Here is a 57,671-nt window from a genome sequence, read left to right on the forward strand (position 1 = left end):
CTAATCGCTATTATATCATGGATAGTTATGAACGATGGGATAGCGCTGCTGCCTACTGTGCATCGGGGAAATGATATAGGTGACGGAGTAATAGTCCCTCCTTATCTGGCCATAATCGTGTTAGCACATCCATTCTTTGCTGAACTACATGTCGATCCAACTCGGCTTCATGGGCTGACACTCGACTGTACACGATCATGCCAACGGGCAGTGTTCGTAACCCTTCCGAACTTTCTACGTGTCTCCATGATGTGAATGGTTTCAACTGTACAGTTGGATCCAGTTGCTGCATATGAAGTGATGATGCAAGTATGACTACTATTGCTGCAAACACGATGTGAGTAATAACGATTGTTACACAGACAAGCTGTCGATTACGCATCACTTTCACCATCCGTTCATGACTATAATTTGCACGAGGCATAACCATACTCTTCCATTGTATATTACCCTAGGGAGCACAACAATTTATACGCAGATATCTAATCGCTGGCCTTTGTACAAAAACAAAGAGGCCCGCCCAGTAACTGGACTAGCCTCTTTTAACGTCCAAATCAGAATGTAGAATCATCTATATGAGCTTAATTCAAGCCTGTTAGTTTTTCACCCATGCCTGCTTTAAGTCCATTTCCTGAATACAAGCTTCTTCATCATAAGACGAATGCTCAATTAATGGCGATACGGGATAGAGATGCATTCGGTTCTCATGAACAGGCTTCAGCATTCGCTGAAAATACTCCACCTCAAGCGACTCCGGCTCCAACCACTTGGTGTACTCCTCCGGTTCCAGTATAGCAGGCATACGACGATCAAACTCAACCGTAAGCGCATTCCCACGGGGAGCCATAAGCAGCGTGCAGGTACGATACGTGTCACCTTTAGCATTACGCCACATGTCGTATAGCCCTGCAATGCCAAAAGTACCGTTCGTACGCAGCACAACCCGTACCGGATGCTTGCGCTTATCCGTCGTACGCCAATAATAGAAACCCGTGCACGGAATAATACAGCGCTGGCGCTCAATCACTTTGCGATACGCTACATTTTCAAAAACAGATAAAAGATCGGCATTGACGGCATCAACTGCCCAGAAAGGTACGAGTCCCCACCTGAATTTGTCCAGTATTCGTTGCCCATCCATCAGGTGAACGACAGGTACCTCTTGTGTCGGAATTACGTTATAACGAGGGCGATAATTCATATTAACCTGATCGATACCAAATAAAGCCTGTAACTCAACGACACTCGCACTGATTGAATATTGGCGGCACATCGCCTCCACCTCCTGTACACGTATCGTGTGCACAAGAGGGAATATTATACATCAAGTGTAAATAAAACTATACAGCAGTATACTGTGATACCTCATTTATAACCGTACATGTTCCGCCTCTTAAATGCATAGAGAAAAGTAAAGCCTGCAAAAGTGATAGAAAAGGCGCACCAACTTTGCAGGCTTGAATATATTACGATATAGTTCCACATTTACTTCTTCACAGGCACCGCCTGCAGCGAGATTGGCTGAGGTGCAGGTAGAACAATCCCAGGTTGAGCCTGCGTAATTGGTACCGCTGGTTGGGAACCGTTTTTCCACCATGTAGAATTAGCAGCTTGATTAGCTCTATTCACGGAATTACAGAAACACATTTTGCTCACCTCCTGCTCTTTCTACTAAACAGTATATGAATAATAGAATAATAGGATTGGACGAACTTATGCTGCCGTAAACACATTCCGTTATTGGATAGCGCTTATGACCCATTATCCTTTGAAGGAGGGTTAAATGATGTTCACTGAACTTAGCTGGCTTCAATTTATTATTCTTGCGTTTGCGAGCTTCCGCTTTACTCATCTGCTCGTATACGATGATATATCTATCCCGCTGCGCCGTCACTTTATCGAACCGTCTGCACAGAAGGACGAGCAAGGACAAGTAATCACAGTATTTGAGCCTCTTGGTACTGGAATACGCCGCTTCATCGGTTTAATCTTATTGTGCCATTGGTGCACCGGAATCTGGTCTGCCTTGTTCCTGACAGCGCTGGTACTATTTGTTCCGGGTGCTTGGTGGCTGCTCATTATTCTGGCGGCCGCTGGTGTCGCTGCGATCATTGAGACAATCGTACTGCGGCTTTGACCCCTTGAGATGAGACTCTTACTATATAGAAGTTATGTATTTGCAGTTTCATCAGTTAGTATGTCAAGACAATACAAATAACCTTCCATCTGCTCAGGCATGCAAATGTGAAGGTTATTTGTGTTCCAGTTGCTTAGACAGGCACTCACCCGCATCCTTGACATCAATTTATCGACATCATATTTTTACAAAAGTTGACTGTTCCACATGTAACATCCACATTTTTCGACATCACATCGACAGCTTGCCCCTGCCAAAATGCCCGAAATGTGCAATTCCTTAGCGCCTCGTGATATATTCAATATAAATCTTGAACGAGGAGGAATTACGATGTCCCAACCCTCATCCAACCGTGCATTTTTGCTCGGCTCGATCGTCGGAGCCGTAATCGGAGGTGCGGCAGCCCTGCTCCTAGCGCCAAAGTCTGGACGCGAACTTCGTGGAAACATCACAGACGGTGTACAGCAAGCACGTAAAGGAACGCAGCAAATGCTTCGGAACCTCGATTTGATTGATCATAAGCCAGCTGCCTGGATTGACATCACACCGCAGCGTGCTTCCCAATCCGCAAATGCAGACAATGGGCGCAAATAGCGACTGCTTCACACTCGCATCATACCTGGGACTAGCTGTGCTAGCTTGGGCTGCAAGGCTCTGTTCACCTGTGAACAGGGCTTTTCTTGTCCTATTTTTTGCATTTAACTTCACATCATATACGACTTCTGCTTAGCTTTTAAATCAAAATAAACTTCTCATTACCTCACTAGAAACAGCTCCCGAACCCCACATGTATGGCATTTGTGATTTCTCCTATTGCATATTTACGATTCACGTTATAACGTATGGATGTTCGGTATAAAAATCGAATAGAAGTAGAAGTCTAAACTAATTGCAAATCAGGCACAAATGTGTAAAGGAGTTGTATCAATAATGCTGCAGCGATGGTACAAATTACAAGACGCCGGTACGACTGTCCGCACCGAAGTGATGGCAGGATTAACGGCATTTATTACGGTGTCTTACATTATTGCGGTGAATGGAAGCCTGCTGCATCAAGCAGGAGTTCCCTATGAAGCAGCGATGATTGCAACTGCAATCGTGTCCTTTTTCGGATGTATGATGATGTCCTTTTATGCCAATTCCCCCTTTATCGTTGTACCCGGACTCGGCACAAGTGCCTTTTTCGTATTTACACTCGTCGCCTCACTAGGACTTCCATGGCAGCAGGCATTGGCAGTCGTGATAACGGCCGGCGGACTATTCCTCCTTATTACGGTAACTCCGTTCGCTAAGCACCTGCTTGCGGCAATCCCCAAATCGCTTATTCATGCTATGACAGCCGGCATCGGTTTCTTTATAGCTTTTCTTGGATTAAAAAATGGCGGGCTGGTAGTTGCCAACCCTGGTACTTTTGTCAAAATGGGCAACGTCCATGATCCTTATGTGGCAACTACGCTTATTACCTTGCTCGTGATGATCTGGTTATTTTTACGGAAGGTAAAAGGCGGATTCTTACTCGGCATCCTATTTGGAACCTTAGTTGGATGGCTGATGGGCATAGTTAAAGGTGACAAGATTGACAGTATGCTGCCCTCATTCGCATCATATGGTGAGCTGCTTGGTGCTGTGGACTTCAGTGGATGGACATCATTCTCGTTTTGGATCGGCGTATTTGCTTTAACGATTACAGTATTATTTGAAAATATGGGGGCGCAGTTGGGTATGATTCCTGACCGCGATCGTTTTACCTATTCTTTCAGAGCGATAGCGGTGTCCATTATCGGGGCTGGACTATTAGGCAGCAGCCCAGCCTCTACTGCAGCTGAAAGCGCTACCGGAATTGCCGCTGGTGGTAAAACGGGGCTTACTTCGTTAGTTGCGGGGCTTCTCTTTATTCCCGCCATGTTCTGTATTCCGCTCTTGCAATGGATACCTGCAAGCGCGATAGCACCAATTCTTATTATCGTTGGTGCCTTAATGCTGCAGCAGATCACGTTGATCGACACCACTGATATGAGCGAGTGGATTCCGGCGGTGCTGCTAATCGCACTTATTCCATTAACATTCAGTATCGCAAATGGTATTGCAATTGGCTTCATTGCCTATGCACTCATTAAGCTATGTATTGGCCGATGGAAAGAAGTATCACCAATCATGTATGCTATTGCGGGAACTTTTATCCTTTATTTGATCCTAAGCGTGTAAACCTTTATTAAGAAAAAAGCACCTTTACGTCCATTGTGTAACGGTGAGGCCGCTTCAAACTGATGCAGGGCTCTCCGCAGCCTACGGCGCAGAAGGTGCTTTTGCTTACCTATAAGGATACATACAGCATATGTTTTTAGACTTAATCTCCATTAAACCGGAGGAAGTCGAATTGATTTAACATCGATCATACAACAACACCAACAAGCGGCAAGCGAGATCATCAGCTTGATACCTCTTACTTCGTCATATCACCCAAAGCCGCTGGTCCTTCAGCTAACGGAAGCGTAAAAATAAAAGTTGTACCCTGCTGCGGTATACTATGCACACTGATGTTAGAGCGATGGCCATCAATAATCGCTTTTACGATAGATAAGCCAATGCCTGTTCCATTTTTGCGTGTTCTTGCCTTGTCCGTCTTATAGAACCGTTCCCAAATCTGTTGTAGATCAGCTTCCTCCATTCCAATGCCTTCATCAGATACAGAGACGAATACTTCCATTCCTGCTTCTACGGTGATCGCAATGGTTGTGTCTGGTCCTGAATATTCCACCGCATTTTGAATGAGATTAACTAGTACCTGCTCGATCCTGTCAGAGTCCGCATGAACCCAGATATCTCTTCCCTGCGAATCGGCAGCGTGTAACATCACCCGATGATGCTGCAAATGCGGCTCCATCCGAGCCAACACCTGCCGGATGGCCTCCGTTAAGTTAAATGGAACCGCTAATATATGAAACTGCCCCGCCTCTATACGCGCTATATCCAGCAGGTCATTTACTAGTCGAATTAATCGTTTGTTCTGTTCCTGCACGATTCGCACATAACGTGGTACATGCTCGGACGGAATCGTTCCATCCAGTATTGCCTCCAGATAGCCATGCATCGAAGTAAGCGGAGAACGCATATCATGTGATACATTAGCTACAAACTCCTTGCGCATCCGGTCAAGGCTGCCCAACTCAAGCGCCATCTGTTCCAATGAACGCGCCAGATGCCCCAGCTCATCGCGAGAATAAATGGGAATCAACAGATCGAATTTTCCTTTGGCAATCCGACGTGAAGCCTCTTCCAGCTTGCGCAATCGGCCAGACAAATACGAAGACAGGATCAGAGCAAATATAATCCCCATCGCCAGGGTAATGCCAATCGCAAGCCACAATCTGCGGCTCCACATGCGTACGTCTTTCTCTAACATATTGGAGGCTGTCATGACGATAAATCCCGGTTTTCCTGGAATTTCAACGGCCTGAGCAGCAACAATGGTTTTGTCTCCACTCTGCTCGAATTCGTTAAAGTATCGCCCGCCCCCCTCCGTTCCACGCACAACAGCTTTAAGCATTAATGCATCTGGCTGAAAGGGGCTATTGTGCGGTGCAAGCGAGATCCGAATGCGACTAGTCCCCCGGTCGATAATGTATAAGGAACGAAGCTGCGGCGGTACAGTCAGCTTAAGTGCAGACAATACCATCTCATCACTCCAACCTGATGTGTCGGCTTCAATCATAAATTGCCCAATGCTGTCCAGTTGATTACGGTCCTGAAATCGCTGCCTCTCACGAAGATCATCTTTGAAAAAAAAGGAGGATACTCCTATCAGCAAAGCATAAGATGCTACTAGCAGGATGAGCAGCGTCATCAATATTTTAAAGAACATTCCCTTAGGACTGAACTTTATCAAGCTCTTCATCGCATCACCTCGAACTTGTAGCCGACACCCCACACGGTAGCCATATTCCAATGCGCTGAATACCCAATTTTCTCCCGAATCCTCTTAATATGCACATCAACCGTCCTAAAGTCGTTCGGATAGTCTGCCCCCCATACTTGCACAAGCAGTTGTTCGCGCGTAAATACCTTATTGGGATTGGACGCCAGCACATGAAGCAGTTCCATTTCCTTTGGCGCCAGCATAACTTCTCCCGCATGGGTAATGATTCGATTGTCAGCTGCTTGGATCAGAAGCCCGGTATATTGCAGCGAAGGCTTAAAAAAGACAGGATTTGCTCTTCGCAGCACTGCCTGTATACGAGCGATCAATTCTTTCGGGTCAAACGGCTTTACAATATAATCATCAACGCCCCCTGCGAAGCCCTTTAACTTGTCATAGCTCTCGCCACTACCCGTCACCATAATAATGGGCACATCACTGTTCTTTCGGATCTCCGCGCATACACCCCAGCCATCCACCTTGGGCAGCATGATATCCAGCAGCACCAAATCCGGCGGTTGGGCATACAGCAGTTCAAGCGCCTGTGCCCCGTCCTCGGCAATTAGATACGTATATGCGTATTTAGTTAAATAAAGCGCGATGAGATCTGAAATGTATACGTCGTCCTCTACAATGAGTATGTGAGGCTGCTTTAACAATGCTCTACCTCCTTAACTGGCACATAGCGCAGTGCAAACGTTCCTTTTCTTCTTGTCTTAATCGTACCGTAAGGCATCCACCGGTTTCAAATTGGATGCTTTGTTGGCTGGGAACAAGCCGAATACCACACCGATGCCAACCGAGAAAGAAAAAGCTAGCCACATCATGTCAGGGGCAAGCGCAAACGGTGTACCCATCGCTCGACTAGCAAAATAAGCACCTGCAATACCAATAGCGATGCCACACAACCCGCTACATCCGCTGATCATCGCAGCCTCCATCATAAATTGCTGCATAATGTCACGCTTCTTGGCGCCTAAAGATTTGCGAATGCCGATCTCACGTGTTCGCTCCGTTACGGATACAAGCATAATGTTCATAATGCCAATGCCTCCAACCAACAATGAAATAGATGCAATTCCAGCTAACATCAGTGTCATCGTCTGTGATACATTGCTGATCGTCTCGACCATGTCTGCCTGGTTGAATATACGATAACTATCTGTAGAGCCCCGGAACTTGGACGTTAATTTAGACTCTAACACTGTCGTTATCGTATCGGCCTGTTCCGGCTCGGTAAACTTCACATACACAGTGCGTATCCCTTTTGACTGCAGCAGTCGTTCAGCTGTCGTCAATGGAATCCAGACTTTATTATCGTTGGAGCTTCCTAACGAACTGCCCTTGGATTCCATAACACCTACAATTTTATAAGCTGCACCGTTCAAGGATAGGTTCTGGCCAAGCGGGTTCATCTCAGGGTAAAGTTCGGCTGCCGTATCTGTCCCTATAATCGCGACCTTTTGGTAATAAGTCGCATCAATTGGCAATATAAATCGTCCGCTTGACACGTGATAATCGCGTACTGTCTCGTACTCTGCTGTAATCCCTTCTACAGGTACATTTGTGTTTTGCAGTCCTGCCTTTGCCTGCACATTTCCGCTCACCACTGGCGACACCGCAGCTACACCTGGAATCGTTTGGAACGACATCGCTTCATCCAAAGTCAGCGAAGAGAGCGCACCTCTGCCCGTTACAGTGACGGACAATAGATTGGAGCCCAGACTGGCGACCTGCGATTTCACTTGCTTGGCCGTTCCTTCACCCATCGACACTAGTGTAATGACAGCCGCTACGCCAATCATAATTCCCAGCATAGTTAGTAGCGTGCGCAGCTTATTTGACAGTATGCTCCGCCAGGCCATCTTTAGTGCCTGTGTCGTTCTCATGGATGCTCCCTCCTAACTTCATGGATTGCGCCATCTTGAATGCGGATCACCCTTTCGGCCTGCTTCGCAACCTCAGGATCGTGTGTAATTAAGACGATTGTGTTCCCCTTTTCATTTAGCTGCTTCATAAATGCCAATACTTCGCTGCCGGTCTTCGTATCCAGTGCCCCTGTCGGTTCATCTGCCAGAATTAGGGGCGGATCTCCCCCTAATGCTCTGGCGATGGCTACACGCTGCTGTTGACCACCAGAAAGCTGCTTTGGCAAATGGAACATACGATCTTCCAATCCTACCTGCCTTAATGCACTCAGCGCCATGTCATGCCTCTTCTTAGTCGGTAACCCACGATAGACGAGCGGCAGTTCAACATTCTCAAACGCCGTTAGCGTTGGGATCAGATGGAACCCTTGAAAAATAAATCCGATCTTTTGATTGCGAATTTCCGCCAATCGGTTGTTCGACAATTGACTTGTCTCTTGTCCGTCGAGCCAATATTGACCTTTCGTCGGAGTATCCAAACAGCCCATAATGTTCATGAGCGTTGATTTCCCAGATCCCGAAGGGCCGACAATCGCCAAGAACTCCCCTTCATAGATGTTAAGTGATACTCGATCCAACGAGATCACTTCTTCTCCGCCCATAACATACGTCTTTGTAATATCTTTGAGGATCAGTGACATCTTTCTTATCAACTGGATGCTCTCTTCACGGGGGTTCTGATGTCCCGGCAGAACAATGGCAGCATGATCCGTTATCGGTGTTAAATCATCTCTATTCATCGCCCGCCTCCGCCTCCAGAATTACCTCCTGACTGACGCTGTACACCTGATTGGCGTTGGTTTCCGCTGAAGCTCCCTCCCATTCCTCCACTCATGCCACCGAAACCACCTAAGCCGCCCATACCGTTAAATTGGTTCGTACTGCTCGCAGACGAAGCTTTTACTGCAGGAAGAATAACCGTGTTGCCTTCCTTTACTCCGCTCACAATCTCCATGTAAGTCTCGTTGTTAATGCCTACCGTTACTTCAGTTCGAGTTCCGGCGGTGGCAACCAAGGCTCCACTTGCCGCTCCACTACCTGCACTGGCTAACTGACGTCCTCCTGCTGCTTGCATCCGGTCTCGGAATGCAGCACGCTCCTCATCGGACATATTCCTTGCACGTTTTCCGTCTGCTTCACCTCTAGAAGTGCTTGTATTTCCACCTTCGCCGACAAATCCTTCCTCACGCTCACCTTTAGATTGTTCCAGTCGCTGACTCCCCCCTTTACCATCAGGCATATCTATGTCCCGTTCGCCGTTCCCATCTTCTAATCCAACTCCAGCAGAACTCTTCTCGTCACCATTTTTACCTTTCATGCCGCTGCCAGCCTGTGATCCAGTTTCATTGGCCCCTGATGCTACCATAACATAGGATTTCCCATTTATTTGCGAGACGGCCTCAATAGGCACCGTCAATATATTCTGCTTTTTATTTACCTCAATTGAAGCCTGTACAGACATGCCACTCTTCACACCAACCGTTGAGTGGAACCCGATCGTTACGTCAAAAACGGCCACACCGCCGGAAGCTGTGCCTTCATTGGCAATGTCTATGACCGTTCCTTCCAGTTTCTTGTCTGGCAGCGCTTCAAAAGTCAGCTCTGTCTTCTGATTCAGTTTCACTTTCGGGATATCCAGCTCATCAATCTGAATCACAGCTTTTAACTGTGTGTAATCTACAACTTCAGCCACAACCGTGTTACCTGATACTTGCATGCCTGAACTTATATCTGTTGAAGTTATCGTACCTGCCATAGGTGAAGTGATCGTCACTTTCTTGGCTTGTTTGTCCTGTAGGTCTTGAAGCCCCTGGTTGCTTAATGCCATATCCAGTTTCATACTTTCAATTTGATTGGCAACAGCTCCTCTTGACTGCTCATCCGCCTCGATATATTTCGTCTTTAACTGTGCGAGCTCCATCTCCTGCTTCTGTAGTTGAAGCTTTTGCTTCGCAATCTGACTGGAAAAGTCTTCACTCTTATAGGAGGCAAGCAGCTGCCCTTTCTTGACGACGTCCCCGCTTTTAAAAGTAACGCTCTCCAGTTCACCTGACTGTTGGGGCTTGACAGTTGCTGAGTAACGGGGCGACACTGTCCCCGCCCCCGACACGTTCACTACGATGTCCCCTTTTGTGACTTGTGCTGTTGGTACAGGTGCAGACTGCGCTTCTTTCGGCTTATTTACCCATAAATAAGTTGCCACACATACTGTTATCAGCACAGCAGCTGTACCGATTAGTTTTATTTTGGAACGCATGCTCCACTCTCCCCTTTGACCTAAATAGCTCCCTGCAGCTGACGCAAGGAGCTACCGTTATTCGTCCAAAGTGAAGTCTACCAAAAAAGTTTGAACAACCTATGAACGACATTATAAAGGGGAAACGTGCTCTGCTATAATGCTCTCCACGAATGACAAAACAGCAGCCATCCATCGGATGACTGCTCTTACGGCGAATCTATGCTCTTTCTCAGCTTCTGCTATCGTGTCATTCCCACGTTCACAATAGCTTCTTCCCAATCACTAGCCTTTTGTCGGCCAGATTCGCTGTTCCGCTTGCTCATACCGCTTAAGGAACACTGCAATAAATGAAAGCTTGGGCACCAACCAATAGGAAACCAAGGCTCCTGTGATGCCTACCAGCGATCCGACGGCAATATCAACAGGATAGTGAACGCCTACCCAAATGCGAGATATCGCAACACAGCAGGCCAGAGCAAGCCATAACCATCCCCATTTCCTGCGGACCAGCCAATAAGACATACACACTGAAAAGAACAAAATTGTATGGTCACTTGGAAATGAGTTATTAATGCCATGTTCGATTAATCTATTTACATCTTTCAGTTCGGCAAATGGCTGTTGATGAGCATGTAAAAGTCCTAGCACCTTTCCAGTTAGCTCTGCAAACACAAAAGCGAGACCGGCCTGAATGACCATCATCCGGTTAGCGGCAGTTCTGGTAAACCAGTACACAAGCATGCTTAACGCCAAAAGATATATCGTATATTCCGCCGTAACGACCACGCTAGGGTTAAGAAACACATATTGTTTCCCCAGATTGTTAATCACTCGAAATATTTCTATATTTAATGTCACTGAATATCCACCTTCTTAAAGTAAACGATTGTAGCTATAAGTCCAACTATTGAAGTAATCCCAATCGCCAAAAAAGAATATAAAGGGGGATACTGCGGGAGATAACCGTTAATCGTGATCACATGAACAGCCGACCATGGGTACAGCGGCTTGAAATCGGAATTGATCACAGATACATTCCCCAATGTAATCACAGCCGTAAATATAATGGTCGGGACATAATTTTTATACAAAAACGTGGTTAACATCGTTGGTGTAGACAGTAAAAACAACAAGACAGCTCCGATCAAATACTCCTTTAACGATTGTATCAGTATGGCTGCGCTCAGACCTTCAAATCCGCCTATAATGCCAAGCAGCAGCGTTAACCCCCACGCCTCCAGTGTCAGCACTAGAATCCATCCCAACAGCAGGATCAATTTACTTATAATAAGATTTGTCCGTGACACAGGTATCGTTAACAAGTTCTTTAATGTATCTTCCGCGTATTCACGATTAAAGAGGTACGCTGTAATGACCCCATATAATAAAGGTCCAATCAGCAACAGCACGTTTAAGTTTGTATTATAGAAGGACAGCTCAAATGAAATCGGTTCATCTGGCGTCTTGCTTTTCATATTCAAATAGGCGAGATACATCATGATAGGTGCTGCTGAGGCGCCGATAACGCTGACCAGAAACATTTTAGCCCGCTTTAGCTTAAGCAGCTCCGTGTATACGAGATCAACCAATGCTCCCACCACCTATCAGCCTACAAAAGTAGTCTTCCAACCTGTCTTCGCTTACTGTGATCTTCGACACTTCAATCCCTTGTTCCACAAACAACTTGTTTATTAGGCCTTGTTGACCAAGATGCGAATATACTCGGATATGACCATCGTCGTACACCTCATAATCCACAATGCCACATCGCTGCTCTAGCAGTTTCACTGCCTTATTGTCATTGGATACTTTAAACTCCAAATAGTTGCGATTTCTGGCTCGCAGTTCTTCGTAAGAAACCTCCTCCAACAGCTTACCCTGATGAATAATGCCAATATGATCGGCTAGCTGCTCGACTTCCGAAAGAATATGGCTGGAAATCAGCACGGTGATCTTTCTTTCCGCAGCCAGAGAAGTAATCAGCTTTCGAATTTCTTTAATCCCAATCGGATCAAGTCCATTCGTAGGCTCGTCCAGAATCAACAGCTCGGGATGGTGGAGAATTGCCCTTGCAATGCCCAGCCTTTGTTTCATACCCATCGAGTATTGACCGACTCTTTTGCTTGTTTCATGTTCAAGTCCTACAATTTCAAGCGCGTCCTCAAGCGCATCTCTCTTATGAACCCCCATAAGCTTGGCATTAATAAGCAGATTTTCTCTAGCTGTCAGGTTCTCATAGAAGCCCGAATGCTCAACCATTGAGCCTATTCTTCTCAGTATCTCTTTCTGCTTGACAGACATACTTTCTCCGAAAATCTCTATCTCCCCGTGTGAGGGCTTAATCAAGCCCAATAACATTCGAATCGTTGTGGTTTTACCAGCACCATTTCGACCAAGGAAACCGTAAATCTGTCCTTGCTTTACATGAATGTCCAAATTGTCGACTACGGCTTGCGAGCCGTATATTTTGGTCAAATTGGTCGTGCGAATTATGCTGCCCATGTGTTGTACCTCCTGCCTCGCATAATAAATTCAGAACTCTTATTAACAGCATAAGCAGGCGAATTTAAATAGCTCTTAATCAATTCTTAATTAACTCTTAAATGACTGCGGCTAAGGATGCTTAGGAATTGTGATACCAAAAGTCGTGCATACACCAGGATCACTAGTAACCCAGATCGCCCCTCCATTTTTCTCGATCAATGCTTTAGCGATAGCAAGTCCTAGCCCGCTCCCGCCCTGCAAAGAGCTTCTTGATCGCTCTGTACGATACAATCGGTCAAATACCTTCTCTCTATCTTCTTCCACTATTCCCGTGCCCTGATCCCATATGCGTAATTCGTACTCCTGCTTGTATTCTGTTAACTCCAGGCCAACCACTTTACCGTCCTTGCCATACTGCACGGCATTTTTCATAATATTGCTAATAATCCGATTCATACTTACACGGTCCGCCACAATCAGACACGGAACGTCTGGAATAGAAGCCTTAACCTCAAGCTGCTGTCTGCGCAGTTCTGGAATAAACTCAATCACACATTCTCTAGCCAGCTCTGCCAAATCAAGCCGCTCAGGCTTCATCACTATTTCGTCTGCATCCAGCTTCGAAAGGTCAAAGAGATGGTCAATCAGCTTCTTAAGGTTATTGGCTTTATTTAAAACAATGGCGGTATATGCTTGTCTCTCCGCCGAATTGTCGGCTATATCATCCATCAAGGCATCTACATAACCAATAATGGAAGTCAGCGGCGTGCGGATATCATGCGAGATATTAGATAATAAACTCTTTCTCGCCGCCTCAGAGCGGATAGTCTGTACCTGAAGTTTATCGATCTGCTCTATTAACTCGTTAATGGAGAATATAACTTCGTTAAGTAAAGGCTCTCCATTTGCCAATAGTCGTGTGTTTCGATTGCCCTGTACAGCACGCTTCAGTGCTTGATGAGCATCTTTTAGTCTAGCAACAAAACGAATTCTAGCCAGCAGCAGTATACTGGCAGACATATAAATCACGATAAATAAAACCCCTCGTACCGTTCCCAAGGGGCCGTTCCATATATCATGAATCAGAAGGAATGTAAGAGCTAGCAGCAAACAGCAGATCAGCACGATGTTCCTATCAGGTCTCATTTTTCTCACCTACAAACTTATAACCGATTCCCCATACGGTCTGCACCCACTTTGGATCCGACGGATCCTCTTCGATCTTCATCCGCAGCTTGCGAATATGCACCATCACCGTATTGTCGTCTTCGACATAGTCGCTGTCCCAGACATGCCGAAAGATTTGGGTCTTCGTAAAGACCTGCTCGGGATGTGCAGCCAGAAATTTAAGCAGTTCAAACTCCTTTGCTGTTAACGACACTTCCGTGCCTGCCTTGGTAACGGCATACTTTTTGAGATCAATTGTTAATCCCTCATACCGGAGAAATAGCGGCTCTTCCTGGTTGCCACGCTCACTGCCTAATACGAAGAAACGCCGCAGATGCGCCTTGATACGCGCCACTAATTCATGAATGCTAAACGGTTTTGTTACATAATCGTCCGCCCCGACGCCTAGTCCTACAATTTTATCCACTTCCTGATCCTTCGCAGTCAGCATCAAAATGGGTACGTTGGTCGATTGCCGCAGCCGCCTACACACTTCAATGCCATCCACTCGCGGCATCATCAAATCCAGTATGACTAGGTTATAACGATGTTGTTCAAAAAGACGGAGTGCCTCCTCACCGTCTGCAGCCGTATCTACTGTATAGAGTTCCCTTTGTAAATATTTGTGGATGAGATCCCGTATTTCCTTCTCATCATCTGCTACAAGTATGCGAATGTCCTTCATATCTGCACCTGCTTTTTATAGGATCACATATCCTTATACGTTATCACATGTCATTAAATTTCATTATGTACCATCATATCAGCTTCGTCCTTGCCTTTGTAGCAGTAGATAAGGCCGTGGTTGGGCGCAAGCCCGCCTTCATGCGGCACGCTGATCTACTGACGCATAGAAAAAGGGCATAGTTCAGTCACGTTGTATGACTAAGCTATGCCCCATTGCTATTATTGCACGATCTTTAAATGAACACTTCTCCCACGCGTTGCTCGTAACACATAATTTCCTGAGCTAAGATTAGCAGTATCCATGTATACGGTTTGACCCACTTGACTTTCCTGTACAAGTACCTTCTTGCCCCAACCATTCGCGACTTGTCGTTCAAATACATCTGCGTTTCCGGACACATCCGACAACACGAGATATACAGTGCTTTCACGATCTACAGAAAACGGAATCAATTGCCCTGCTTTAACTAGAGTCAGATTAAATTGGGCATCCGTAATATTTACATTTATTAAGTGGGACATGTCCGTCCTTTCTTTTAGCTCGTTACGTTCGTTAGTATCAACAGGAGTTACAGTACCCGCCAGTATTTTGAAGCTGAAGCTCTTGTCAATATAAGGTTTCGTAGGAATCATCATGACTGTTGTTCCTTCGATGATAACTTCTCCAATATCACTAAATGGGCGATAGACAGGATCACTGTAAGTTGAAATCAGCACCGAGGCATCCAGATCAACGCCATCAGCTACTTTAATGATTCGATTAAACTTAAAACCGAATTGTTCAGGTATTTTTCCAACTTGGACAAATGTATCATAATTAAATGGAGTCTCTTTTCCTGCTACTAGTTTCACATTTTGATAGGAGGAGTAAAAGCCCTTCTCATCATAAACTATTAGCGTGTAAGGATTTGGAGTCAATCCTGTTGTGTCTATTGAGAACCCTTCATTTGCCCTAACATCAACCTTCTTACCAATTCCAGTTTCTATTGCAATCTGAATCAAATCTGGTTTTTCATAATTTACTTGGTTCGGAATTAAGTACACTACTCCGCTCCGTGTACTAGTGCCATATACATTTGCACCAACAGTGACATATTCTGCTTCACGAGTAATCACAAACCCGTTGCCTGTGTCTGTGATGCCTCCATTATTATTCCCACCAGTTGCCCCGTCTCCTGAGTTTCCACCTGGGTTTCCACCCTTGTTACCTCCCTGAGTTCCTTCAGAGCCGCCATTCGTAGTATCTCCACCAGTATTATTACCGCCGCTGATGCCACTTCCCGAAGGTGCTCTACCTGTTGAACCCGACGGCTGTCCAATGACCCGTTCTTTGCCACCAACGATAATCTTCATATCAGTCGTAACTTGTTCCCCAACCTTTATTTGCGTCGGCGCTTTGTCAAAGCTAACACCGGAGACATTAACCGTAGCTTGCTTTATTAGAGCCTCGCCCACAACCTTTACGGATGCATCCAATACAAGTGCTACAAGCTCAGCTTCCTTGCTTGCATCAATTACAGTGCCTTTTCCTTTTTCTCCAACATGCACACTGCGGATAGTTCCTTTCGGAATTTGAATTCGGATACTATAAGCTTCCACTTCCACGGTATTAAAATAGCCGCTCAGACGAATATCCGCATGTGCAGGAAGCTGTTCCGCCAATTTAATCTTGGAGACGTTCACACCTTGCGCCGCTTCAATAGCTGCAGGAGAGTGAACGATAACCTCCTGTATAACAGTTGAGCCTTTTGCCACAAGACGTACGCTGCCATCACGTTTATCTACAATCACATTTACAAGAACCGAATTATCTACATGAATACTGTGCTCTCCTCCACCGTATACCAAGGTTTCCTTATCAACCTTGACATTTTGGAGAAACACATCTCCTTCGCCTACACCTTTTCCAATAATTAATTTCCCTTGAATATGTACATTTTGCAGTGTGATGCCTGGGGCATTAATTATAATATTGCCTTTAATCGTCTTCACGCCTTCTGCTGGGCCATATGTTCCTTTCTCACCGTACCACTCACCATACGTTGCTGCACCGCGATCCAATAATGCAATCGCTTCTGCACGAGTCAGTTGCTGATTGGGTCTAAATGTCCCGTCAGCATAACCTTTGATTACATCAAGCTGGGATGCCTCTGCCACATACGTAGCGGCCCAAACGGATACTTGACGTTGATCCTTCCAAGTAACAGAACTTGTGGCGTTCTCCCATTTAAGCAATCGTCCCAACGAAACGGCCGCTTCTTGACGGGATAATGCTCCGTTCGGACCAAATTCCCCATTTGAATACCCTTGCATATACCCATTGTACACCGCTGTATGAACCCCTTGGTGGTACCAGGCGTCAGAAGCAACATCGGAGAAAGTTTGTGTTTGCTCACCTTGCAGTTGGAACATTCGATTTATCATCGCTGCCCATTCTGCGCGGGTAACTTTGTCATCCGGTTTGAATTTACCTTGCTTGTCTCCTTCGATAATTCCGTAACTTGCCCATTGTCTGGCTATGTCACGTACCCAATGCTTGTCTAAATCTACCCAATCAGTTGCAATTGGCGCTGTCACATCCATATGATTCTGCTTCGCTTGTACTGCTGGAGTTGCCGAAACCGCAGACGTCATCGTGAACGTACTCAGCAACATAAGTACTGACAACCACGCAGCTATTTTTCTTTTCATCCTCTTTCTCTCTCCCCTAGTCTCATGAATACTTTCAAATACTTTTTCAGTATAATTTAATGACGCTAATATTTAAATATGTTCATCAAATCATTTATACAGGTTAAGTTTCGATTTAAGTATGCGGACTACAAAATTTTATGGCTGTCTTCCTGCACCTTAACCCTTGACATCCCCAGACAAAAAGCCCCTCCAAGCAACAGTGATCGCTCCGCAATGGTACGGACTCTTTAATCACTGTTTCCTGTAAGGGCTTATATAAGTTACAAGCACGGTTTTTAATTTGCTACAAATCCACAGCAGCATCTTATACTTACTCGGACTTACGTCTGCTTCTTACCGCTCCTATTGCGGCTCCAAAAGCAATGCCGATTCCAACACCAACGGCCAGATTGTTCATGGCCAGACCTAGCACCAAACCAAACATCATTCCGATGGCTATGCCGCGGGATAATTTCCTTCTGTCTTTTAACTTCCATTAAATCGGTCCTCGATCTAAATACTGTCTATTTTATTTTTTCAAATGCTTATCCAGGAACTTGATCATGGCATTGTAGAACTCGAACTTGTTCTCTTCGTTATTAAAGCCGTGGCCTTCATTATCCTTCACCATGTACTCCACAGCCACTCCACGCTTCTTAAGTGCAGCAACAATCTGATCCGATTCCGCTTTATTTACACGTGGGTCATTAGCCCCTTGTGCTACAAAGAGCGGCGTAACAATTTTGTCAGCATGGAATACAGGGGACACCGACGTTAACAACTCCTTATCCTTGACAGGATCGCCAACACGTGTGTAGAACATGTTGCGTAATGTCTCCCAGTACGGAGGTAGTGTCTCCAACAATGTAAAGATATTTGACACCCCTACATAATCAACTGCTGCAGCATAAAGTTCAGGCGTAAACGTAATTCCCGCTAGTGTAGCGTAGCCCCCAAACGAAGCACCATAGATGCCAACACGCTTTTTATCGGCAATCCCTTGCTTGATCGCCCACTGTACACCGTCAGTAATATCATTTTGAATATTTAAGCCCCATTGCTTGTCACCAGCGTCCACAAATGCTTTGCCATATCCGATAGAAGAACGGAAGTTGACTTGAAGCACGGCATAACCGCGATTAGCAAGTAATTGCACCTCTGGATTAAAGCCCCACATGTCGCGCATCCAAGGTCCACCGTGCGGATTGACAATCAGCGGGAGATTTTCAGGCTTCTTATTTTTGGGCAGCGTCAAATACCCGTGAATCGTCAATCCGTCTCGGCTCTTAAATGAAATCGGCTGTACATCCGACAATTGATCTGGCTTTAGCCAATCGCTCAGGTTTGCAAGCTGTGTCATTTTATCCGATGCGGCATCGTAATAATAATATCTGCCAAACGTTTTATCGTTAGATACCGTAACAATCAGCTTAGTCATGTCTTCGTTATAATCATTAATGTTGACCTCGCCCCGGCTTGCACCAAGCTTGCTTTCCAACTTGGTGTACAAAGCTTCAAGCTTATCATCGTAAAATTGAATATGAGCCTTATCCGTAACATAAGTGACCGCTTGAATCTTATCCGTTTTGGAATCATATAATGCGCTGGATATATCCACCTCTGGATGTTCATACAGTACTTGTTCTTTGCCGTTCAGATCCAATTTCACGAGTGCTACTTTATCTCGTCCTTGATTAGAAGCAGCGTAGATAAATTTACCGTCTGCTGAGAAAGCAACTGGACTGATCGAATCTCCCGCTTTCAGCGAGAGCAGTGTACGGAATTGCTGCTCTTCATTATCCCGATATAAAAGGGAGCTGACAACGCCATCACTTGCAAGTGCTAGTCGGATCTTGCCATCCTTGTCGGCAAGCCACAGCTGAATGGCCCCTGGGTTCTTGGCGACCAACTTTGTCTCCCCTGTCTTTACATTCAGTTTGTAGACGTCTGACACTTTGGCATCTTCTTTATTCATCGTAATCAAAATTTCTTCCTTTACACTAGACAATGAACTAACAAGGCCCACTCTTACCTTGTCATAAGGTGTTAGATCTCGTTCCTCATTGCCGTTAAAGGCCGAAGCATACAAATGAAAGTTCTCGTCGCCGCCCTTATCCTTTAAGTACAAAATATGATCGCCTTTCCAGAAGAAGCCCGCAATATCACGATCCTTCGAACTGGTAACACGCACAGGCTCACTGGAACCATCCATCTTCTTCACATACACATTGGCACGGTTTTCCCAAGGTGCCACATAAGAGATGTAATTGCCGTCCGGGGACATCTGATAAGCAAAGTTACCCGGACTGCGCATAAAGTCTTCAACAGATATTTGCGGTACGCCCTGATTGCTAATCCCTGCCATGCGCAGCTTTCCTAGATTGCCAAGCGCTGCCGCTGCTTCCCGTACTGTCACCTGACGGTCTTCCTGCAAGCTGCCATCCTGATAGCCTGTAATGAGACCAAGCTTTTTCGCACTAGCCGCATAATCAGTCAAGCTTAGTTCTCCCTGTTCCTTGCCAAGGGCGCGCACCAAAATACGTGCCATCTCTCCACGTTTCAGCGCAACCGAAGTCTGAGACCACTCGCCTTCCTTCACCCATCCGTTTGCAAGAGCTATCTTCATGGTATCTGTGCCATGCAGGTAAGTCTGTGATTGAACGACATATCGTACAAAATCTTGAACAGATACTGCAGTCGTCAGCGCTGTTCCTTTGTCCAGAATCCCTTTTGTTACTAGGGCGTCTACTCCCGCCTTGTACCAGACAGAACCTTGCACCTGACCATTCGCTGCCATTGCAGTAACTGGAGCGCTGACGGCCATAACGGCCGCCAGCGTTGCTGAAATTAACTTCAAGCGTGCATTCTTCATGCTTCCTTCCTCCTTGTAAGAAGTTAGATATGTGTTAGATCTTGTATGCCTTCATCGCTTTGCGGATTTCTTTCCAGCTCGGACGTTTGCCATACATCAACACGCCCGTGCGATAGATCTTCGCTGCCAAGTAACCAAACAACAAGACAGATACAAGTAGGATCGCTATTGACACGGCCAATTCCCACCAAGCATATTCACCGACACCAATTCGCAGCAGCATCGTTGTAGGGGTAAAGAACGGAATGTAGGAAGCCACTTTAACCAGCATCGTGTTCGGTGCGGAAATACTGAAAATCGGAATATAGAAAGCAACCATCGATAACAAGGCAATAGGCATAATAGCCTGCCCCAAGTCTTCCGTGCGGCTTACGATAGAGCCTACAGCTGCATATAAGGTAGCGTACAAGAAATAACCAAGTACATATAACAACAAGCCCAAACCAACAACAGCAGGATCAATCATTGAAATATCAAAGTTCATATCCTTTAGTGGCTCAATGTTGTGCGGCAGCATCAAGTTAGCCAACACAACCACAAGGAATACTACGATCTGAATTAATCCTAACAAGAACATGCCAATAATTTTGCCGAACATCTGAGCTAATGGCGACACACTCGTAATCAGAATTTCCATAATCCGCGAGCTTTTCTCCTGCGTCACTTCAGATGCGATCATATTGCCTGTCATCTGATTGGTCATAAAGAATAGGACAATCAGCACCATAACTACCATCGCAGATACGCCTTTGTTCGCGTCTTCTTTTTCCGGGTCCTTGCTTTCACCATCAGCCTGCACTTTCACAGATTCAAACGATACAGGTTCATTTAATTGTCTAAATTGTTCCTCTGATAAAGCACCTTTAGCTACCCATTTAGTTTTTAATAGCGTTAACGTGCTCATAAGCACATTTTCTTTGGACATACCCAAGCTGTCTGTACCTGTAAAAATAACTTTCGGGAACTGCTCTGTTGCACCCTCACCCTGCTTCTCCAGCTTCAGGTAGCCATCGATATTTCCAGCTTCAATATCTTTCTTTAATTGCGCTTCTGTTGTATTTGGATAAGAAACCAGCATCAGATCCTTGTTTTTTTGTTCTGCCATTGATTTTTCCAGCGATTGCTCAATGACCGGATAATTGCCCTGCATTACGCCAATCTTCATCGGCTCATCTTTTGAGAACAACGAGATGAGATAAGGTACGTTTACACCGATAGTCATAATGAGCGCCAATATGATCGTTGTTACGATAAACGCCTTAGTCATCATTTTAGTACGTAATGTAAAGCCAATAACCGTTCCCAGATTACGCATTCGACTCGCCTCCAACCACTTTAATGAAGATTTCGTTTAACGTCGGTTCTTTTATTTCAAATTGCTTCACTTCCGTCTGGCTCATTGCAGCTTGCAAAATATGCTGACCGGCGGACTCATCTGCAATTCGAATAAAGTACCCTTCTTCTGTCCGCGTCACTTCGCTTACACCTGTTATTTGCTCCAGTCCTTCGACTGCACCTACTGTGCGAAGCACGACTTTCTCACGTGGATATTTGCTTTTCAGCTCACGCAAATTGCCTTGAATAACCGCATTTCCCTTCTGCAAAATCGAGATGTTGCGGCACAACTCTTCAACATGCTCCATTCGGTGTGTAGAGAACAAAATACTCGTACCATTATCGCGCAGTTCCTTCACCGTCTCCTTCATCAACTCAACGTTAACTGGATCCAGACCACTGAACGCTTCATCCATGATGACAATCTTAGGGTTATGCAAGATCGAAGCAATAAAGCCGATCTTCTGTTGGTTCCCCTTGGATAATTCTTCTATCTTTTTGTTATAGTTCTCCGGCACGTTAAACCGTTCAAGCCAATATTTTAAGCTCTTGTCCGCATCTTTGCGCGCCATTCCACGAAGTTGCGCCAAGTAGAGCAGCTGCTCACTAACCTTAACCTTCGGGTACAGCCCCCGCTCCTCAGGAAGATAACCAAAGATCTGCTCCAGCCCTTTATAGTAAGGCTTGCCGTTATATTTAATACTGCCTCCGTCTGGATAAATGAGGCTTAGAACCATCCGCATCGTGGTTGTCTTTCCAGCGCCATTCGCACCAAGTAAGCCGTAGATCTCCCCCTCTTCTACATCAAAGCTCACACCATTAACCGCAGTCTTATCTCCGTACTGCTTAACCACCTGATCTAATTCCAAAGTCTTCATGATAAACGCCCTCTCCTCTCATCTTCCATTCGTATCATGTGAATCATCATTTCATCCAATGGCATAGCCTGTGTTCGTATGGGGCTGATACCATGATCTCCGAAATAAGCTTCCAATTGAACCGCATCATTCGAGATTACCCGTACTACTTGCCACTCCTGCTCTATCCATGACACACCTGGGGCTCCCTCTAGGTCACCCACATCCAAACCTTCGATCCAATATTCCTTCCATGCGTCAAACAACTCGTCTTTTTCAGCTAGTGTCAGCAACTGACCCTTATGCATAAACAGAATGTAATCTGCCAGTCGCTTCACTTCCTCGATCACATGAGTAGCAATTACAATCGTGTGTTTTCCATCCTCCATCACGTGCTGCAGATCCTCTATCAGCAGCCGCCAAGATATCGGATCAAGCCCAGACGTCGGCTCATCCAATAGCAGAACCTCTGGCCGATAGGACAAAACGAGCACGATCTCGAACTTGCGCCGCATACCTTTGGACATCTTGCTTAGCTTCATACGAGGACTAATCTCATACTTGGCCATCAGTTTATGGTAAAGGTTCCAGTCCCACTTGTCATACCAGTAGGCAGCAAGTGTTGCCAGTTTATCAGGTGTCTGATCATCATCCTCAGAACTAGGCAGTTCAGGCACATAACCTATTTTTTGCTTCCAGGCGATGTCATTTTCAATGTTATAACGCTCCCCTTCGATGTGCATCTCTCCCCCATCAAGGTGAATGAATCCCATCAAGGCTCCCATCAGCGTACTTTTACCCGATCCGTTCATACCTACGATGGCTGTCACGCAGCCCTGTGGGATTTCGAAGTCAAGCGGACCGATCGTCAGCGTATCCCGTTGCTTCACCATACTTTTCAGTTGAATAACTGGCGGTTGAGCCACGTTGTCTCCTCCTCACAACCATTTATCGGGTTCCTCTAGCCCACGTCATTCCTCTGTGGTTTCCTTTGGTCTGCCTCTGCTGGAAACATCCCATGTTCGCATGATCATCTCGTCAAAGCACGCGCGCAGTTCTGACTCGCTCATTTGAACTTGCTGTGCTGCTTGTATAGCTGCCAAAATGGCTTCTTCGACAGCTTTCTTACGAAATTTGTCTTTGTCATCCTCCTGCACATGGGCTACAAAGGTCCCTGTTCCCTGTCTTGTTCGCAAAAGCCCCTCAATCTCCAGATCTTGATATACACGTCTTACGGTAATCACACTGCACTTTAATTGGCTGGCGAACTCGCGAATTGAAGGCAGCAATGTACCCACTTCGAGCTGCCCAGAAAGGATAAGAGCCCTTAGCTGATTCTTGATCTGTGCATAAAGAGGTTCTGCGCTGTTCTCGTTTACTTGGATGGGCATAAACACGGTCTGTCTCACCTCCTGCCTATGTAGCGCTATCTATTAAAATCAATGGATTGTATTTAAACAATAACGTGCTCTGGCGTGCTCTATTGTCTTAACCTCACTATCTCTGTTACACCATTTTTTCGCAGATCACGCCTAAACTTACATCAGATCTTTTCGTTTAAGCAGACCAAGCAGAATTTTCCCGCTATACGTATAGGTCTGGATAAGCACGGCAACCGAGATGACGCCAACAGCAAGCGCGTATTGGTTCGAACTTTGGATCAGCATGACCACCAGGCTTTTTCCCGTAAAGGACACACATATGGAAATCAGCAAATATCCGATCATCATTAGGAGAACAACAATCATATAACCCTTTCCACTTACACTCCATTCGAAGCCGATGTAGAACATGTGAATGAGTACAGCACACGTCATCAAGGCCAATACATATACAAGATAATTACCTACAGGGAGCACTTCCCTTAAATCCCGCATAAACACATATTGTATTAAAAAATAAATCGTTCCGTTTAGCAACGTTGCAATACTAAGATGCATAAAACGTGACAGGATTATCGTTTTAAGCTCCACCGGCAAGGTTCTCAACTTTACGATATGCTTCCTGTGCGAGTCGTCAGCCAAGTATCTGCGTCCTCTTCGGTTAAAGACGAACCCCAGATTGCCTATCATCACCAGACTAATAAAATCCAGCAAACATCGTATGGCTACTGAATCATCCTCCTTACTCAAGTTAGCCCCTAGCATCGGTAGTGTGCATACTGCCATATAAGCGGCAAATAAAAACGTAAATAATAATCCTATCCAATACCTTTGAAAGTCCCGCTTACAAAGCATCCATGCATCTTTCCATCGTTTCCCTCTCATAAGCACACCCTCGCTTTATCTCTATTATCTTCACGATTATGCCATCAGATGTCTGATCCAAAATCGTTCCCGCATGATGGAGTACTAAGTATGTGATGTGATCTTGCTCCATGATCACTGTGATTACTGTGTATATCTTTATATACAGTATAATGACCTTATCCAATTGATGTCAATACATTTTAAGGAAATGTATGGTTTAAAATTTCTTTTTCGTGGAAAATAAGGTACATGCTTTTGTATGATAGGGTTGGAAGCACAACTGCATATAATCCCTTTTAGGGTCTAGATCCTTACAAAGAAGGATGGTGTTTATGTCTGAAATCATAGGGATTGTTGAGGAAATGTACGTGCATCCCGTAAAGTCTATGACGGGACAGTTGCTGCGAGAAGCTCAGATCGAATCTTATGGCTTATACGGTGACCGAGCCAGAGGTCTCGTTCGTGCGGACAATCCAGATCGATTTGTTACGATCACACAAGTACCGCAGCTTGCAGCTTATCGAGCTGAGCAGCGGATCGATGCCAGCCATCCTGGGGATTGGCCAGAGATCACTATTTATACGCCTGATGAAAGAGCTTACCGATGGGAAGACGAGGAATGGCTTGCTGAACTGGAGCAGCTAGCCGGCATCAAGCTGCTGCGCTGGGAGGCGCCTAATGGGTACGTTCCCAAGGGGGCCATCGAAGACGGCGACTTGCTGTTAACGACCAGCCACAGCTTAGCCGCTTTAAGCTCTCTATATGGTGCGCCCATCGATATAAGACGCTTCCGACCGAACCTACACCTTCGTCTGACAACTACAGACGCAGCGGCCTATTTGGAAGGCTCATGGCGGGATCACCAATTCCTTGTGGGCGAAACCGTAATCCAGGTGACAGGCGATTGTCCACGTTGTTCTATCATTAACGTAGAACCGTTAAGCGGATTAATTACCCCCCATATTCTCAAACATGTGGCACGCCAAAATGCAATCCATTTTGGTGTGTATGCATCTGTTAAGACACCAGGACTCATTCGCGTGGGTGATACCATTAGGTTCCATACATCGCCTTGATAGCTTTTTAACTCACACCTAGAATTTGGAGCCTCATGCGATACGTTCCACGCTGGTTGCTAGACATCCTGATCTACAAGTAAAGCCCGCCAGGCTTGTTCCATGATGGAATCAGCCTGACGGGCTTTACTCGCTGAGCTATCTATTTCGTTAGAATGTCTTATGCCTCATTCTTGCAGATAGAGCACTCTTACGCGGTTACCAGCCTAAGATCGCGTCGATTACCGGCTTTGTATGCCCACCTGGGTATAAAATGTAAAGCAATACATACACAGTTGCACCTGTAATCGCCGTAATAAACCAGATAACAGATGTCACTCTACCCAACTTCCGATGCTTGCTGTACTTGGCTTTATAGCCCGTATACAACGTTGTTAAGCCAAATACTGCGGCCACTGTCGCCAATACGATATGGAATAACAAGAAGACCAAATAAATCGTCTTCAAGTTATCAGGCCCACCCCATGCTGTATTTCCGACAAAGATTGTTCGCGACGCATATATAACAAAAAAGATAATAGCTGCAATTGCCGCCATTGTCATCGTGCGTTTATGCTGTTCACGTTTCCCTTTAATGATTTGACTCCAGCCGATTGCAACCAACACGGCGCTGATGACGATAAATGCTGTGCTGATCGTCGGCATAATGTTGAAAATATCCACGGATGTCCGCACCTTCCCTTATAGAGGTTGTCCAACAGAGCTAATAGGCATTCTCCTTGAGCAAAAGAGACGCGCTTAAGCAGCACAGCTGCAACTATAGCTTGAACCTGTCATCCTAATATTATAACGGATTATGCTTGGTTGAAATGGCCTTCCAGTGTCGATTCTACGACATCATCATCATCCTTGCCCTCTCTGCGGAACCATTGTGAGAACACATAGGCTAAAATAGCGCCATACATCAGTTCTTGAACCATCTTCATTAAGATACCGCCTAATTGCTGATCTTCAGCTCCATCGAACCAGTTAAAGAACTGCGGCCCTCCAAATGCAGCCAACAGCGCCTTGGGGTCACCAGCGACACAGTAGCCCATCGCCTGCGCCCAAGTATCAGGATCCGTGTAAGTCGAGTATAACGGGGTATCCGCAAATATAATTAAAGCACAAGCCGGTGTAATCAACATGCCATTCAAAAAGATATACCCCATCTTCTTGACGTCGGTTAAGATCACCCATTCAGGAACGGGTGTAACGATCGGCCACCACATCATGACCGAAGTAATAAACAAGGCGATGTAATAAATAACGTGGACACCATAATTCAGCATCACATAGTCGTGGACAGCCGGAACGTGATAAAACGAGAACAGGACATTAAACAGCAGGGCAGTCAGAATCGGGTGCATCGCCCACTTGAGCTTGCGCATAACTGGACGATCCAGCAAATAACGCCACATCCAGCTTGGCATCCCTAACATAAGAAGCGGGGGCACAATGATATAAGAAACCGACATCATCACCATATGAAACGTAAACATCATATGACTCATAACGTTTATCGGTCCCCCCTGTACAAGATACAGCAGCACAATACCAATAATAAACATGAATTTCTTCCAAACCCCTACTGGTTCAGATCTCTCGAATCGAGACCGAAATGGGCCCGTTAACCCTAAATACAAAATGATGATAAGTACGGCTGCAACCAGAATCAACGGACTCCATAGATCCGCAAAAGTGAACTGCTCCAAGCCAAACATGCTGCGCCCCCTTCCCTTACTACCCTGCTGTCATACTTTCGCCACATTTTACCCTCTTATGGAAAAAGAGGCGACGCCGCTGCGTCACCTCTCATTCTTTGACAATGTTAAGGCCACCATACCCAGTATATGCCCATTACAATGCACGTAAATGCGATAAAAGCACCTATAAACATAAAGACAATGGGAAGCATATGACCTTTGTCTTTCATATGCATCCAGTAGCCCATCTGGATAATGACTTGCAGGACTGCCATTACAAGCAAGATAATAATGGTAAATGTAGGGTTAACTTCACCAGCCGCACCAACCGTTGCAAAGGCAATCAACGTCAGCACAATTGAGAAAATAAACGCAATAATATGCTTCTGCGGCCCCTCGTGCTTATGACGACGCTTCGTGTCGTCCGAAGTGAGTTGTTGTGTTGCCATCTGTTAGCCCACCTTTCCCATTAAATATACGACGGTAAAGATGAATACCCACACCACGTCGATAAAGTGCCAATAAATCGCAGAAACATAGATTTTAGGCGCTGTGACGAAGTTGAGTCCCTTTTTGTAAATTTGCACAATTAGAATCGTAATCCAAGAAACCCCGAACGCAACGTGGGCACCATGGAAACCAACTAAGGTGTAAAATGCACTACTAAAAGCACTAGTTGTAAAGGTATGACCTTCATGTATATATTCTACAAACTCATAAATTTCCAGAGCGAGGAAACCGAAGCCGAGAATAACCGTTACGATCAGCCAGTTCAGCATCGCCTTTACATCTTTACGATGCAGAGCCTGAACCGCAAATACACTCGTCAACGAACTTACCAACAAGATCATAGTTGCTGCTGCGACCATCGGAAGCTTAAACAACTCTGCAGCCGTAGGACCGTCTCCAACTTGATCGCGGAGGGCCAGGAACGTAGCAAATAGCGTACCGAACAATACCGCCTCTCCGCCAAGGAACAGCCAGAAGCCAAGCACTTTGTTGCGGCCTTCTAACGTTGCCTTCTCCGGTTCGTGAGGCCAGTGCTCTTCTGCGTGGTGTGCAGATGCGCTCATGCTTTAACCCCCTTATCCTCCAGCTCTTCCTTCTCAATATGATAACCGTGGTCATCAATTACCGAGCGCAAGAACATGCAGCCAAATGTAATCAACAGGCCTAAGCCAGAAATGATGTAGTTGTTAAATAAGAAGCCGACTACGCCGCTTCCAAACTCATCTTTTGCAAACATAAAGCCTAAGCCAGCAATAAACAAACCTATGGACATAAAGAACGGTAAAATCGATGGTGATGGCATATGGATCGAACCAATTGGTTCAGCAGGCTTCATCTCCGTATTGCCGTCCATTTTCTCTTTCCACCAAGCATCATAACCACGTACAAGTGGAGTCTGCTTGAAGTTGTACTCTGGGGCAGGTGACGGAATTGTCCACTCCAGTGTACGTCCATCTTCCCAAGGATCGTTCGAAGCATTAGCAGGCTTACGACTTGTAATAACAATGTTATACAAGAACATCAATACGCCAATACCCATCATGATGGCACCGATTGTACTAATCAGGTTCATCGTGTCAAAGCCTTGATTCGGCAAGTAAGTAACGACACGGCGAGGCATACCTATCAGACCTAGGAAATGCTGAACAAAGAACGTTAATTGGAAGCCAATATAGAACATCCAGAATGTAGCTTTCCCCAAGCCTTCCGCAAGTACGCGTCCGAACATCTTCGGCCACCAATAGTGAAGACCAGAGAACAAGCCTAACACTAGACCACCCACAATTACGTAATGGAAATGGGCTACAACAAAATAGGTGTCATGGAACTGGAAGTCCGCAGGTGCTGACGCCAACATTACACCTGTAACGCCCCCCATTACAAATGTCGGGATAAAGCCGACCGCATACAAATTGGCAGCTGTAAACTTGATGGAACCGCCCCACATTGTAAACAACCAGTTAAATATCTTGATTCCAGTTGGAACGGCAATCAACATTGTAGCGATAGAGAACAAGGCATTTGCAACTGGCCCCAGACCAACCGTAAACATGTGGTGAGCCCATACCATGAAGCCCAGAAACCCGATAAGCACTGTCGCAAATACCATCGAGCTGTATCCAAACAAGCGCTTGCGAGAGAATGTGCTAATGACATCAGAGATAATACCAAACGCTGGCAATATCAAGATGTACACTTCGGGATGACCAAATATCCAGAAGATATGCTGCCACAGTACAATGCTGCCGCCATTCGGAATATAGAAGAAGTTGCCGCCGAACAGGCGATCAAACGTCAGTAAGACAAGCCCGACTGTTACTGCGGGGAACGCAAACAGGATCAATGCGGAAGTGATAAATGATGCCCAAGTGAACATCGGCATCCGCATGAAGGACATGCCTGGCGCCCTCATATTAATAATCGTAGCGAGGAAGTTGATACCCCCGATAAGTGTACCAATACCGGATATCTGAAGTCCTAGTGTGTAGAAGTCTACCCCGTGATGCGGGCTGTACTCGGTACTTGAAAGTGGAACGTACGAAGTCCATCCTGCGTCTGGTACTCCACCGATCAGCCAGCTCAAGTTCAAGAGCAAGCCGCCGAAGAAAAACGTCCAGAAGCCGAGGGAGTTCAGGAAAGGGAATGCTACGTCACGCGCGCCGATCTGCAGCGGGACGATTGCATTCATTAATGCAAATATAATCGGCATGACGCCGAGAAAGATCATCGTGGTTCCGTGCATGGTGATTAATTCGTTAAAAGTCTGCGGATCAACGAAATCATTCATAGGTTTAATCAACTGTATCCGAATCAGAATCGCTTCAATACCGCCAATGCCGAAGAATAGTGCGCCGGCAATGAGATACAAGACACCGATCTTCTTATGGTCGACCGTCGTCAGCCAATCCATTAAGCCGCGATACCGCTTCACTGTGTGTGCCGTGTGAGCCAAGGTCGTTACCCTCCCCTAGAAGATGCTTATTGTTCACTTTATTGCTTGTTAACTGTCTTTAATGAATCCAGCTTGTAGTTCGCCAAGTAATCGACGATCTGATCAAGTTCAGTATCCGTCAGCGGAATCTTATGCATCTTGTTGCCCGGCTTCAACTTGTCCGGATCTTCAATCCAATCATGCAGATTCTTCTCCAATTTGCCTTGGTCGATCGCTTCTTCCGCGTTGTCGCGGTTTAGCAATATTCCCCCCACCGATTCACGGCTCCCGATCCCCTTCAGGTTCGGCCCCAACGAACCCGCGTTCTCGACAGCATGGCAGGACAAGCAGCTTGTTTTGAACTTTTCCCCGACAGCCGCGTCACCAACGAACGGCTTCGGCTCAGCCTTCATCTCGCTAACCCAAGCAGTGAACGTCGCTTCGCTTACAGCTTTCACTTTGAAATCCATAAACGCATGGGAAGGTCCGCATAGCTCGGCGCACTTGCCGCGGTATACATTCTCCTTCGCTGTTTCGAAGAACATCTTATTCTTGTTTCCCTCAGGGTTCGTATCCATCTTGCCCGCAAGTGCCGGTACCCAGAAGGAATGAAGCACATCTTGAGTCTTCAGGTTAATCGCAATCTTCTTGCCTACAGGTATAACCAGATCCTGTGCCGTACGAACACCCAATTCAGGGTATTCGAATTCCCACCAATATTGATGAGAGGTGACATTAACCTTGATGGCTTCCTTGTCTTTGCTGTAATCCTCTGCGAAAGCGAATACATACTTAAGCGTCGGAACAGCCAGGATGATAAGAAGAATGATCGGTATTACTGTCCAAATGATTTCGAGCTTGTGACTACCTTCTACTTGCTTCGGAATATCGTTCTGCCCCGGTTTTCTACGGTAGCGCACAACGACATAAAAGCAGATGGCGAATACAACTATGACGACCAGCATCATAATTATAATGGACAACTGCATGAGCCCGAACTGCTTCTCCGCAACAGGACCTTGCGGGTTGAGAGCGGACAGATCCGCACGACCGCAAGCACTCAAGAGCAAGACGAGCCCAGCGAATAGCGGAAGGAGTCGTTTCACAGCATGCCACCGTTTCATCATTGATCAACCCCACTTTTTACGTTTTCGCAGATTATCACATCTCATGCCCTTTCCAACTCCTCAGCACACCCTAACGCACAAATGACGTTCATGGTGAGCGAACATACGCCCGATATGCTGTGTGGAGGAGTCTGCTTGGCCGAGTCAGATCCTTGGAAATCCTTTGCAGAAGGCCCCTCAGATTCATATCGGTCCATAAAAGGTGAGTCACCGGCTCTAGCACGGATGTCTTAATCCTGTCAATAAACACAATCACTCACCTAAATATAATTTCCATAATTTTATTTGTCAATGTTTCCCGCCTAGTTCACAAATTGTTCGAAAAGTCCGTTTTTTCGCGTCAAATCAACGTTTGTAAGCGTTTACAGTTTATCGTTCACACCTCTATAAGTAGTGTCGAAACCCTAATAATTGTGTCGTTTTACCGCTTATCTAGATGTTACAAATTCCAAGTGTTGCATATGTTCCATCCTTTTTCGGAAAAATAGAGCCACATCGAAAGGAGTGTACAGACGTGAATTCACATTTTGATCAACTATTTAAAGTTAAATCATGGAAAAGAAACTCCCTCGTTCACAATATTGTCATATTCTCCTTCGTCACGTGTATGACCTTACTGTCAGGCTGCCATTCTTATAATGAAAACGGCGGCAAGTCAACCAAAGATCTGGCATCCAATTATGCCGACCGCACAACAAGAGATTATCGCATTTCCAATCATCCTTCGTATAACGATCTCCATGGCAATATGATGGGGGAAACACCTTTAAAAGATAACAAGTACAAGGCATCGGCCCATACGTCGTCTGAGCCCCCTGCAAGAGTTGCTAAAGCAGCAAGCAATCATGTAAGTCAGGTAAGCGGAGTAGCGCTGGCTTATGTCATCGATCTGAATCACAATGCATATGTCGCCTTGACCCTCGATGCCACTGGGCTTGGTACCAAAGGCGTGGGCGGGCACTCTGCGCGCGAACAGCGGGATACCAATGTCTCCGATCCAAGCAAGCTTGCAGAACAGCGATTGGATCAACCTGTTCCCCAGATCGTGAACCCAAGCAGTCAAACTACCTCCGAAGCACATAGCGAGCATCTCTCGCATGAATTCAAGCAAACCGTCGCTACTGCTGTCAGGGAAAAACTTCCTGCTGTTAAACAAGTTTATATTAGTGCAAATGCAGATTTCTTCAATCATATAAGCGCACTTGCGATGAAGGTGTATCCACAAGAATCCCTTGAGCCCTATGTAGTTTCTTTAAAACAGATCATTAGCCGCTATATGCAATAGATTGTGTGCTGAGAAACGGTCAAATGAACATTCACACTTATGACCCAGTGACCGCCACCCCCTATTAGGTTGACGGTCACTGAACCTCAATGCACGCTCCCTAGGTAATTACAGACGCAAGCGTCGCGAGCTGAACCCACTAACTTGTGCCAAAGGGCTCACTGCTGTTGTTAGTATACGCGGGCCCTGCTTGGTTACCGCTATTGTATGCTCAAAGTGAGCTGCCCACTGGCCATTCATCGTTCGAACTGTCCAACCATCACGCCCAAGCCATACATCATCATTTCCACCCATCGTGAATATCGGTTCCAAGGTAATCACCAGCCCGTCTTCGAGCACATCTCCGGTTCCGACACTGCCCTCATTAGGCACCTCTGGTGCTTCATGAAGCTGTCTGCCAATACCGTGGCCGACCAAGGTCTGGACCACCCCGTAACCGCTCAACCGCCCGTACGTGCCAATCGCGTTCGAAATATCACCAACTCGGCCGCCAGGACGAGCTTTCTCCATCCCTAATCGCAGCGCCTTTAACGTATGACGAACAAGAGCCTTCACTTCCGGGCGGACGCGCCCAATGTTATAAGTCCAAGCAAGGTCTGCCAACCAGCCTTTATATTGAACGACAAGATCTATCGTTACGATATCCCCTGAAAGCAGCGGTATGGATGTAGGAAATCCGTGGCATACGATGTCATTACGAGAAGCACAGATTGAGTATGGGAAGCCATTGTAGCCTTTCTGGTAAGGATACCCTCCTTCTCGCAGCAGCCATTTCTCTACAAATGCATCGATCTCTTTAGTTGTGACCCCGGGTGCCAAACGAGAAGCCACCTCACGATGGCATCTTGCGGCCAATCGACCGGCGGCCTGTATTTTCGCAATCTGCTCCGCGTTTTTAAGCTCCAACATAGTCGCTCCCCCAATTTGTCCGCAGGCGTATTTGCATGCTCATTGACGCACTTCTAGTAGACTTATTCCGCGCTGATCTTTTATATGACAGCAGATACTTATGACGTGTGATGATGCAGTCATAACACTACATAGCATATGTCGCATTTAAGATCACCCTGCAGCTCTATGCTCAGCTTATACGCTCATATGCAAACAAGGCATCCCTTAAAGGGACGCCTTGTTCAATAAGTTATATATCAGATGTCATCTGAAAAATTTCCGTTATGACACACTGCTGTCAATCTTGCCAAGCTCCAACTCTACAAGCTGAGTTAATTCGTCTTCATAGCCTCCCATAATCCGATATTTCCGGATATATTCCTTTACGAATTTCCTAGGATTCTTAGGTCGGAAGATCCGCGTCATCTCCAACAAGCTCTCTTTCACTTCGTTGTGACCTTTTGTAGCCATGAAAATTCCCTCCCAAAGCGTTGTAGATCATGCTCCGCAACGGAGAACTAACGGACTTCGGACTCGCTTGTAACGCTGGAATTCACTGCATAATAGTTCCTATTATATCATATTCCCCAGAGCAACAAAAACACACAATCTTTACTTGTACATCTGTTTATTGGGCATACTAACCACATCAGCTCCATTTTTCTTTACAGGACAAGCATTTTGTTTCGATTCTTTAACTTATCGCCTTTAAAAAAATAATGTGCAGTTGCGTTCACCAACTTCAAAGGAGTGAATCCTCTCTTATGACCATATGCAATACCTCGTCTGACTTGACCAATAAAAAGTGCTGGATTACTCCTGTCCCCGAAAAAAAAAGAGTCCATCACAAACGACTAGAAACAGCAATCACAGCGCTTTATAAGCTGCATCCCAATCTGCGCTGCTTTCTACTAGCCCGTCAGGGAGAAACCATATGCGAGGTGTACGCTGACTGTGACGAGACATCGCTTCATGATCTTCGTTCCGCAACGAAGACTGTGGTCGGCATACTTGTTGGCATCGCATCAAGCCATGGGCTGATGCCCGCACTCGAAGAATCAATTAAGCCCTATTTCGAAGCAGAACTTCCACAAAGCAACAAAAATGACCCTCTATGGAGCAGTATTTCTCTTTATCATCTGCTCACGATGACAAGCGGCCTCCACTGGCAGACCGGTCCTAAGCTTGGCGAACAATGGATTCATCGTTTTCACAATAGTGCAAGTTGGACTCGCTTTGCTCTTCGTTTGCCAGTACATGCTGAATTCATGAATCATTTTCAGTATCGAAGTATTGATTCCCATCTATTATCTGTATTGTTAACACGTATAACTGGTATGCGCGCAGATCAATATGCGGAACGGCATTTGTTCGGGCCTCTTGGGATCATCAACTACCGCTGGGCACTGTCTCCCGATGGGGATGCATCTGGTCATATCGGGCTTCATCTTTCAGGTAGAGATATGCTAAAAATCGGGCAATTAATGCTGGATAAGGGAATCATACGTGACAACAATGTAAGCAACAGCACAGACGCTCTGTACGTAATACCCTCCGAATGGATAAAAGAAACAATGCGCAGCCATCATGCAGGCATGGATGCCTACGGAAATTACGGCTATCAAGGATGGTCACATCGTTTGCAAGGATACGATGCCTTTTGTGCACTGGGTCACGGCGGACAGATGATTTATATCGTGCCCGAACTGGATATTGTTGTGGTATTGGCAGGCAATTCGCACGTTAGAAGATGGCGCCACCCAAGATTATGGCTGGAGCAGCATTTACTGCCTGCCTGCTTATCTTATTGAAGGATAGAGATAGACACCCGTCGTCATAACGCACTGACAGCACTGCGGCCCATACAAATGTTTAACATGCCGTTAACAAGAATCCCATTGGAATTGGCTTGTACTGCACGATATAATGGGTACAGTTCTCAATCTTGGATAAGACAGGGGAACGAGAAGTCGGCATTAAAGGAGCGACCTGCATTGAAATCCATTCGCGCATTAGGCTTGGGGACTGACATCATTCTGTTATCCGTAATCTTATTCCTTGTTGAATTTGTTCGCGGTGCAGCAATCGTCAGCTTTATCCCCATATACGGTAAAAATGAACTTCACAACAGCCTGGCCATTATAGGCATCGCTATTACAGCCCATTATTTGACAGATACAGTGTTAAAGACAGGTATTGGGTACTTACTTGATCGTTGGTCTGCTCGTTTGATCATTAATATAGGCTTGCTTATATCCTTGATCGGGATCGGACTTTTTGCTTGGGGAGAATGGAATTGGGTATTCATCTTGGCTGCCGCACTTTATGGTGTTGGTATCTCCCCTGTATGGATTGTCTGTCTTACCAAAGTAAAGGAAGAACAGCGTGCCGCTCAGATGGGTTTCCTGTATACGATATGGCTGGTCGGTATGGGGGCAGGTCCAGTTGTGTTAAATGTCATTCTTGACTACAAACCTGAGCTGGCATTTACATTGCTGCTTGTCCTAGCTGGCCTTGCTTGGCTCATCAGCTTTGCTGTTCCAGGTGGCAGACAGACGGGAGCACCTACGACACCAGTCCCTTTCCATGAACAATGGATTGCACTCAAGGAGAGATTGCGCGCCATTAAACCGTTACTTCCAGGCATGATTCTGCAGACGCTTGGCGCGAGTATGCTTGTACCCATACTCCCGACCTTTGCGGAGGCCTCCCTATCGTTGTCTAACAAGCAGTACTCGGTACTACTTCTTATAGGGGGCGGCTGTACAGTGCTAGGATTGGTACCAATGGGTAAGTGGTCTGATCGTCTTGGACGCAAGCCATTTCTAATTATTGGGTTTGGCATATTTGCCTTAACGCTAGCCTCATTGTCACTGCAGCCTGCCGTATGGATGGCTTACCTGCTTGCTGTAATATTGGGCGTCTCTTACGCCGCGGTACTGCCTGCATGGAACGCACTGCTGGCTCTTTATGTGCCGCCTGGTCAGAAAGGGTTGGGCTGGAGTCTGCTGTCAACGGTAGAAGGAATTGGAGTCTTGATTGGCCCTGTCATTGGCGGTGTTCTAGCCGACAAATTCTCGGCAGCCACAGTCGTCTGGCTTAGTGCAGGATTATTCGGCATAATTGCGATTGTCTATTTACTGTTCCCATCGCGTTGGTTCGCTGAACATTAGCGCAAGATCAGGAACAGTCGTATTGTCTGGGAGAGGATGAATACTAACCATGTGGGATTGGTTGCAACAAGTCATCACAACGTTAAAACATATAGATATGAATCAAGTGGAACTATGGTTGAAACAATATTCTAATTTAGGGCCGATTCCAGGAATTATGCTTCCCTTTCTGGAAGCATTCTTACCTTTCCTGCCGCTCATCGTGTTTGTGATGGCTAATGCGGCAGCGTATGGGCTATGGCTTGGCTTTTTATATTCCTGGATCGGAGTCTGTGCAGGTTCCTTTGCTATATTCTGGATTGCACGCTTGTTTGGGGGCCGATTCAACGCATACGTCCAGCGTAAAATGCCAGGTACCAAACGCTTCTTTCACTGGATCGAAACAAAAGGCTTTACCCCAATCTTTGTCCTGCTTTGCTTCCCATTCACACCGTCATCCTTGATTAATGTAGCGGCCGGTCTCAGCACGCTTCAGTTCCGTACGTTTATGATCGCCGTACTCGCCGGTAAATCATTGATGATCTTTATGATGGCTTTTATCGGTCATGACTGGCAAGGCTTTATTCACCAGCCATGGCGCATTGCACTCGCCATCGCGGTCTTCGCACTGCTGTGGTTTGGCGGCAAGAAGCTGGAAGCCCGATATCACACGACTTAGAACATACGAAGGATAGTCAGACTTCTTCTTGGGAACGTTATGCTTAGGCGGTTAACCCATATCAGGAAGGAGCCTAGCCCCTATGTCAAAAGAACGTGATCGCATGAATCCGGTCTCTCGCGAGCAAGTGGAAGTCGATGGCATCTACACAAATGAATGGGGTCGAGAAGAAGTGCTGCATCGTGGTCAGCATTATCCTTCTGACCCGCAGCTCGGCGCGACGGAGTGGGAGCTAACGCAATTTATTTATGATAATCACCATGACGGCAAGACCGACGTCCGGCTCGTAGCCAAGGCGGACGAAGATATGCCAGCGCCGAAACAGAATCATCCGCGCAAACATACGGATCGCGGCGACAAATAACAAACAACAGCCTCATCCCTTTGCAGCATTTTGCAACAAACCCAATAAAAGCGGCCCAGCATTCACGCTTGGGCCGCTTTTTATTGAATTTATACATATTTACGAATAAGCTCAGCCAACTGTGTCGATACCTTTTCCGCGCCAAGCCTTCTCCATTCGTCCCTGCTCAAGCGATATCGGACAAAAGTCTCATCCGAATCCATCGCTTCTGACAACCAGCCGCCCAAACCGCGTGCTCGGCGATCAATCTGAAGCAGCAGTTCCAATTGATGCTCAGTCGGGTAAAAGATGACTTCCAGTTCATCAAGCTCACCCCGAAAATAAGATGTCGGTACAAACTCGAATTCCTGCACAAATGGGGATACGCTGCCCAGACGCGGCGCATATTCGCATTCAGCCTTGCGGAGGCGAAAGCCAAGTCGATTCAAAGCATCTATAACAATACTTTGTTCAACGCTAGGCACAATCTCAATTCGATCTTGATCAGATGGATCAACTGCGCTTGCGATATCCAGCTCCGTCTTCAACCAGACCGGTGCATTGCCGATGGTAAGCGGCGTCTGCTGGGGCAGTGTGATAAGAACCGGAAAATCACGCTCTTCATTAGGCTGAAGACTAAACGCCTCACTCACACGATATCGTGCTAATTCGCAATTTACCCAATGCTTATGATCATTGCTTTCCTTCAGATATTGTGTCATCAACGTTAATCTAATCCCATCTACCTGCTGCGCCACTTGCCCGCCTACTATTTTGACGACACCTTTCACTTGATCACCCGGCGCATAACGTACGTGCTCAAGAAGCGTATCTACCTTGGCATTACCGATCCCTACACTTGCTAACAAGCGATTAAACATGGACATCTCATGACCTCCGCCTAAGGATTGGAATTCTACTCATTCTAAATGGTATGCGATTTCACTTGTCTGTCTCCTGATAATACGGACCGAATTTGGCAAATGTTTCATGATTATTGTTGTTTTATCTAAAAAGGGTTGGCAAGAAAATGATGAATGCTATAATAGGAAAGCAGTTCTGCAGCAATCTTATAAAGGACGACAGATTAGGCTATCATGGGAGAGATGGACGTTGAATTTGTTTGTCATTAATCGACACGCAGGCAATGGCAATGGCCAACACGTATGGGCAGACATTGAGCCGAGATACAGAAAGCTTGGCATCCCTTATGCAGCATGTGTGTCTACTACCCCGGAGCAAGCAGAAGAACAGGTTAAAGCTCACTTGGTCACCTACCCATACGCTGATGTAATTGTAATTGGAGGAGATGGAACCATCCACCGCATGCTCCCGCTGCTGGCAGGAGCTCATGCGACACTAGGTATTATTCCGGCAGGATCGGGAAACGATACCGCAAGAGGTTTCGGCATACCATCCGAACCAATTGGCGCGCTTGAAGTAATGCTTGCTGGAGAGCGACGCTTGATTGACCTCATCAAGGCTCATGACAGATGGACTCTAACAGCTATTGCCAACGGCTTCGATGCCGCAGTGGCCGATATCGTCAATCGAAGCGTCTATAAACGCTGGTGCAACCTCCTAAAAATAGGACCTGTCGCGTATTTAATTGGCATCATCCATATGCTCTTTACTTACCGTCCTACCAATGTTGAAATAAACATTGATGGCGAGAAATCGCAGTATCGCAACGTGTGGCTAACCGCTATTTCCAATGTCAACAGCTATGGTGGCGGAATTCGAATATGTCCCGCAGCCAGAGCAGACGACGGCAAGCTTGATATTTGTATCGTCCATAACTGCAGCCGGTTTACCTTCATACGACTACTTCCTACCGTATTTTCAGGTAAGCATGTCAAGCTGCGTTATGTAGCCATGAAGCGCGGATCCATCATTGACGTGGAGTCTTCACAGTCTATCGTATCTATCGGAGATGGAGAACGGATCGGGACAACGCCCTTCACTGCTTGTATACATCCAGGGAAGCTGAACATATATGCACCTTATGTCGATTCAAAATAGTCGGCAAGGTGTAATGTAATCATGTACACATTAGAAAGCGAGGATAAGAAAGTGGGAGAATCAAAAGTAAGAACACTGGCGCAAGAATTTAAGCAATTTGCGCTGCGTGGCAATGTGATCGACTTGGCAGTCGGTGTCATTATCGGCGGTGCCTTTAACAAGATCGTCACCTCGATCGTTAACGATCTGGTCATGCCGCCTATCGGATATATGCTTGGCGGGGTTAACTTTAAGGACTTATTCTGGCAAATGGATGGCAAACTTATGCCAGACGGATCTGCAATTACATCATTGGCACAAGCACAACAGCAAGGTGCCGCTGTCATTGCCTACGGCTCCTTTGTCAGCACGATTATTGACTTTATTATTATTGCCCTGTCTATTTTCGTCATGGTTAAAGCTATAAATGTCATGCACCGCAAGAGAGATAAAGAGGAAGTCGTCGCAGAGCCTACAACCAAAGCCTGCCCATACTGTGTTTCCGAGATTCCAAAGGCCGCAACACGCTGCCCAAGCTGTACTTCTATGCTTAACGAATCCGAATTCGTTAACGTTTAGATATCATTTGCTTAAACAATAAAGACCGTCCTCGCTTAGAGCAGCATGGCTTGTCCATACCTCTGTGCGAGCAACGGTCTTTTGTCTTCATATATATCCCATTATATCTAAGTTAGAGAAACCGTCTATTTTTCTCCATCATCGATTCAGCGATCGCTTTTAAGAATGGATCAGGTGTAAATGATTCTTCTCCAGCATCCATCTTCTTGACTACAATCTTGTCGAATGTGCTGCTGCCGCCGGCAGGAGCGAATACATAATGATCTTCGTCTGCTATCGATGCCTTATAGCCCATCATATCCAACATGTCCAGTATTTGTGCAGCAGTAGGTTTCTTCCCCTCCTCAATCATAACGAGACCGCGAAGCTTTTCTATCTCACCGTTACGTGCTTGTAAATCAAAATGGATGATGCATTCTTTCATCCTAATCCCTCCTCGTGCACAATTTCAGACAGCCAAGTGTTCGCTCTATGCAAAGGTTAATGTATCCTTCTTCGCTTTATCATAAACGCTGTTCTGTGTATACTATCCCTTACGACAGGAACAGCAAACCGTTGCAGGTACTTATTTGCAATGTAGTGAACATCTAGTGAAATTATGCTCAATTGTCGATTATTATTAACAATAAGGTTCTAACCGAATAAATCTTGGACTTCATTATTCTCTAACCTTCCCACTATTCTGCTGTTCCAACTCATAGCCCAGCATATATAAGATGATGTCTTGAACAACAAAGTGGCAACCCCCTACCTGGTCCCTTGCATATAAATATAAATAAACCGCTGAAGCTCCATCCAATCCACAATCATGTGACTTGGATAGAGCTTCAGCGGCAAATTACTTATCCTATAAATAAGCTTGGAATACCCGTTTATACAAATGGAGAGCCGCAGCGCTCACACCACTTCGCCTCTAGAGGTGCAAATGAGCCGCATGCTGTACAGGGTTTAGCTTCTGGCAATGGTTCAGGACCAGCTTCAAAGCGCTTCGTGCCAATATGGCCATCGTAAGCATTAGGCACAGCCGACTTATGCAAGGAATCAGTCACCGTATGTTGACGATGCTGGGAGCGTGGAAGCAGAAACTGTTCCTCGTCAAATGCATACGCATCCTCATCTTCAAACGCATCTGTTTGCTGAGGCACGGCATAACGAGGATACTTTTCCTCATCCACTACTGAATGGAAAGCATCCTCTGCATCATCATGTTCCGGATGTGCATACTGACCATCCTTATACTCAAATGGCCGCAATTCTGTCACTTTACCCTGCGGCTCATAGGCGGCCGCAGTCTCTTCTCCCATGCTCGGCGGATCAGGCAGCTTGGTGCCGCACTTTGCACAGTAATTGGCCGTCCATGGCGCAATCTCACCACAATCACATCGCTTCTCGTGACGCAGCTCGCACCTTTTCCATTCCAATTGTTCGATATCCTGTTCTACACGCGCATTGACACGGGCAAGCGCGGCTAGCTGATGCTCTAGTCCCGAAAGTTCATTCGTTTTATATGCTTCATAGGCCAGGCAGCCTATCTCATATGTATTCTGCTCCCATTCTTTGCGGAGTGATTCAATTTGGGATTGAATCCGATTTAACTCCACCACATTTTGGGCTTTCTCAGATGCCTTGGACGCTCCTTCTTTCATTTTCTGCAAAAAACGATTCATCCTATGGCCCCTCCTTTCCTGTCACACCAAACTTCCATCATTTAAAATTTGAAATAGATCGATTATAAACATAGTATGTTTGTCCCGCATTTACAAGTACATACGAGATTATACTTGTTGGCAGAGAGGTGAATTCACCTCTTCTCGCGAAGTTCAGTATAAACCCTGATAACCTTTAAACAAAGCCATGACAATTGAAACTTGAAATCGTAAAAAACTGATTATTTAATGCACAAATCAATATGAATCGTTAGACGTGTGAATGATCGCACTTCCCTTCCTTGGTTCATATTTCAAAGGGTCTCCCCCTTAATTTAATCTAAGGACAACGTATGCTTATACGTGTAAAAACATGTTTGTGTTGTGCTGTATTCTTCTCTTCTATTTAACATTTCGAATTTCAGGAAGATATGGCCTTTGCGGTGTCAGCATTCTGCTATCATAATAGAAGAGACTGATTGTAACATGAACCCTTCATTCAGCAGCTATAACAGAACTCTACTGGGCTAACTGTTAACTGGCCTTTACTATAAGAAAGGAATTACTCACATGAAGAAAGAAGAACAACGTGCCGCTGTATCCTGGCGGTCGAGGCCCGATGGGGTAACCTCAGCAGCACCTGTCCCGGTTGCAGCTACGGCTGACCAAGCCCGCCTTGCGGCGGCAGTTGAATCCGAGGAAGATGCCTGGTTTTTTCAAGGGCTGGCGAATCAGGGCCTATCGCTGCATGCCTCACAGCGCAGCGCGGTCCTTCACGGCGAAGGACCGCTGCTCTGCCTTGCGGGCGCCGGTTCAGGCAAGACGTCCGTGCTGACGGCACGGGCTGCTTACCTGTTAACCGTGCGCGGAGCTGCGCCAGAGGCGCTGTGGCTGGTCACGTTTACGAACAAAGCCGCAGCAGAGATGCGCTCGCGGCTAGCACGGCTGCCTGGCGTGAACTCGGCCATGGCACGCGGCGTGCAAGCACGAACGTTCCACTCGTTCGCGCTTGCCCTATTGCAGGCGTACGCACCGCCGTTCACGCTGCTCGCGGAAGAGCGTGCGCGCCACGGCTTCATGCGCCGCGTGCTGCGCGAGCTCAGCCTGCACGACACGCTGCAGGCCGAGACGGTGCTTGCCGCGCTGTCCGCGCTGAAGGCGCGCTGCCAGTCCCCTATGGACTGGCGACCGGATGGCAACGCAGAGCGCGACATGCAGCGCGCAATGAAGCGCTTTGAGGACCAGAAGCGCGAACGTGGATTAAAAGATTTCGATGATTTGCTTGTTGACCTCGTCCACCTGTTGGACAGCGATGAAGCACTCGTGGCGAAGCTCCGCCGTCGCTTCCGCTACGTCATGGTCGACGAATTTCAGGATACGACCCCTGTCCAGATTCAACTGCTCCGCCATGTGACTGATGGGCACCGCAACTTGGCTGTGTTCGGGGACGACGATCAGACGATCTATACCTTTAACGGAGCTTGTCATTTATATATGACAGAGTTCCGTACGACATACCCTGATGCGGTACAAGTTACACTCGACATGAATTTTCGATCCAATCCGGCAATTGTCGGATTGGGAAATGCAGTCATCGAACATAATAAAGAACGTTTAGCTAAGACAATGCAGGGCGTAGCGGATCTCCCACTTGGTAGAGCAGGTAACCATGTGGATAACTATTCACCCCCTCTTCGTGCTAATTCTATATCCATGCCGCGTTACCTGCGGCCCGTGGATGGCGAGGAAGAAGCTCAGCTATTGGCAGAGCACATTCAGCAGCTTGTATCGTCAGGTAAGCTGCGATATGCAGATATTGCGATCCTGTATCGGACGGGCCATACAAGCCGTGCATTAGTTGAGCATCTGACGATGAACGGCATCCCGTTTCAGCAGTTAGGTGCTGAACCACTGTTCTATGAACACGCGCTGGTTAAGCCGCTCCTTGATCATCTGCGGCTCGCCCTGAAGCCGCGTGATTTCGATGCGCTCGGCAGCGCAGTTGCTTGTTTGTATGTACCGAAAGATTCTGGCTTGACGTATGTGCAGCAAGCAGATAAAGGTCATGCCAAGAAGTACCCACTGGTGCATCTGGCTACTTGCCCGGGTATTGCCGAGTTCCAGCAAGCTGCGGTCAAACCTCGCATTCGATACATCAAAAAGTTGGCTAATTTGAAGCCACAGATGGCAATACGTGACATGCGCCGTGAATTTTACGATAAATATACAACTGCAATGGCTGGAGAAAAAGCAACAGCCTATCAAGAGACCATTGCCGAGACGTTAGAAGAACTGGAGAGCTCAGCTCAGCGTTTTGACACGGTCGAAGCCTATTTAAAGCATATTGAAGATCTGAGAGAACGCTATGCTGCCGCAGCAGCCTTAAAGCCAGCAAAGGCTCACAAGCGGGCTGCGCAGGCCCCTACAGCTGCTCTTGCAGGCAAGCAGTCCACAGACGAACACGATACCCTTACACTTATGACAATACATCGAGCCAAGGGACTGGAGTTCCCTTGCGTATTTTTAATCGGCATTACGGAGGAATTGCTTCCGCATCGAATATCGCTTCGGGATAAGCCACCCGCAGAGAAGGAACAGTTCTCTTCCATGCAAACCAACACAGTTGGTTCGATCGATTCGACTAGTAGGACTCGTGATGGTAAAGCTGTAAATCCAGTTCACTTGGACAGCACCATCCATTCCATCACAAGCACATCGTCCAGCGCACTTGACGTCAAGCAAACACTGTTAGAAGAAGAACGACGTCTGCTCTATGTCGGCATTACTCGTGCAAGACAGGAGCTCTTCATCAGTTCACCTGTCATCGTACACGGCAAGAAACAGGGGGTCAGTCGGTTCTTGATAGATGCCTGGCGTGGTCCTACACCAAATTCACCTGCACTGCCCGCTAAATGACAGCATAGTGTGAATACGATGGCATAACCTCTGTGCTGCTGCGCTGTTTAAAAAATTAGTAAATAGGGGAAAGTTCATTCTGTATTTTGAAATACCCCCCTGATATCTATTACAATAGAGAGTAGACGCAGAGAAATGCTTTTGAGATAAAGATTTGCATTTATAATCTGCGATAACACGCAAGAAGGAGATTTTACATGTCCAAGTCTGATATGATTCTAAAGCAGTATGAACAAGTAAAGCAGTTGCCCACATTGTATCAGTTGGCATTGGAAGAGCTTGAGACGAAGATTAAGATTATTCAAGCAGAATGGAAGATACGCAATGGATATTCTCCGATTGAGCATACCAAGACCCGACTAAAAGAACCTAACAGCATTTTTAATAAATTGCAGCGCAAAGGTTTACCCCTAACTTTGGACTCTATCGTTAGTAAAATATATGACGTAGCTGGCATGCGTATTGTGTGTGCCTTTGTGAAGGATATTTATTTAATACTAGATCACTTAAAATCACGAGACGATATTCGTGTGGTCGACATTAAAGACTACATTGCCAGTCCAAAGGGAAATGGCTACCAGAGTCTGCATGTAATCGTACAGGTGCCGCTTGTCCTGTTTGACGATGTGCGATGGGTATACATCGAGATTCAACTGCGTACATTGGCGATGGATTTCTGGGCTAGTCTGGAGCACATTATTTATTATAAATTCCAGCAGCAAGTCCCGCAGCATGTCATCAATGAACTCACGGAGGCCGCCAAAGCCGTTGATGAGTTGGATCGCAAGATGCTCGATTTGCGTAAAGAGATATTATCTTATAATCAAGAAGAGTGGATATCGGGGTTGTCCGAGGGCCTGGGCGACGTCTTAAACGACACTAAACCTTATACTCGAGTTGAAGCTGTTAACGTAACTAAACACTCGCCGTCTTAGTTCCCTGAAAGATACACGTACGTATACAGGAAAATATTCCTTCGTATGCATCTGTACAAGTTAAAACATGCTAAGTATTGACGCTAGGTGACGTCATCACCTGACTTTGCTTAGCGTCCCGAATACCATGATGACGTAAGACACTGCCGATCTCAACATCACCAGGCAGCTGTGTAGATAACACGGCACGTCTGTTATCACACTTACACACCATTTAATAGCTGCATGTTGAACAGTAGCTATTAAAATGAGTATGTCGATGTGATAAGTAAGACGGACTGGGCTGCTCTTGCCAAGAATAGGTACTTTCGATTATCAACGATAGGAATTATTCATTCGGTTAAGATGAACAGTCGCATGTTGATTTGCAAACGTCTCTACGTGTCATGGCTTCATAGCGAGTCTGCTGCGGTGCCTTGCGGTTAACTGAAGCAGTCTTAAGAAGAGCTTGTATATGACGTATGGGACTAACTCCCTAACGCCGTATACAGGCTCTTTATGTGTTCGCATATCTTTCACTTTTTCTTGTCCTGCCCTGATTCCACATGCCCTACCAAGCGATCTAGACGACAAATTTGGAAACCATACTCATAGCATGCCGCCGCAACGATAGATAATCGCCTCGATCCTTCCTCGCCCTGTACGCATTGTGTCATCAACACATATAGAAATGACTCATTATCTTGCTGCAGCCGCTCAATTTCGTGGCTGTCCTGCTTCACTTTGTCTTCCATCTTTAACAAAACGTGTTCATGACCCTTGATCAGCAATTCCAGATGAGCGTCAAATAAACGGTCTACACCCTCTTCTCTAAACGACTGGAAATAATGGTTCTCCATCGCTTCCAATACTTCCATTCCTTTATGAAGCGTATACAGCAGTTGCTTGTGCACAACGATATGTCTGGATTCCCGGTACCTGGCCCGTTTCAGCTTTTTGGTTTCTTCTTCAAACAATTTGAATTTATCGCCAAGTGACTTTAAGTTGTCCTCAAGCGCGCCCTTCTCTGCACGGAATGCCGTTTCTTTCATCTCATCAGACACAACTGTTCTTAAGAGCAGCGACATCCTACTAAATGCTGCCTCTAGCTGTTGATTAAATTGGACTTTAGGATTCGGTGGGAAAAATAATATATTTATGACAAACGCCGAACCAATCCCTACCAGAATTTGTGCAAATCTTGCTAATGCAAAATCCCACTGCCCAGATGCCTCCATTACCGCGATGACCGTTACTAAGGTTAGGCCGACCGTTTCTTCCATTTTCATTTTGAGACAAATCATAATAACTAAAATACAGATAATACCGACCACTATAGGGTTGTTGGATATGACCATCCCCGCCAACAATGCTATAGCTGCGCCTAAGGTGTTCGTCTGGAGCTGCTCCAGAAAGTACCGCCATGAACGGTAAATGGAAGGCTGCATCGCAAAGATCGCGGCCACCGCCGCAATGACTGGTGTGTGAAGCTGCAGAATCATCGTGATATAGAGGGCCAGCGTTACCGCAATCCCCGTCTTCAGCACCCGCGCTCCAAATGCCACATGGATTCCTCCTTCTAAAATGAAAAGAACTGAGCAAAATTTGTTAAAAGCTAATGCTATGCCCAGCCTTATCTTACACGCTTCAATACGTTTCATGCAAAAGGATATCTACGCAACTCTCCATCTGCACGATTTCAATACGGTCGTTTGCCGGTCTGGTCGCAGAAAAAAGCCTACAAGCTGTTACACAGCCTGCAAGCTCTCTCATTCAGGATGCTGCTCATCGCTAACTTTCATTTATTAAAATACGTATAACGACCTCGCCCTGCGGACATTTAATCACTAAGGAATTGCTCCAGCGTAGTCTTCTGCTCGTAAATAGCAGTGGCAGTATCCACACCAACATATCGAATATGCCACGGCTCGTACATATAACCTGTAATGGCTTCTCCATCCTCTGGGTAACGAATAATAAAGCCTGCTTCATGCGCGTGTTCTGCCAGCCATTTACCTTCCTTGGAAGCACCAAATACTTGCTCCAATTCATTGCTCACACTTGGGCTTGATACATCAATGGACAATCCTGTCTGATGTTCACTAGTCCCTGGTACAGCACTAACACGTGAAGCATATTCCTGACCCTGTGTATCCACGTAATGACTAAACAAGGATTGCTGACGCTTGTAAGATCGGTATCCGGATACTGCATTCAGCTCGATGTCACTCTCGTTTGCACTGGCGAACAACTGCTCTAACGCCGCTGCCGCTTCCTTACGCATATGACGCTTCTCATGCGCTTCACTAAAGGAGAACTTTACATTGGGTTCCACCAAATCTGCCGGCTCATATCCATCCGGCAGTGAACGCTGTTTGTTTACCACGACATAGATGGATTCTGGATTTGTCACAACAGACTTGCCATCTTTCTCTTCCGTAGTACTCGCCATTGCGGCCTCACTCTTTACGGATGCAAGCTTGTCCACTGGCTCCTCTCCTTTGCTGTCGGCATCTTCTCCTGTCTGAGGCGTCAAAGCAGGATCGACTTGTCCTGAACCTGTCTGAGGTGTCTTTTGTCCTTCCGTAGTGGGGGTAGCTCCGTTGGAGCATCCACTTATCAAAAGGGTCGCACTAAGCGCTGCTATCATACACACGGCGGCTAACCGACGCTGTTTGTTCTGTTTCATTTCTATCATCCTTTCATTCCGCTGCTCTATCTTGTCTATTAGATTGAGACTCTATTATAACGGATTAAAAGAATTAGTTCACAGTCATCATTTTCATAATAGAAATAGATGGCAGATAGAGTGTCCTTTCTGCTCATCTAGTCATGCGAAAAAAAGAGTCTAGCAAGGCAGAACCTGTGCTAGACTCCCTATTCTACGTGGCACTAACCTGCTGTTACGGCTCCGTTGCCTCTTACATTGCGCTCTTGCCCGATGCCAATATCTTCATCAGGCTCGTTATTAAATGCCTCACGGTCAAACTCGCCCTCGCTATTGCCCACCAGAAGCGAGGCTACCGTTGTACCAGTAGCATTAACAGCAGTACGTGCCATATCCACAATGGCGTCAACACCAAGTACTAGGGCAAAGCCCTCTAATGGCAATCCTGCTTGAACCAATACCACCGTCGTTGAAATGGATGCTGGGCCAGGCACACCCGCAACACCGACTGATGCCAGCGTAGCTACTGCGATAATAAGCAAATAGTCCGTGATTCCAAGTTCGATGCCAAATACTTTGGCTACAAACACCGCAACGATAGCCGGATAAAGACCGCCGCATCCGTTCATATTAATCGTAGCTCCGAGTGGAGCCACAAAGCTTGCGACACGTTCGGACACCTTCATCCGCTTGGTGATCACCTCCAGATTGACAGGCAGCGTCGCATAGCTGCTGCGAGTCGTGAAAGCTACCGCAATCGTAGGGTACGCCTTCTTGAAGAAGCGTAGAGGATTCACTCTTGCTACAAATGTCACCAGCAATCCATAAGTGACAACCATATGAATCAAGCAAGCAATAAAGACCGCTGCGATAAACCAAGCTAATTCCTTGAGTGTCTCTAAGCCATACTTAGCAGCCATTGATGTGACTAAACCGAGCACACCGTATGGGGTCAACCTGATAATAATCTTAGTTACGCGGAACATAATATGAGAGAAAGATTGGAAGAAGCTCCTCACCGGCTCTACACGCTCCGGATGACGTCCGCCTTCCCACGTAATGGCGATCGCAATGAAGAAAGCAAATATGATGACAGGTACTACTTTCCCAGTTGCCATCTCATTAACAGGATTCGATGGAACAAGATCAAGCAGTACTTGCTTAAATGTTGGAATCTCACGCGCCTCAAAATCTTTCGCAGCATCCGTGCTTTGTGCGATACCTGCTCCTGGATCAACCACCACAGCAACGCCAATACCGATCGTAGCCGCAATCGCCGTTGTTATTAAGAAGATCGCAATTGTCTTTGTTCCTAGCTTCTTAAGTACGTTAAGATCTTTGACCGAAGTAATACTCGTAATAATCGTCGAGAATACAAGCGGCATGACGACCATTTTAATCAAGCTTACATATATAGAACCGAGAATGCCTACATCCACAGCGTCCTTACCAAATAATGCTCCAATACCAAAACCGAACACCATTGCAAGTAAAACTCGGGTTCCAAAGCCGACCTTCTTCTTCGCCAGCCACCACAATACAACGGTTAAAAGTAACGCTACGCCCCAACTGCCATACACCGAGAGATCTTGAAGCGGTAGCCAAGCTTGATCTTTCATCGACGTTCACCCCGTAATATTTATATAATAATTCCTACCTGTTTAATTGGTATTATAAAAACAAAGGGATGTTATCGTCAACTCCTTTTTTTGCAAATAAACTACTTGAACACTTCTCTTAACCCTCTCGCATCAGACACCCTCTAACATCAGTCCCTTTACTGCTTCCCTACGGCTGAGCGGCATTAGTTCATGCTGTTCCACATAATGTGCTACCCATCCCGGATCTGTTTTCGCATATTCACGCAGAGCCCAGCCAATCGCTTTCTGTATAAAAAATTCCTTTGATTCAACGTGTGCTGCGATCGCCGCTGCTAACAACTCACGGTCTGTCTTGCCTTTATATTTCAGTTGGAATAACAGTGCTGTGCGGTTCAACCACATTTGATCCGAACCTATCCAGCGTCCAGCATAATGACGACAATCATCCGAATAACGACTCATCACGCCCCCTACTGTATGGGAAGCCAATCCGTCCACTGTATCCCACCAGGATTTTGTCAGGATGCAGCGTTCGATTCGATGTATATGTGACAATTCCAGCAGCTTCAATCCTCCTTCTAGAAGTTCCATGGCCACATAAGCCAACTCTCTCTCTTCATATGCCCACAACACCTCAACTGCGGCTAATAAAACATCTGCCGATGCAGGCTTCCCGTAAGTTCGTATGTGCGATCTGAACAATTCCTTACGCTTCGGTTGGGGAATACCAAAAAAGGGAAACTGTCCGCGCATATATTTTGACATCGCTGCCGCTTTCTCTGGATCAGCGTTGGCTTTCATCGCTTGTACAATCGGTTCAATCGGATAATGACTCATGAAAACTTCCTCCCCTTATGATGCTTTGTCATTAGGATAATAGTTTGGTCTCATTATGAACTCTTAACTCTAGTTTACCCGGATCAACTGCATTATTATGTAAAAAGTATTTTACATTTAATCAATGATCTTGTATGATGATGCCACATATGTTGGAACAGTGAAAGTTGGTAGACGATGGAGAATCAAATTAAACGTTTACGAAGATTGCTGAAGTTGTCCCAGGAGGATTTGGCTCAAGCTTGTAATGTATCACGTCAGACGATCAATGCCATTGAAAATAACAAATACGATCCAAGCCTTACACTTGCTTTTCAGCTTGCCCACGTACTGCAGGTTTCTGTCGATGAGCTATTTTTGTACACGAAGCAGCAATCCTAAATCAATATCAACCCTTATTAAGGGATGAAATCATAAAGCCCGTATAATGTCACAAGGCTGCACAGCTCTACTCTCTAGAGCCGTTCAGCCTTCTTGTTAATGTCATATGAAACTATGAAAGCAGAAGCCAAAGCACTGACGGTCAGAATCAACCTTTATACACAGCATCCCTAGCTTTAAACACGGTTCGTGACTTGCCATCCTTCATCACAGCAGACATCGCTGGAATCGCCTCCTGTTCGTATTGGACATCCTTCTTAGAAAAGTTCACAATCACCTGAATGTCCTCACCATACTTGGCGGTTTGCAGCAGCCGGTCCTTCGACAACACCTTAAATTGGGTCATCTCCTTGGTTACGGCTTTGGCATGAAAAGGCGACCATACGTCCAAATAAGTCTTTATCATGTCTTGATGACTTTCCCACTGCTCCTTATCCAAATGGTATAGTGGCGGCACATTATATAACAACTCATAAAGCATACGTTCAGCGGCCTCATCCTTGATCTTCAAGCTGCCCCATTCCCAATGATGCGTGGTAATGACAGAATCGTTGTATACTAACTTAAATAAGGGCAGCGAATAGGTTGGATCTACATAAATACGCTGGTACAGCCCTTTAATCGGCACTTCCTTCGCGTATCGCTCAGGTATTCCGCCCTGTGCCGACCAGTACCCGCCTATATAATAGGGACTACTTTTATTCTCACGCATATCTTTGTCGCTCCACTTGATAACCGGCGTCTCCAAACCGTGTGCGAAAGCAATCACTCGACTGGCGAAGTCATTACCACCCTCCGAACCGATAACCATCCGCTTTTCCTTGGAGATGTACTCCATTCGTGCAAGACGCGCCTGCATATCCTGCTCCTGCGTCGTAATGTTTCCAGGCGTATAGTCGTCATAGATTTCTCCTGTTGCATCACAATCAATAAACCAAGAGTTATACAAAATACCGTCCTGCAAGATACCCTCTAATCGCTGCTTCACGCTGGGAAGTGATAGAGTAGGATTTAGCTTGCGGCCGCGGTTTAGGAAACCACCGATCTTTTTTCCCCGTTTGTTTGTGACGGTTGCCTCGTTATACAGCTTGCTATCGGGAAAATACGCCGTATTCCATTCCTTATTTTCCTTCTCCTGTATCGAGTGATACGAATCATACGGCCCAATCAAATAACCAAGCTTCGCAGACTTCTCTACAAATGCTGGATTCATCAATCCGTTCGCCCAATTCGGAAGACCGATCCAGGCTTGTTTGATGCCTGCCTGATGCATGTCCTCTACCAGCTTGGTCGATTGCTCCTGCCCCCACTCGGATGGATTGGCTAACGCATCACCAAAGACACTCTTCAGCAAGCTCTTATTGAAGGCATACATTTTCTGCTCGCTTAGTTTATCGACACCACCAGCGATCGCTGTCAACATTGTTGCATCTGCTGACCGGAACAGATCTGGTCTGTACAACTGCTTCAGCTTTAACACCTGATTAAGCGCCTTCACCAGGGCACGCTTGTGATAAGCATTAAGTGGCTCTTTCTTCGCCTCCCCTAGCACGCTATTAAGCTCCTGTGATCCGTCTTCCGTATATCGTTCCATAAGCTCTGTAATCCATGCCCAGATCGGGCTGCCCAGCCTTGATTTCATAGCAGACCAATTTACATTCTCATTAGTTAACACTTGGCTATTCCACATATAAATATGCGGTGCCCCATACAGCTTCGCCACTTCCGGGTTCTCCTTGGCTTTCTCCGCAAGTGTCTTCAACCCGTGTGTCTCCTGAATATAACCTCGATACAGCTTGGCTACTGATACAGGGTCATTGGCGGTGACATATAAGCGGAATCCATATTCCTTCTTCGGATTAAGGGTTGGAAATTCGTGTGTAAATGTCAGGTTGATCTTGGGTTCCGTACCAAATGACACCTCGTTGTTGAACGGATTGTCCACTACATAGACAAGCGCGTATTTTTGCATGCCCATCGCCATAAAGTTCATCGAGAACGACTCGCTCCACGTTAACGTCTCTTCTTTCAAGAACTGCCTCCAGTTTGGATCGTTGCTCGGAATTCGCTTTCCTTCCCATAAGGGCAGCAAGTAGTCGTCTGCCTGAATGGTCGGCCATTGAAACTGCTCTGCACCAAGTGATTGAATCTGAATGTCCAGATAATGATCCTTCTTCTCGATTACCACCTTGATTTGCTCCGCAGGATATGTCCATTCCGTCCGACCAGCTTCTTGCTTATATTCGGTAAATTCGCGCTTTTTCAGTGGGACGGATGCTTGCTCCTCCACACCGTCGCTTGTAATAACAATGCCAAGCGTCGCAGGGTCCACCTCGTACGTAAAGTCATGGTATGCGGCCTTCACGGTCTCGGCGATAATCGGAGATACCGCTACCTCCGCTGTCGCCACTCCTTGTCCACTGCAGCCGCTTAACAGGCTGAATGCCATCGCCGCTGATAATATAATCAGTAAAGCTTTATTCATTTTGTGCATGCCTCCTGTATCCTAATTACTGATTGCATGCACTATGTTAGCGGTTCTCTGTTACGCCAATGTGACAGGCAGAGAAAAATAAAATTCGATCTGACCACCTTCTGCTCTAGCACCGTACGCAGCTTGATGCTTCTCCAGAATGGTTTTCACTAACGACAACCCTAATCCAGTCCCGCTTAATTGCTTGCTGCGCGATTGCTCGGCAACACTGAAGGGCTCCCACATCCGTTTCAATTCAGCCTCTGTCCATTCCCCTGTGCGGTTGCGCAGGCGGAAAGTCAGCACTTGATACTCACATGTGACAGCACAGTGAATATAAGAGTCTGTCGCATACTTGATCGCATTCGTAAAGAAATTGTTCAGCACAATCTCAATCTTTGTACGATCTGCCATTACGCTAACCTGTTGAATCCCCTCCGCCAGCTCCAACTCTAGCTCTATACTCCGCTCAGCCATAACGATTTTATATTTATCAACATTCTCTGCGAGAAGCTCCATAAAGTTAAATGAGGTTATCTCATATGTATCAGCCTGAAGTTTTGACAGTTCAAGCAAACGTTCAACGAGTCGTGCCATATCATCCGCTTGCTGCTCAATTACGTCGGTAAAGGTACCATCGTCGAGCCCATCCTTCATTCCCGCGGTGTAAGCCTTCATGAGCGCAAGCGGAGTCTTTAGCTCATGTGAAATATCCGAAATGAACACGCGCAAATTATCATTACGTACTTGCAGTTCCTGATGCGCCCGTTCCAGATTGTCACTCATCCTATTCACACTATCCGCCAAAGCTTCTATCTCGTCCCCTGTATGAATCTTTGCTCGACTGAACTTAAGCTCCGCGATCTGCTCGGCTGTGTCGCGCAATTCAGCAAGCGGTCGCAAGATCCGTCTCGCTGACCATGCGGACAGCAGCAAGGTCAAGACCAGAGCGCTCACGGAGATGTACAGCGTAAAGCGGTTTACGATATGTAACGTCTCGTCGGAGTAAGCTATCGATTCGCCGATGACATAAAGTTCATCATCTTTGTTCATAAACGTAACCAGAAAGCTTGACTTCAGCTTGGTCTGGCTAAATATTTTATGAACCTTCTCCTGCTGTGTAAGCTTGGCCACACTTTCCTCTGTTATCCAGAACTTGCTTAGTCGAATGCCCCTGCGATCAAGTGTCGTGATCACCGCTTCATTCAAGGCATCGATATTCGTCTGAAAAGGAACATGGACAATATCAACTCCATAACGATGTTCCACATGTGGAAGCTCATTCGTCAGCTTGTCTTCGTCTATACGTTCCAGCGTTTCTGTTAGTTGAGCCAGATTTGTCTTTTTTTGATATAAATAGTATTTAGGAAGAAAAAACGTATTAGCCACATAACTAAGTACAAGCACAAGGCCGACGATGAGTGAGAAACGAACAAACAACTTACGGCTCAGCTTATTCATTTGGATGTTCCTTTGGCACTTCCAGACTGTATCCAATACCGCGATGTGTCTTGATCAAGTGTTCTCCAATTTTCTCGCGCAAGCGTCTAATATGGGTGTCTATGGTTCGGTCATCACCAAAGTAGTCAAAGCCCCATACTTGATCAAGCAGGTTCTGACGCGTCAAAATACGGCCTTTATGTTCGATAAACGTCTTCAGCAGCAAAAACTCTTTGTTTGTCGCCTCGATGTCCATTCCGTCCCTGTATATTTTTCGTCCCTGCATATCCACGTTTAAAGGTCCGACACGCACGTCCTCAGCAACTTGCAGCAGCTTCTTAGCCCGCAGCAGCAAAATCCGCGGATCAAATGGCTTACGTACGTAATCGTCCGCCCCTGCTTCAAGTGCCAGCAATTCATCCTCGACTTCTCCCTTAGCCGTCAGAAGCAAAGCCTTGGCATGGCTGTGTGCCTTCATGTGCTTGCACACCTCTATGCCGCTGACCTTCGGCATCATCCAGTCCAGAATGGCCAAATCTATCGCCTCGCTGCAAAGTACATGCAGCGCAGCCTCACCGTCTTCAGCCGTGAAGGTACGAAATCCTTCCCGCTCGAAGTAAGCCTTTATAATATGAAGCATATGTGGTTCATCATCTGCTATTAATACGTTCATTAAGGGTCTCCTTGCCGATATAATCTTTAACTCGTCTAAACGGGTCGTTTTTGTAAGCCACATCACAACATCTTGGCTGTTCTTCCTTCTCTTGTATCGGCCTAGTATGAAATCTGTTATGCAGTACCTTTTGCAGTCTCTTATGCTCTCATTATGATACTAGAAATAAAGTTGAATCCCAAACCAGGTGTAATATCATCAGAAAGTTCTGTGCTGCTATCAACTTGCTTCTCCCTATAACGGAAAAAAGACAGCATCCCATTAACTCTTCCCTTCATGACGTAAGGGAATAACTAATGGGACAACTGTCCTTAACCATATTTTATTTCAATATTACCCCAAAAACCCGACGGTATCATTTCCTTTAAACCAAGTTTGCTTGCGACCTTTGTCTAGCGTTTGCTTCATATCCCGTACAATCTGGTGTAGATCGATTGGTTCCTTGTCATACCAGAGCAGCGCAATCGTTAAGTATACTTCATTTAGCTGGGCAAAGGAAAACGCCTCCGTCAAATCGGCAGCAAGTGCTTCTTCTTCCTCTCCGAGGATGCTCACCAAGCCTAACTGACGCAAATATTGCAAGCGCAGCGTCCTTTCTGGCAGCGGCATCTCATATGCTCGATCAAATCGACCGGCTCGGTTCATCAGCGCCGGATCAATCTTCTCGGGATAGTTTGTCGTGCCAATCAAGAAAATGCCTTCCTTGGACGTAGCACCGTCCAGCGTATTCAGAAAGAAGGAGCGTGCATGCTCTGGCATAGCATCGATATCTTCGATTACAAGCACCATCGGTGCCATCTTAACTGCTTCATTGAACACTTCGTCAATCGAATGACTTGACGTGTGCTCAGTAATTTGCCAATATGCGACAGGGGCACTCACACTTCCTGCGATAGACTTCACCAGCGTTGTCTTGCCATTGCCCGGTCTGCCATACAGCAGGATACCTCGCTTATACGGAACACGATAAGTCGTATAAAAGGAACTGTCGCTGTCGAAGAAGCGATCGATGGATCGGAAAAGCTCTTTTTTGAGCTTGTCGTCCATCACGACATCTTCTCGCTGCACAGATCTTGTAAGACGCTCCGTTTCCCGATCTACCCCATTGTTTGTATCTGTGAATACCGTAATGCTGTTACGCTCGCGCTCTCTGCGCTTAATCTGCGTCTCGTTCATAAAACGCAGCATTGCCTCATCACTGGCGGCAAAGCATACCTTCTCTGAGTCCGTTCCATAATGCATCCACACCGGAATGCGCACAAACGCCACTTCTGATGAGGGATACACATATAATAGATTCTGAATCGAACTGCTAATTTTGTAGCCTGCAGCCACATCTTGTTCGGCAAACCGGCTTCCTTCTTCATAAATGACATCTCGCACACCAAAAAAGTCGTATACCGTTGCAGCAAGTTCCACTTCCGCATTCGTCAACTGCACATCATCATCTAACCGATCCCAAGCTTCTTCCAATCGATTTTCATTTGAAATGATAAGCCACGACTTGCCATAGCGCTCTGAAAGAAATAGCTGGACAGCCTTTACTGCTTGTGCAAAATGTTCATAATCCGTCATGCCTGCTTGAAAGGGTACTAATACTGGCCTATCTAATTTATTAATAATACTCACCTTATGCTCCTTTGAGTGTTGCCAGCGGCTTACAGACGGCTACTACGTCTGCAAGACCTGCACCTACAACGCTATCGATAATTTGTTCTACGTCTTTATATGCTTGCGGTGACTCGTCAATAATGGAATCCAACGTCTTTTGATTAACAACAACCTCTTCTTCTGTTCCGATCCGCAGTGAGGCCGCAAA

General features: G+C 46.2%; 54 protein-coding genes and 1 pseudogene (1 of these 55 running past the window's edge). 14 read left to right on the forward strand and 41 right to left on the reverse strand.

What is annotated here, in order from left to right; translation table 11 throughout:
* Positions 1–52: 52 nt before the first annotated feature.
* The 3 genes from QP775_RS18410 to QP775_RS18420 form a co-directional block, all read right to left on the reverse strand.
* Positions 53–424: a hypothetical protein gene (locus tag QP775_RS18410; RefSeq protein WP_285108228.1), complete on the reverse strand. Its 372-nt coding sequence runs from the start codon at positions 422–424 to the stop codon at positions 53–55.
* Positions 425–595: 171 nt separating this feature from the next.
* Entirely contained in the window at positions 596–1,273 is a 678-nt protein-coding gene (locus QP775_RS18415) for an SOS response-associated peptidase (protein WP_239329423.1), read from the reverse strand.
* Between the two features lie 212 nt (positions 1,274–1,485).
* On the reverse strand, positions 1,486–1,647 hold the full coding sequence (locus QP775_RS18420) for a hypothetical protein (protein WP_285108230.1): 162 nt from the start codon (positions 1,645–1,647) through the stop codon (positions 1,486–1,488).
* A 139-nt stretch (positions 1,648–1,786) separates the two neighbouring features.
* Between QP775_RS18420 and QP775_RS18425 the strand changes: the two genes are divergently transcribed.
* From QP775_RS18425 to QP775_RS18435, 3 genes are all read left to right on the forward strand, one after another.
* Positions 1,787–2,137 carry a DUF1360 domain-containing protein gene (locus QP775_RS18425; protein ID WP_285108232.1) on the forward strand — a complete coding sequence of 117 codons (351 nt, stop codon included), beginning with the start codon at positions 1,787–1,789 and terminating at the stop codon, positions 2,135–2,137.
* A gap of 330 nt (positions 2,138–2,467) precedes the next feature.
* The gene (locus QP775_RS18430) at positions 2,468–2,731 is read left to right on the forward strand and encodes a YtxH domain-containing protein (RefSeq protein ID WP_285108235.1); all 264 of its coding nucleotides are present in this window, start codon (positions 2,468–2,470) and stop codon (positions 2,729–2,731) included.
* Between the two features lie 336 nt (positions 2,732–3,067).
* Positions 3,068–4,342 carry an NCS2 family permease gene (locus QP775_RS18435; protein ID WP_239329430.1) on the forward strand — a complete coding sequence of 425 codons (1,275 nt, stop codon included), beginning with the start codon at positions 3,068–3,070 and terminating at the stop codon, positions 4,340–4,342.
* Positions 4,343–4,580: 238 nt separating this feature from the next.
* Here QP775_RS18435 and QP775_RS18440 read toward each other — a convergent pair whose 3' ends face one another.
* From QP775_RS18440 to QP775_RS18520, 18 genes and pseudogenes are all read right to left on the reverse strand, one after another.
* Complete coding sequence (locus QP775_RS18440; protein WP_285108237.1) at positions 4,581–6,032, reverse strand: sensor histidine kinase; 1,452 nt, start codon at positions 6,030–6,032, stop codon at positions 4,581–4,583.
* Complete coding sequence (locus QP775_RS18445; protein WP_285108239.1) at positions 6,029–6,712, reverse strand: response regulator transcription factor; 684 nt, start codon at positions 6,710–6,712, stop codon at positions 6,029–6,031. Before QP775_RS18445 ends, QP775_RS18440 begins: the two co-directional genes overlap by 4 nt.
* A 57-nt stretch (positions 6,713–6,769) precedes the next feature.
* Complete coding sequence (locus tag QP775_RS18450) at positions 6,770–7,942, reverse strand: ABC transporter permease (protein WP_285108241.1); 1,173 nt, start codon at positions 7,940–7,942, stop codon at positions 6,770–6,772.
* Positions 7,939–8,622: an ABC transporter ATP-binding protein gene (locus QP775_RS18455; protein ID WP_483312029.1), complete on the reverse strand. Its 684-nt coding sequence runs from the start codon at positions 8,620–8,622 to the stop codon at positions 7,939–7,941. The genes QP775_RS18450 and QP775_RS18455 overlap by 4 nt, the downstream gene beginning before the upstream one ends.
* Before the next feature lie 95 nt (positions 8,623–8,717).
* Complete coding sequence (locus QP775_RS18460) at positions 8,718–10,238, reverse strand: efflux RND transporter periplasmic adaptor subunit (protein WP_285108243.1); 1,521 nt, start codon at positions 10,236–10,238, stop codon at positions 8,718–8,720.
* Positions 10,239–10,502: 264 nt separating this feature from the next.
* The gene (locus tag QP775_RS18465; RefSeq protein ID WP_285108245.1) at positions 10,503–11,078 is read right to left on the reverse strand and encodes an undecaprenyl-diphosphatase; all 576 of its coding nucleotides are present in this window, start codon (positions 11,076–11,078) and stop codon (positions 10,503–10,505) included.
* Entirely contained in the window at positions 11,075–11,809 is a 735-nt protein-coding gene (locus tag QP775_RS18470; protein ID WP_285108247.1) for an ABC transporter permease, read from the reverse strand. Before QP775_RS18470 ends, QP775_RS18465 begins: the two co-directional genes overlap by 4 nt.
* Positions 11,802–12,722 (reverse strand): ABC transporter ATP-binding protein, encoded by a 921-nt coding sequence (locus tag QP775_RS18475; protein WP_285108249.1) that lies wholly within the window; start codon positions 12,720–12,722, stop codon positions 11,802–11,804. The genes QP775_RS18470 and QP775_RS18475 overlap by 8 nt, the downstream gene beginning before the upstream one ends.
* Positions 12,723–12,833: 111 nt before the next feature.
* Positions 12,834–13,850, reverse strand: coding sequence for a sensor histidine kinase (locus tag QP775_RS18480; RefSeq protein ID WP_285108251.1), 1,017 nt, complete (start codon positions 13,848–13,850; stop codon positions 12,834–12,836).
* Entirely contained in the window at positions 13,840–14,556 is a 717-nt protein-coding gene (locus QP775_RS18485; RefSeq protein WP_239329439.1) for a response regulator transcription factor, read from the reverse strand. The genes QP775_RS18480 and QP775_RS18485 overlap by 11 nt, the downstream gene beginning before the upstream one ends.
* Positions 14,557–14,777: 221 nt before the next feature.
* Positions 14,778–17,249, reverse strand: a complete 2,472-nt coding sequence (locus tag QP775_RS18490; RefSeq protein WP_285108254.1) for an S-layer homology domain-containing protein — start codon at positions 17,247–17,249, stop codon at positions 14,778–14,780.
* A 313-nt stretch (positions 17,250–17,562) separates the two neighbouring features.
* Positions 17,563–17,697: pseudogene (locus QP775_RS25895) on the reverse strand (glycine zipper domain-containing protein); the annotation flags it as partial.
* Between the two features lie 63 nt (positions 17,698–17,760).
* Positions 17,761–20,103 (reverse strand): S9 family peptidase, encoded by a 2,343-nt coding sequence (locus QP775_RS18495; RefSeq protein WP_285108256.1) that lies wholly within the window; start codon positions 20,101–20,103, stop codon positions 17,761–17,763.
* Positions 20,104–20,137: 34 nt separating this feature from the next.
* A complete protein-coding gene (locus QP775_RS18500; RefSeq protein ID WP_239329442.1) occupies positions 20,138–21,418 on the reverse strand; it encodes an ABC transporter permease in 1,281 nt (426 codons plus the stop codon).
* On the reverse strand, positions 21,411–22,316 hold the full coding sequence (locus tag QP775_RS18505; RefSeq protein ID WP_285108259.1) for an ABC transporter ATP-binding protein: 906 nt from the start codon (positions 22,314–22,316) through the stop codon (positions 21,411–21,413). The genes QP775_RS18500 and QP775_RS18505 overlap by 8 nt, the downstream gene beginning before the upstream one ends.
* Positions 22,313–23,221 (reverse strand): ATP-binding cassette domain-containing protein, encoded by a 909-nt coding sequence (locus tag QP775_RS18510; RefSeq protein WP_239329444.1) that lies wholly within the window; start codon positions 23,219–23,221, stop codon positions 22,313–22,315. The genes QP775_RS18505 and QP775_RS18510 overlap by 4 nt, the downstream gene beginning before the upstream one ends.
* A gap of 45 nt (positions 23,222–23,266) precedes the next feature.
* Positions 23,267–23,686: a GntR family transcriptional regulator gene (locus QP775_RS18515; protein WP_483312030.1), complete on the reverse strand. Its 420-nt coding sequence runs from the start codon at positions 23,684–23,686 to the stop codon at positions 23,267–23,269.
* Positions 23,687–23,833: 147 nt separating this feature from the next.
* Positions 23,834–24,562: a hypothetical protein gene (locus tag QP775_RS18520; protein WP_285108263.1), complete on the reverse strand. Its 729-nt coding sequence runs from the start codon at positions 24,560–24,562 to the stop codon at positions 23,834–23,836.
* 314 nt (positions 24,563–24,876) lie between these two features.
* On the opposite strand from QP775_RS18520, the gene QP775_RS18525 reads away from it, so the two are divergent.
* Positions 24,877–25,620 carry an MOSC domain-containing protein gene (locus QP775_RS18525; protein ID WP_239329449.1) on the forward strand — a complete coding sequence of 248 codons (744 nt, stop codon included), beginning with the start codon at positions 24,877–24,879 and terminating at the stop codon, positions 25,618–25,620.
* Positions 25,621–25,818: 198 nt separating this feature from the next.
* On the opposite strand, the gene QP775_RS18530 is transcribed toward QP775_RS18525, so the two are convergent.
* The 6 genes from QP775_RS18530 to coxB all read right to left on the reverse strand — a co-directional run bounded on the left by QP775_RS18530 (position 25,819) and on the right by coxB (position 31,373).
* Entirely contained in the window at positions 25,819–26,283 is a 465-nt protein-coding gene (locus QP775_RS18530) for a DUF420 domain-containing protein (RefSeq protein WP_028544726.1), read from the reverse strand.
* A gap of 131 nt (positions 26,284–26,414) precedes the next feature.
* On the reverse strand, positions 26,415–27,323 hold the full coding sequence (gene ctaG / locus QP775_RS18535; RefSeq protein WP_285108268.1) for a cytochrome c oxidase assembly factor CtaG: 909 nt from the start codon (positions 27,321–27,323) through the stop codon (positions 26,415–26,417).
* A gap of 107 nt (positions 27,324–27,430) precedes the next feature.
* Positions 27,431–27,754 (reverse strand): cytochrome C oxidase subunit IV family protein, encoded by a 324-nt coding sequence (locus tag QP775_RS18540; protein WP_285108270.1) that lies wholly within the window; start codon positions 27,752–27,754, stop codon positions 27,431–27,433.
* Between the two features lie 3 nt (positions 27,755–27,757).
* Complete coding sequence (locus QP775_RS18545; protein ID WP_239329453.1) at positions 27,758–28,378, reverse strand: cytochrome (ubi)quinol oxidase subunit III; 621 nt, start codon at positions 28,376–28,378, stop codon at positions 27,758–27,760.
* Positions 28,375–30,225: a cytochrome c oxidase subunit I gene (ctaD, locus tag QP775_RS18550; RefSeq protein ID WP_239329843.1), complete on the reverse strand. Its 1,851-nt coding sequence runs from the start codon at positions 30,223–30,225 to the stop codon at positions 28,375–28,377. Before ctaD ends, QP775_RS18545 begins: the two co-directional genes overlap by 4 nt.
* 80 nt (positions 30,226–30,305) lie before the next feature.
* The gene (coxB, locus tag QP775_RS18555; RefSeq protein WP_239329454.1) at positions 30,306–31,373 is read right to left on the reverse strand and encodes a cytochrome c oxidase subunit II; all 1,068 of its coding nucleotides are present in this window, start codon (positions 31,371–31,373) and stop codon (positions 30,306–30,308) included.
* Positions 31,374–31,887: 514 nt separating this feature from the next.
* Here coxB and QP775_RS18560 point away from each other — a divergent pair.
* On the forward strand, positions 31,888–32,658 hold the full coding sequence (locus QP775_RS18560) for a hypothetical protein (RefSeq protein WP_285108273.1): 771 nt from the start codon (positions 31,888–31,890) through the stop codon (positions 32,656–32,658).
* Between the two features lie 108 nt (positions 32,659–32,766).
* Here the strand turns inward: QP775_RS18560 and map are convergent, their stop codons facing one another.
* Together map and QP775_RS18570 are read right to left on the reverse strand one after the other, a co-directional pair.
* Entirely contained in the window at positions 32,767–33,567 is an 801-nt protein-coding gene (gene map / locus QP775_RS18565; RefSeq protein ID WP_239329457.1) for a type I methionyl aminopeptidase, read from the reverse strand.
* Positions 33,568–33,831: 264 nt separating this feature from the next.
* Positions 33,832–34,020 (reverse strand): hypothetical protein, encoded by a 189-nt coding sequence (locus QP775_RS18570; protein WP_028544733.1) that lies wholly within the window; start codon positions 34,018–34,020, stop codon positions 33,832–33,834.
* A gap of 293 nt (positions 34,021–34,313) precedes the next feature.
* On the opposite strand from QP775_RS18570, the gene QP775_RS18575 reads away from it, so the two are divergent.
* From QP775_RS18575 to QP775_RS18590, 4 genes are all read left to right on the forward strand, one after another.
* Positions 34,314–35,360, forward strand: a complete 1,047-nt coding sequence (locus QP775_RS18575) for a serine hydrolase domain-containing protein (protein WP_285108277.1) — start codon at positions 34,314–34,316, stop codon at positions 35,358–35,360.
* 183 nt (positions 35,361–35,543) lie between these two features.
* Positions 35,544–36,722: an MFS transporter gene (locus QP775_RS18580; RefSeq protein ID WP_285108280.1), complete on the forward strand. Its 1,179-nt coding sequence runs from the start codon at positions 35,544–35,546 to the stop codon at positions 36,720–36,722.
* A 49-nt stretch (positions 36,723–36,771) separates the two neighbouring features.
* Positions 36,772–37,380 carry a TVP38/TMEM64 family protein gene (locus QP775_RS18585; protein ID WP_239329461.1) on the forward strand — a complete coding sequence of 203 codons (609 nt, stop codon included), beginning with the start codon at positions 36,772–36,774 and terminating at the stop codon, positions 37,378–37,380.
* 82 nt (positions 37,381–37,462) lie between these two features.
* A complete protein-coding gene (locus tag QP775_RS18590) occupies positions 37,463–37,744 on the forward strand; it encodes a transposase (protein ID WP_239329462.1) in 282 nt (93 codons plus the stop codon).
* An 89-nt stretch (positions 37,745–37,833) separates the two neighbouring features.
* Here QP775_RS18590 and QP775_RS18595 read toward each other — a convergent pair whose 3' ends face one another.
* Positions 37,834–38,610: a sporulation protein gene (locus QP775_RS18595; protein WP_285108283.1), complete on the reverse strand. Its 777-nt coding sequence runs from the start codon at positions 38,608–38,610 to the stop codon at positions 37,834–37,836.
* 226 nt (positions 38,611–38,836) lie between these two features.
* Between QP775_RS18595 and QP775_RS18600 the strand changes: the two genes are divergently transcribed.
* Complete coding sequence (locus QP775_RS18600) at positions 38,837–39,745, forward strand: diacylglycerol/lipid kinase family protein (protein ID WP_285108285.1); 909 nt, start codon at positions 38,837–38,839, stop codon at positions 39,743–39,745.
* A gap of 21 nt (positions 39,746–39,766) precedes the next feature.
* Positions 39,767–40,303 carry a large conductance mechanosensitive channel protein MscL gene (mscL, locus tag QP775_RS18605; protein WP_239329465.1) on the forward strand — a complete coding sequence of 179 codons (537 nt, stop codon included), beginning with the start codon at positions 39,767–39,769 and terminating at the stop codon, positions 40,301–40,303.
* 112 nt (positions 40,304–40,415) lie between these two features.
* Here mscL and QP775_RS18610 read toward each other — a convergent pair whose 3' ends face one another.
* Positions 40,416–40,727, reverse strand: coding sequence for a dipeptidyl aminopeptidase (locus tag QP775_RS18610; protein ID WP_285108288.1), 312 nt, complete (start codon positions 40,725–40,727; stop codon positions 40,416–40,418).
* A 448-nt stretch (positions 40,728–41,175) separates the two neighbouring features.
* On the reverse strand, positions 41,176–41,970 hold the full coding sequence (locus QP775_RS18615) for a zinc ribbon domain-containing protein (RefSeq protein WP_239329467.1): 795 nt from the start codon (positions 41,968–41,970) through the stop codon (positions 41,176–41,178).
* 549 nt (positions 41,971–42,519) lie between these two features.
* Here QP775_RS18615 and QP775_RS18620 point away from each other — a divergent pair.
* Both QP775_RS18620 and QP775_RS18625 read left to right on the forward strand, forming a co-directional pair.
* A complete protein-coding gene (locus tag QP775_RS18620; protein ID WP_285108290.1) occupies positions 42,520–44,865 on the forward strand; it encodes an ATP-dependent helicase in 2,346 nt (781 codons plus the stop codon).
* 197 nt (positions 44,866–45,062) lie between these two features.
* A complete protein-coding gene (locus QP775_RS18625; protein ID WP_239329470.1) occupies positions 45,063–45,800 on the forward strand; it encodes a GTP pyrophosphokinase in 738 nt (245 codons plus the stop codon).
* Between the two features lie 515 nt (positions 45,801–46,315).
* Here QP775_RS18625 and QP775_RS18630 read toward each other — a convergent pair.
* The 4 genes from QP775_RS18630 to QP775_RS18645 all read right to left on the reverse strand — a co-directional run bounded on the left by QP775_RS18630 (position 46,316) and on the right by QP775_RS18645 (position 50,885).
* Positions 46,316–47,344, reverse strand: a complete 1,029-nt coding sequence (locus QP775_RS18630) for an FUSC family protein (RefSeq protein ID WP_239329471.1) — start codon at positions 47,342–47,344, stop codon at positions 46,316–46,318.
* Positions 47,345–47,619: 275 nt separating this feature from the next.
* Entirely contained in the window at positions 47,620–48,468 is an 849-nt protein-coding gene (locus QP775_RS18635) for a M15 family metallopeptidase (protein WP_239329472.1), read from the reverse strand.
* A 203-nt stretch (positions 48,469–48,671) separates the two neighbouring features.
* Complete coding sequence (locus QP775_RS18640; protein ID WP_285108293.1) at positions 48,672–50,066, reverse strand: dicarboxylate/amino acid:cation symporter; 1,395 nt, start codon at positions 50,064–50,066, stop codon at positions 48,672–48,674.
* A 132-nt stretch (positions 50,067–50,198) separates the two neighbouring features.
* Positions 50,199–50,885 carry a DNA alkylation repair protein gene (locus tag QP775_RS18645; protein ID WP_239329474.1) on the reverse strand — a complete coding sequence of 229 codons (687 nt, stop codon included), beginning with the start codon at positions 50,883–50,885 and terminating at the stop codon, positions 50,199–50,201.
* A gap of 177 nt (positions 50,886–51,062) precedes the next feature.
* Here QP775_RS18645 and QP775_RS18650 point away from each other — a divergent pair, with 177 nt between their 5' ends.
* Positions 51,063–51,266, forward strand: coding sequence for a helix-turn-helix transcriptional regulator (locus tag QP775_RS18650; protein WP_239329475.1), 204 nt, complete (start codon positions 51,063–51,065; stop codon positions 51,264–51,266).
* Positions 51,267–51,414: 148 nt separating this feature from the next.
* Here QP775_RS18650 and QP775_RS18655 read toward each other — a convergent pair whose 3' ends face one another.
* The 5 genes from QP775_RS18655 to QP775_RS18675 all read right to left on the reverse strand — a co-directional run.
* The gene (locus tag QP775_RS18655; protein WP_285108296.1) at positions 51,415–53,751 is read right to left on the reverse strand and encodes a glycoside hydrolase; all 2,337 of its coding nucleotides are present in this window, start codon (positions 53,749–53,751) and stop codon (positions 51,415–51,417) included.
* Positions 53,752–53,811: 60 nt separating this feature from the next.
* Positions 53,812–55,200, reverse strand: coding sequence for a sensor histidine kinase (locus QP775_RS18660; RefSeq protein WP_285108298.1), 1,389 nt, complete (start codon positions 55,198–55,200; stop codon positions 53,812–53,814).
* Positions 55,193–55,852, reverse strand: coding sequence for a response regulator transcription factor (locus tag QP775_RS18665; RefSeq protein ID WP_285108300.1), 660 nt, complete (start codon positions 55,850–55,852; stop codon positions 55,193–55,195). Before QP775_RS18665 ends, QP775_RS18660 begins: the two co-directional genes overlap by 8 nt.
* A gap of 333 nt (positions 55,853–56,185) precedes the next feature.
* Positions 56,186–57,481 carry an ATP-binding protein gene (locus tag QP775_RS18670; RefSeq protein WP_239329480.1) on the reverse strand — a complete coding sequence of 432 codons (1,296 nt, stop codon included), beginning with the start codon at positions 57,479–57,481 and terminating at the stop codon, positions 56,186–56,188.
* A 1-nt stretch (position 57,482) separates the two neighbouring features.
* On the reverse strand, positions 57,483–57,671 hold the end of the coding sequence (locus tag QP775_RS18675; RefSeq protein WP_285108302.1) for an RtcB family protein. The gene runs 1,260 nt beyond the window's last position; 189 of the gene's 1,449 nt are visible here — the last part of the coding sequence; the start codon falls outside the window, past its right edge; it ends in the stop codon at positions 57,483–57,485.

This window comes from Paenibacillus sp. UMB4589-SE434 (assembly GCF_030226685.1).
Classification (GTDB): domain Bacteria; phylum Bacillota; class Bacilli; order Paenibacillales; family Paenibacillaceae; genus Paenibacillus_B.

What these genes read in the sequence shown, in the direction of transcription:
- QP775_RS18620 (WP_285108290.1), top strand. Translation starts at nt 42,520, where the DNA reads ATGAAGAAAGAAGAACAACGTGCCGCTGTATCCTGGCGGTCGAGGCCC.
- QP775_RS18500 (WP_239329442.1), bottom strand. Translation starts at nt 21,418, where the DNA reads ATGCGTAATCTGGGAACGGTTATTGGCTTTACATTACGTACTAAAATG.
- QP775_RS18595 (WP_285108283.1), bottom strand. Translation starts at nt 38,610, where the DNA reads ATGTCCATGTTTAATCGCTTGTTAGCAAGTGTAGGGATCGGTAATGCC.
- QP775_RS18585 (WP_239329461.1), top strand. Translation starts at nt 36,772, where the DNA reads ATGTGGGATTGGTTGCAACAAGTCATCACAACGTTAAAACATATAGAT.
- ctaD (WP_239329843.1), bottom strand. Translation starts at nt 30,225, where the DNA reads ATGGATTGGCTGACGACGGTCGACCATAAGAAGATCGGTGTCTTGTAT.
- QP775_RS18545 (WP_239329453.1), bottom strand. Translation starts at nt 28,378, where the DNA reads ATGAGCGCATCTGCACACCACGCAGAAGAGCACTGGCCTCACGAACCG.
- QP775_RS18485 (WP_239329439.1), bottom strand. Translation starts at nt 14,556, where the DNA reads ATGAAGGACATTCGCATACTTGTAGCAGATGATGAGAAGGAAATACGG.
- QP775_RS18635 (WP_239329472.1), bottom strand. Translation starts at nt 48,468, where the DNA reads ATGAAACAGAACAAACAGCGTCGGTTAGCCGCCGTGTGTATGATAGCA.
- QP775_RS18475 (WP_285108249.1), bottom strand. Translation starts at nt 12,722, where the DNA reads ATGGGCAGCATAATTCGCACGACCAATTTGACCAAAATATACGGCTCG.
- QP775_RS18455 (WP_483312029.1), bottom strand. Translation starts at nt 8,622, where the DNA reads ATGTCACTGATCCTCAAAGATATTACAAAGACGTATGTTATGGGCGGA.
- QP775_RS18640 (WP_285108293.1), bottom strand. Translation starts at nt 50,066, where the DNA reads ATGAAAGATCAAGCTTGGCTACCGCTTCAAGATCTCTCGGTGTATGGC.
- QP775_RS18435 (WP_239329430.1), top strand. Translation starts at nt 3,068, where the DNA reads ATGCTGCAGCGATGGTACAAATTACAAGACGCCGGTACGACTGTCCGC.
- QP775_RS18415 (WP_239329423.1), bottom strand. Translation starts at nt 1,273, where the DNA reads ATGTGCCGCCAATATTCAATCAGTGCGAGTGTCGTTGAGTTACAGGCT.
- QP775_RS18525 (WP_239329449.1), top strand. Translation starts at nt 24,877, where the DNA reads ATGTCTGAAATCATAGGGATTGTTGAGGAAATGTACGTGCATCCCGTA.
- QP775_RS18625 (WP_239329470.1), top strand. Translation starts at nt 45,063, where the DNA reads ATGTCCAAGTCTGATATGATTCTAAAGCAGTATGAACAAGTAAAGCAG.
- QP775_RS18425 (WP_285108232.1), top strand. Translation starts at nt 1,787, where the DNA reads ATGTTCACTGAACTTAGCTGGCTTCAATTTATTATTCTTGCGTTTGCG.
- QP775_RS18615 (WP_239329467.1), bottom strand. Translation starts at nt 41,970, where the DNA reads ATGAATCGTTTTTTGCAGAAAATGAAAGAAGGAGCGTCCAAGGCATCT.
- coxB (WP_239329454.1), bottom strand. Translation starts at nt 31,373, where the DNA reads ATGATGAAACGGTGGCATGCTGTGAAACGACTCCTTCCGCTATTCGCT.
- QP775_RS18420 (WP_285108230.1), bottom strand. Translation starts at nt 1,647, where the DNA reads ATGTGTTTCTGTAATTCCGTGAATAGAGCTAATCAAGCTGCTAATTCT.
- QP775_RS18450 (WP_285108241.1), bottom strand. Translation starts at nt 7,942, where the DNA reads ATGAGAACGACACAGGCACTAAAGATGGCCTGGCGGAGCATACTGTCA.
- QP775_RS18540 (WP_285108270.1), bottom strand. Translation starts at nt 27,754, where the DNA reads ATGGCAACACAACAACTCACTTCGGACGACACGAAGCGTCGTCATAAG.
- QP775_RS18650 (WP_239329475.1), top strand. Translation starts at nt 51,063, where the DNA reads ATGGAGAATCAAATTAAACGTTTACGAAGATTGCTGAAGTTGTCCCAG.
- QP775_RS18430 (WP_285108235.1), top strand. Translation starts at nt 2,468, where the DNA reads ATGTCCCAACCCTCATCCAACCGTGCATTTTTGCTCGGCTCGATCGTC.
- QP775_RS18520 (WP_285108263.1), bottom strand. Translation starts at nt 24,562, where the DNA reads ATGAGAGGGAAACGATGGAAAGATGCATGGATGCTTTGTAAGCGGGAC.
- QP775_RS18410 (WP_285108228.1), bottom strand. Translation starts at nt 424, where the DNA reads ATGCCTCGTGCAAATTATAGTCATGAACGGATGGTGAAAGTGATGCGT.
- QP775_RS18460 (WP_285108243.1), bottom strand. Translation starts at nt 10,238, where the DNA reads ATGCGTTCCAAAATAAAACTAATCGGTACAGCTGCTGTGCTGATAACA.
- QP775_RS18660 (WP_285108298.1), bottom strand. Translation starts at nt 55,200, where the DNA reads ATGAATAAGCTGAGCCGTAAGTTGTTTGTTCGTTTCTCACTCATCGTC.
- QP775_RS18495 (WP_285108256.1), bottom strand. Translation starts at nt 20,103, where the DNA reads ATGAAGAATGCACGCTTGAAGTTAATTTCAGCAACGCTGGCGGCCGTT.
- QP775_RS18440 (WP_285108237.1), bottom strand. Translation starts at nt 6,032, where the DNA reads ATGAAGAGCTTGATAAAGTTCAGTCCTAAGGGAATGTTCTTTAAAATA.
- QP775_RS18505 (WP_285108259.1), bottom strand. Translation starts at nt 22,316, where the DNA reads ATGAAGACTTTGGAATTAGATCAGGTGGTTAAGCAGTACGGAGATAAG.
- ctaG (WP_285108268.1), bottom strand. Translation starts at nt 27,323, where the DNA reads ATGTTTGGCTTGGAGCAGTTCACTTTTGCGGATCTATGGAGTCCGTTG.
- QP775_RS18610 (WP_285108288.1), bottom strand. Translation starts at nt 40,727, where the DNA reads ATGAAAGAATGCATCATCCATTTTGATTTACAAGCACGTAACGGTGAG.
- QP775_RS18490 (WP_285108254.1), bottom strand. Translation starts at nt 17,249, where the DNA reads ATGAAAAGAAAAATAGCTGCGTGGTTGTCAGTACTTATGTTGCTGAGT.
- QP775_RS18515 (WP_483312030.1), bottom strand. Translation starts at nt 23,686, where the DNA reads ATGCCCATCCAAGTAAACGAGAACAGCGCAGAACCTCTTTATGCACAG.
- QP775_RS18655 (WP_285108296.1), bottom strand. Translation starts at nt 53,751, where the DNA reads ATGAATAAAGCTTTACTGATTATATTATCAGCGGCGATGGCATTCAGC.
- QP775_RS18575 (WP_285108277.1), top strand. Translation starts at nt 34,314, where the DNA reads ATGACCATATGCAATACCTCGTCTGACTTGACCAATAAAAAGTGCTGG.
- QP775_RS18645 (WP_239329474.1), bottom strand. Translation starts at nt 50,885, where the DNA reads ATGAGTCATTATCCGATTGAACCGATTGTACAAGCGATGAAAGCCAAC.
- QP775_RS18570 (WP_028544733.1), bottom strand. Translation starts at nt 34,020, where the DNA reads ATGGCTACAAAAGGTCACAACGAAGTGAAAGAGAGCTTGTTGGAGATG.
- QP775_RS18590 (WP_239329462.1), top strand. Translation starts at nt 37,463, where the DNA reads ATGTCAAAAGAACGTGATCGCATGAATCCGGTCTCTCGCGAGCAAGTG.
- map (WP_239329457.1), bottom strand. Translation starts at nt 33,567, where the DNA reads ATGTTGGAGCTTAAAAACGCGGAGCAGATTGCGAAAATACAGGCCGCC.
- QP775_RS18665 (WP_285108300.1), bottom strand. Translation starts at nt 55,852, where the DNA reads ATGAACGTATTAATAGCAGATGATGAACCACATATGCTTCATATTATA.
- mscL (WP_239329465.1), top strand. Translation starts at nt 39,767, where the DNA reads ATGTACACATTAGAAAGCGAGGATAAGAAAGTGGGAGAATCAAAAGTA.
- QP775_RS18480 (WP_285108251.1), bottom strand. Translation starts at nt 13,850, where the DNA reads ATGAGACCTGATAGGAACATCGTGCTGATCTGCTGTTTGCTGCTAGCT.